This window comes from Sphingomonas humi (assembly GCF_039536725.1).
Classification (GTDB): domain Bacteria; phylum Pseudomonadota; class Alphaproteobacteria; order Sphingomonadales; family Sphingomonadaceae; genus Sphingomicrobium; species Sphingomicrobium humi.
The window spans coordinates 283,581-337,840 of sequence record NZ_BAAAZD010000001.1 but is presented as its reverse complement, the minus strand read 5'-3'; the positions used below and the strand labels follow the sequence as shown (position 1 = coordinate 337,840).

Here is a 54,260-nt window from a genome sequence, read left to right as displayed (position 1 = left end):
TCCTCCCGCGCGAGGTGCGGCGGCTGCACGGCCTGCGCGGTTCGGGCCTTGCCACGCCGGCGGTCGGAACCGCCACCTTCAGCCTCGCCTCCACCTTGCGCTGGGCCCTTGCTCCGCGCGAAAAGGAAGCATGAGTATTCTTCAACGCCTGCTGGGCGACAAGATTCAGAACGGCACGCTGACGGTGCTTATGCCCGGCGGGGAAAGCTCCACCGTCGGCGATGGCGACCCCGTGGTGGTTGCCCGCATCCACGACAGGAAAGCCCTGCTCGACCTCATGCGCGGCCCGCGGCTGGCGTTCGGCGAGCTCTACATGGATGGCCGGATCACCCTCGAGCAGGGTGCGCTGATCGACCTGCTGTCGATGGTGGTGGGCGCCAACCGCTTCGAGGACGGCGGGCACAAGGGCCGGCTCAAGAAGCAGTTGGGCCTCCTGAAATCACTGCTCCCGCGGCGCAACGACGCCACCGCCTCGCGGCGCAACGTCGCGCATCACTATGACCTCGACGAGCGGCTCTACCGGCTCTTTCTCGACCCCGACCTCCAGTACAGCTGCGCCTATTTCCACGATCCGGCCAACAGTTTGGCCCAGGCGCAGGAAGACAAGAAGGCCCACATCGCGGCCAAGCTTTACCTGAAGCCCGGCCAGCGCGTGCTCGACATCGGTTCGGGCTGGGGCGGGATGGCGCTCTACCTCAATCGCGTCGCGGGCGTCGAAGTGCTCGGGGTGACGCTGAGCGAGGAGCAGTTGCGCGTCTCACGCCAGCGTGCGGAAGAGGCCGGGGTCGCCGACAAGGTCAAGTTCGAACTGATCGACTATCGCGCGGTGACCGGCCGGTTCGACCGGATCGTCTCGGTCGGCATGTTCGAACATGTCGGGGCGGCGCATTTCGGCGAATTCTTCGCGACGGCCAAGCGCTTGCTGACCGACGACGGCGTAATGCTGCTCCACACGATCGGTAAATATGGCAAGGCCGGGAAGCCCGACCCCTTCACCGATAAGTGGATCTTCCCCGGCTACCACCTGCCCAGCCTCAGCCAGATGATGGCGGCCAGCGAGGACGTGCGGCTGATCGCGACAGACGTCGAAACGCTGCGGCTGCATTATGGCTATACGCTTCGGCACTGGCTGGCGAACTGCCATCGGCACCGGACCGAGATCGTCGCGCTCTACGACGAACGCTTCTTCCGCATGTGGGAATTCTACCTCGCGGCGGCCGCGGTCGCCTTCGAGCATGGCGCGATGAACAATTTCCAGGTGCAATATGTCCGCGACCGGCGCGCGCTGCCGATCACCCGCGATTACATGCATGAGGCCGAGCAGCGCTACCGCCGCCCGGCCTCATAAGTCGCTCTAGCCTGGCTTAGCGGCGCTTGCCGCGAAGCTCGGCGACGAGGTTCGGCGCCGGGTAGATCTTCTCCAGCGCTTCCTGCACCGCCTGGGTCGAAACCACGACTGTGCGGTTGAGCGTGCCGTCGTAGCCGTAGGTCCCGCCGAGGCTGTGGATGTTGCCGTCGAACGCGGCGCCGATCACCGTCCCTGCCTTGTCGATCACCGGCGAACCGGAATTGCCGCCGATGATGTCGTTGGTGGTGACGAAGTCGTAGACCGCGTTCTTGTTGATCTTCGCCTGGTTGGCGGCGAAGGCCGGGGGAAGGTCGAACGGTTCGGCACCGGTCGCGCGGTCGAAGGTGCCGCCGAGGAAGGTGCGGGTCGGCACCGGCGTGCCGCGCTCGTTCCAGCCCTGCACCTTGCCGTAGCTGATGCGCAGCGTGAACGTGGCGTCGGGGTAGTTGCTGTCACCATAGGCCGCGAAGCGCGCATCGGCGAGGCGCGCGCGGGCCGCAGTCAGCGGTGCGTCGACCTCTGCGTCATAGCGCTTCTGCAAGGCGCGGGCATTGGCATCGAGGCTGCGGGCATAGACGATCATCGGATCGGTCGAAGCCGCGATCGCTGCCGCGCCGCCGTTCCACAGCGCCTGGCGCACTGCCGGATCGGCAAGCTTGGTGCCCGACACCAGTCGCGCCGCCAGCCCTTCGGGCGATTCCTTGCCGAGCAGGAGCTTGGTCTGCGGGTGGTCGGCGCCGAGATATTCGCGTGCCTTGCTGAGCGACCATTCCATCCGCAGCTCTTCCAGCCACGGCGTGATCGGGCGCGCATCGGTGATGCTCTTTTCAAGGAGCGGCAGGGCGGCATCGCCGAAGCCCGGAAGGCGCTCGGCGTTCGGCTTGCCGCGTTCCTCGGCGGCGCGGACCAGCGCCAGCGCATAGCCGAACAGGTCGTTGCGCGGCGTCGCGAAGTTGCGCTCGACATAGATGTTGCGATTGGCCTGGACCGACTTGGCGATGTCGCTCCACGGATCGCCGATCCCGGCCTTGTTTGCGCTGCGCTGCTTGAGGTCAGCCTCGGCCGCCGCCAGCTTGCCGGTGAACGCCGGGTCGTTCAGGGCCTTCACCTGGCCAATGTAGACCTTGAGGCTGTTCTCGATCCCGAACAGCGTCTCCTTGCCCTCGCGCTCCTTTTCGGGGCTTTCGGCCATGGCGGTGATCAGTCGGCCGCGCAGTTCGGACAGGGTCGTCAGCGTGATCGGCAGCGCGACTTCACGCTGGAACGCGAACTGGTCCATCGTGAACAATCGCTGGGTCGTGCCGGGATTGCCGACGACGAATGTCGCCTCGCCATCCTCCGGCGCGCGTGGGTTCCAGGACAGGTGCTGCGGGGTCGCGACCGGCTTGCCGTTCTCGTAGGCGCGCAGGAAGCTGGCATCGAGCGAATAGCGCGGGAAGTTGAAGTTGTCGGGATCGCCGCCGAACTGCGCGGCCTGCGCTTCAGGCGCCCAGACCAGGCGGACGTCGCTATACTTGCGATAGGTATAGAGCTTGTACTGGCCGCCGCCGAACAGGCTGACGACCTGGCAGCGGGTGGTCGCCTTGTCGGTGCAATTGTCCGATTCGAGCTTGGCCACCGCGGCGTTGCGTGCGCGGACGGCGTCGGCGCCGGTGGCCGAACCGATCGCCGCCTTCACCGTCGGGGTGACGTCGCGGATCGCGGTGACAACCTCGGCCTGCTGGCCGGCGCACTTCTTCTCCTCGCTCGTCGCGCGGGCGGTGAAACCCTTGACCAGGATGTTGTTGTCCCCGGTCGAGTTCTCCTCGACGCAGGTGGCGACGCAATGGTGGTTGGTGAGGATCAGCCCGGCGTCGGACACGAAGCTTGCCGAGCAGCCACCCGTCAGGCGGACGGCGGCGGCCCGGGTCTTGTCGAGCCAGGCCTGGTCGGGCGCCCAGCCATAGGCCTGCTTCATCCGCGCGGCGGGAAAGGCATCGAAGGTCCACATCCCCTCGTCCGCCATGGCGGCGGTGGGAAGGGTAAAGGCGATGGCGGCGCTGACGAAAAGGGCGGACTTGAGACGCATGAAGGATGGTCCTCGGTTGGGTGAAACTTCGCGGTGCGAAGGAGTAGCGCGCTTTCCAGAAAGCGAAAGAGGGCCCGGCGTGGTCCGCCGAGCCCTCTCAAGCTCACCAAAGGTGGTTGGCCGATGCCTCAGCGCGTCGGCTGGACGGCCGGCCGCGCCATCATCCGCTGCTGGCGGGCCTTCTGGCGTTCATCCTGCGTGATCCGGCCGTCGCGGTTGGTGTCGACGCGGTCGAAGCGCTGCACCGCGGCGGCCTGCGCCTCGGCAAGCGACACCCGCTGGTCGTTGTTGGTATCGGCCTGGCGAAGCATGCCGCCGCCCATCCGGCCGCGCATCGCCATCCGGTCGCCGCGCATTCCGCCACGCGGGCCCTCGGCGCGGCGCTCACCGCGCATCGCCTCGGCCCTGGCCCATTCGTCGCGGCTGATCACATTGTCGCGATTGGCGTCGAGCCGATCGAACATCATGCCGCGGTCGGCACCGCGGTTCTGGCCCATGCCCATGCGCTCGCCGCCGCCGCCGCGCTGCATCATCTGGCCGCGCATCGCGCGGGCTTCGTCCATGGTGATGAAGCCGTCGCGGTTGGCATCGACTCGCGAGAACATGGTCCGCGCCCGCTCGACCGCCTCGGCGCGGGTGGTGACGCCGTCGCGCGGTGCGGTCGGCGCATAAGGGGCAACCTGTGCAGTGGCCGCAGTCGCGGCAAGGAGCAGGCCTGCGCTGAGCAAAATCTTCTTCATAAAGCCTCCGTTCGCCCTGTTCTGTTGAATGGCATGTATCCTTGAAAGAATGAACCGGGGGTGACAGGCGCTGCGCAAGCTGCAAGGGGCAACGCCCGCACATGATCGAGCCCGCCGCACCGCCCAGTCCGCCCGGAACGCCGCGCCCGTGGTGGGAAACGCGGGCCTTCGTCGTGGTCATGGTCCTGCTTTCCGCGGTGCCCTTGCTCTACCCGCCGATCCCGCCGCTGGTCGATCTTCTCGGCCACATGGGCCGCTACCGGGTGATGCTCGACGGCGACGTGCCGAGCCTTGCCGCGGTGTACAGCTTCCAATGGTCGCTGATGGGCAACCTTGGCGTCGACCTTGCCGTCTTCGCGCTCGCCAAGCTCGTCGGGCTGGAAGCGGCGGTGAAGCTGGTCATCATCTCCATCCCGATGATGACGACCGCGGGAATGCTGTGGATCGCGCGCGAAGTGCACCACCGTCTGCCGCCGACGGTGATGTTCGCGCTGCCCTTCGTCTACGGCCACCACTTCCTGTTCGGCTTCGTCAATTATTCGCTGAGCGTCGCGCTGGCGATGCTGGCGTTCGGCTTATGGCTGCGCCTCGGCCGGCTCCACCGCTACACCTTGCGCGCGGCGCTGTTCGTGCCGATCAGCATCATCGTCTGGCTCTGCCACGCCTTTGGCTGGGGCTTCCTTGGCCTGCTCGCCTTTTCATCGGAAGTGGTGCGGGCGCATGACGACGGGCGCAGCTGGTGGCGCTCGATCCTGCGCGCCGGGGGGCAGAGCCTGTCGCTTGCCCTGCCGCTGCTGCTGATGCTGCTGTGGCGCGAGGGCGGCGGCGGGGTCACGGCCGATTACTTCAACTGGAAGAACAAGTGGTTCTCCGTCACCTCCGTCCTTCGCGACCGGTGGAAGGAATGGGACCGGATCAGCTTCTTCCTGTGCGTCGTCGTGTTCCTGTTCGCGATCGTCCATCCCCGGCTGACCCTGTCGCGCATGCTGACCTTCACGGCGCTGGTGCTCGCCGCCGCCTTTGCCCTGCTGCCGCGGATCATCTTCGGGTCGGCCTATGCCGACATGCGCCTGATGCCGTTCGTCATCGCCTTCGCGATGCTGGCGATCCGCTTCCGGCGCGAGACGCCGCTGGTGATGGGCTGGATCCTCGCCAGCCTGTCGCTCGCCTTCATGCTCGCGCGGACGATTAGCGTGACCTGGAGCCTCGCCCTCGCCAGCGACGAATACAGCCGGCAGCTGACCGCGCTCGACCATATGCCCATGGGCGCCAGGGTCGTCAGCCTGGTCGGCCTCCAGTGCACCCGCGGGGGAAGCTGGCAGCTTTGGCGCAATGCGCACATCGGCGGCATGGTGGTGGTGCGCAAGGAAGGCTTTTCCAACGACCACTGGAGCGTTCCTGGGGCCAAGCTCCTGACCGTCACCAACACCAAGGCGGGCTGGTGGCGGCATGATCCTTCCAATCTCGTCGCCGACGACCGGTGCCGCGTGCGGTTCGCGCGGCCGATCAGCTGGAACCTCAGCCATTTCCCGCGCGACGCGTTTGATTACCTGTGGCTGGTCAACCCGCCGCCGTTCGATCCGCGGCTGCTGGCCGGCATGGAAAAGGTGTGGGGCCTGCCCGACGGCTCGGCCCTCTACCGGATCCACCCGGGACCCGCTAAGCCGGGGCAATGACCGCGCTCTCCATCGTCGTCCCGTGCTTCAACGAAGAGGAGTGCGTCGCGCTCTTGCACGAGCGGTTGAGCGGCGCGGCGCGCACGTCGTTCGGCGATGATTACGAGATCATCCTCGTCAACGACGGATCGCGCGACCGGACCTGGCCGATCATGCAGGAATTGAGCGCGCGCGACCCGCACCTCACCTGCGTCAACCTGTCGCGCAACCACGGCCACCAGTTGGCGCTGACCGCCGGCCTGGACCTCGCGCGGGGCCACCGGATCCTGATCGTCGACGCCGACCTGCAGGACCCGCCAGAACTTCTCGCCCCGATGCTCGAGGTGATGGAGCGCGAAGGTGCGGACGTGGTCTATGGCGTTCGCCGCAGCCGTGCGGGGGAGACGCACTTCAAGCGCGCCACCGCCCACGCCTTTTACCGGCTGCTCAGCTCCGCCACGGAAATCGAGATTCCGCTCGATGCCGGCGACTTCCGGCTGATGAGCCGACGCGCGCTGGACGTGCTGCTGTCGATGCCCGAACAGGCTCGCTTCGTCCGCGGAATGGTCGCCTGGATCGGGTTCAAGCAGCTGCCCTTCCTCTACGACCGTGCCGAGCGGGCGGCGGGTGAAAGCAAATATCCGCTGTCGAAGATGATCCGCTTTGCGCTCGACGCGCTGACCGGGTTCAGCTCGGCCCCGCTCAAGCTCGCCAGCCATGTCGGACTGGTCCTGAGCCTCAGCTCAGTCCTGATCATCGTCTACATCGCCTTCGCCTTCCTCACCGGGCGCAACATCCAGGGCTGGACCTCGCTGATGCTGGTGGTGGTGGTGCTCGGCGCGGTGCAGATGTTCGTGCTGGCGATGATGGGCGAATATATCGGCCGCCTCTACAGCCAGGCGAAGAACCGCCCGCTCTACATCGTGCAGGATATTGCCGGTGAAGCCCGTGCCCCGCGGCGCGGCCTCGGTCAGGTACCCGAAGAAGCCACCGCCCACAGCGACAGGCCGGGCGGCAGCGGCACCCTGCCGATCAACCGCGCTTCCTGAGCGAAGATCGTCTGCAGCACTTCGTTGAGTAGGGTCGGCGGCATCGCGTCGTCGCTGTCGTCCTTGCCGCGGACCTTGCCCGCGGCCCGCGCCGCAACCGCGGCCGGGAACAGGAAGCTGTTGAGATAGCCCATCCGCTCCAGCTTCAGGGGCGAGGCTTCGAACAGCTTCTTCAAAGCCTTTTTCGAGTAGCGGCGGTGATGATGGTTCACCTCATCGTGCGCCGACCACATCCACTCATGCGCCGGCACCGTCTTGATGAACTTGCCGCCGGGCTTGAGGCAGCGGGCAATGCCGGCGAGCGCCGCGCCATCGTCCTCGACATGCTCGATGACATCGAAGGAGCCGATGAGGTCGTAGCTGGCGTCGGGCACACCGATGAGGTCGGGGAGCGGCGCCGCCATGACCGGCCGGCCGAGCCGCTTTTCCGCCAGCGTGCGGACGCCCGGATCGACCTCGATGGCATCCAGCGTCCCGAACTGCTGAAGCATGCTGAAATTGTGCCCGGTCCCGCAGCCGATCTCGAGGATGCGGCTGCCCGGCGCCGGCCGGACGATGCGTTTGATCAACGCCTCGAGGACCTTGCGGCGGCCGCGGTACCACCAGTGCTCCTGGTCGTGCTCGGCCATCCGGTCGTAGACCTGACGTTCCATCAGCCGAACACCCACCAGCGATTGAGCGCAAAGGTGAGGAAGGGCGTGACGAGGACCGCGGGGACCAGCGGCCACCAGGTCGGGCCGTGCAGCTTGTCGATGGCGATCCAGGTGAAGCCTGCGTTGAGCAGCATGCCCGCGGTCTGGACGGCGAGAAACTGGAATTTGGTCTTCCCGTCCTCGCTGCGGTCGTGCCCCTTGAAGCTCCACCGGCTGTGCAGAAAGAAGCCGGCGATCACCGCGACGGCGAAGGCGATCACCACGGCCAGCACCGGCCACATGACGTAGGTCGCAAGCGGCCAGTAGACCGCGGCATAGAGCAGGGTCGAGCCGAGCCCGACCAGCCCGAAGCGCACGAGTTGTCCGATGAGCTCGCGGCGAGACGAGGTTTGCGGGAGGCTTGCCTGGACCATGGCCTTGCCCTCTAGGGTCAAGTGCCTAGAGCGGCAACAGATTGCCTGTGGGCGGGGAGTGGTCGGACGTGCCGGAGCGTTTGCTGGGGTGGATGGAGCGGCATTGGCGCCTGGTGGTGGTGCTGGTGTGGCTCGGCGCCTGCGCGCTGTTCACCTGGCAGCGTTGGGGCAACATCCTTGGCTTCGCGCTCGGTGATACCGACGACAATCTGCGAATGGCGCAGGTCCGGGCGCTGCTGAACGGGCAGGGCTGGTACGACCTCAGGCAATATCGATTCGACCCGGCCTTCGGCGGCGCGAACATCCACTGGAGCAGGATCGTCGACCTGCCGATCGCAGCCCTGATCCTGCTCGGCCGCCTGTTCACCACCGGCGCCGATGCCGAGCGGATGGCGGTCGCGGTGGCGCCGATGCTGCCTTATGTCGTCCTGCTCTTCGGCATCGCCCTGACCGCGCGGCGGCTGATCAGCCCGGCGGCCTTCGTCGCGGCCTTTGTCGCGCTCTACTTTGCCGGTGCGACCAATGGCATGTTCATGCCGACCAGGATCGACCACCACGGATGGCAGCTCGCCTCGCTCAGCCTCGTCATTGCCGGGCTTGCCGATCCCGACCGCCGACGCGGTGGGCTGACGGTCGGGCTGGCCAGCGCCTTCAGCCTGTCGATCGGGCTCGAAATGCTCATCTATCTTGCGCTTGCAGGGGCTGCGCAGGTGCTGATGTGGGTGTCGGACGCGCGCGAGCGTGACCGCCTGCTGAGCTATGCCGCAAGCATCTCCGGGGGCTGCGCCGTCGGCTTCCTGCTGTTCGCCAGCTACGACAATCGCGCCCCGGTGTGCGACGCGCTGTCGCCGGTGTGGCTGTCCGACGCGCTGCTGGGCGGAGCGCTGCTGGCGCTGCTGGCGTGGCGCAGCCCGGCACGCTGGACCACGCGCCTCGCGCTGGCCGCCGTCGCGGGGCTGGTCGTCGCCGGTTTTCACGCCCTGGCGTGGCCGCACTGCTTGTCGCGCCTCGAGGGGGTCTCGCCCGAAGTCGACCGCCTGTGGCTGAGCAACGTGCGCGAGGCGAAGCCAATCACCCAGCACAGCTGGCGGACCGGCGTCACCATCGCTTCCCTGCCCGCGGCGGGACTGCTCGGCTGGATCTGGCTGACGTTCCTCCATCGCCGCGATCCCGAACGCCTGCGCCGGATCCTCGGTCCGGCGGTCATCACCGCCGCCGCCTTTGCCTTGCTGTTCTGGCAGGTCCGGGCCGGCCCCGCGAGCCAGCTGCTCGGCGCGATCGGCTGTTCGGCGCTGACGGCGACGCTTCTGCCAAGGCTGTGGAATGCCAAGAACAGCCTGGTCGTGGTGCTCGGATCGACCGCCCTGGTGCTGGTCGCCAGCGGCGGCGCAGCCCCGCTCGCGCTCGCGCTCTACCCCGACAAGGGCGGGGGCAAGCAGACCGAAAGCCAGCGGCTCAACAACCGCGCCAATCGCCTGTGCCCGACGCTATGGGCGATGCGGCCCGTGGCGCAGCAGCCCAAGGGCATGGTGTTCACCTTCATCGACCTTGGCCCGCGGCTGATCGCGGTGACCAAGCATAGCGCGCTTGGCGGGCCCTATCATCGCAACGGTCAGGCGATCGCCGACAGCATGAACGCCTTCCGCGGCTCGCCCGAGCAGGCGCGGATGCTGATCCTCAAGCATCGCTCCGATTACCTGCTGGTCTGCCCGCACATGAACCAGGCGACCATCTATCGCGCGCAAACGCCGAAGGGCTTCTATGCGCAGCTCGAGCGGGGGGCGACCTTCCCGTGGCTGCAGCCGATCGACCTCGGCAAGGACAGCCCACTCAAGATGTGGCGGGTGGTGAAGTAGGCGCCTAGCCCGCGAGGCCGGGCAGGCTGCGCTCCAGCCCGTCGAGCACGAACTGCACCGCAAGCGCGGCGAGGATCACGCCGAGAATGCGCGTGATCATCGCCTCGAGCTTCGCCCCGATGAGCCGCATCAGCGGTCCTGCGGTCAGCAGCGCGAGCAGCGTCAGCAGGATGACCGCCGTCATGGCGCCCAGCACCACGAGCTGCTCCATCGTCCCGTCGGCGCGGCCGGACAGCAGCATGATCGACGCGATCGAGCCCGGCCCGGCGATCATCGGGATGGCCATCGGAAAGACGGAAATGTCGTCAGCTTCCGGCGTTCCCTCGATCTCGCGCGCGCGCTCCTCGCGGCGTTCGGTGCGCTTTTCGAAGACCATGTCGAGCGCGATCATGAACAGCATGATCCCGCCCGCCAGGCGAAACGCCGACAGGCTGATCCCGAGCGTCCGCAGCAACGGCTCGCCGAGCAGCGCGAAGAACAGCAGGATGCACCAGGCGACCGCCGCCGAGCGCAACGCCATGGCGCGGCGATGCTTGTCGGCAGTACCCTTGGTCAGCCCCGCGAAGATCGGCGCGCAGCCCGGCGGATCGATGATCACGGCCAGGGTAAGAAACGCAGAGGTGAAAAGCTCGATCATGTCGCCTGGCGCGGACGCGGAGCGGCGACCTTCTGATCCAGCACCGTTGCGAAGCCGCGTCCGGTCCAGAGCTGCACCCGGGTCCGGCGCATGCCGTCGGATGCGACCGTCCAGTTGTAGAGCAACGTGCCATCGGCGGAGCGCTGATAGCCGCTGTCGCCCGGAGGGGCGGTGCGATTGATCGGGTTGGCGTAGATGCGCGCGATCTGCCGCGCCCGAAGTGCCCGATTGCCGCAGGCCGCCGCGCGAACAACCGGCTTCGCCGGCTTTGCGAGCGGTGTTGCGACGCTATCGCCGCCATCCACCGTCCAGCGCCATTCGCCGCTCGGCTGCTTCATCCACAAGGTCGTGAAATAGCCGTCGGCCTTGGCTGCTTCGATCCGCCACGGCCCGGTATTCACAGCAGTGCGCCCGTCGCACGAGACGAAGCTCTTCGCCGGCCACCATTCGACCGAACGCGGCGGATCCTTGCGGTCCTTGAGGAACTCGAGCGCCCACACCGCCTGCGGATCGAACATGACCGCGGTCGGGTCGGCCCATTTGCGGAAGGCTGTCCACTGGCCGATTTTCTGCGCGTCGGCGGCAAAGGCGCGTTCGGCGTCGATGGCGCTCGCCGGCGCGGTCGTGGCGAGCAGTAACGATGCGAGGATCATAGTCCCTCCGGTGCGGCCATGCCTGCCCGGCGGTGGGCGGCGACCAGTGTATTGCGAAGCAGCATGGCGATGGTCATCGGCCCGACACCGCCCGGCACCGGCGTAATGGCGGCGGCGACTTCGGCGGCTTCGGCAAAGGCGACATCGCCGACCAGCCGGGTCTTGCCCGGCTCGGTGCCGGCCACGCGGTTGATCCCGACATCGATGACGGTCGCGCCGGGCTTCACCCAGTCGCCGCGCACCATTTCGGGGCGGCCGACCGCGGCGACGAGGATGTCGGCCTCGCGGGCCAGGGCAGGCAGGTCATGGGTGCGGCTGTGGGCAATGGTCACCGTGCAGCTTTCGGCCAGCAGCAGCATCGCCATCGGCTTGCCGACGATATTGGACCGGCCGATCACGACAGCGTGCTTGCCCGACAGGTCGCCAAGCTCGGCTTTCAGCAGGTGGAGGCAGCCAAGCGGGGTGCAGGGCACCAGCGCGGCCGGATCGCCCACCGCCAGCCGCCCGGCGTTCACGACATGGAAGCCATCGACGTCCTTGTCCGGATCGATCGCGGCGATCACCCGCGCGGCATCCATGTGCGGCGGCAGCGGGAGCTGGACGAGGATGCCATCGACCGCCGGATCGGCATTGAGGCTGGCGACGAGCGCGAGAAGATCGGCTTCGCTGGTCTCGGCAGGAAGCGCATGATGGAGGCTTTCCATCCCGGCTTCGCTGCAGCCGCTGCGCTTTGAACGGATGTAGACCTCGCTCGCCGGATCTTCCCCAACCAGCACGGTGGCGAGGGCCGCGGGACGGCCGGTCGACGCGCGGAAGAAGGCTGCAAGCCCTCCGACCCGCGCCCGCAGCTCGGCCGCGGCGGCCTTTCCGTCGATCCTTCGCGCTGTCACGGCCTCACATCCCCGGCGGGGGAAGCGACGCGAGCGCGTTGGTGATCACCGGATTGATCAGGATGCCGATCAGCAGCAGCACGACCACCGGCGACAGGTCGAGGCCGCCGAAGTCGGGAAGGATCTTGCGGAACGGACGGTAGAGCGGCTCGAGAAAGCGATCGAGCCCGACGAGGAACCGGCGCACCCCTTCGCTGGACGTGTTCAGCACATTGAAGGCGACAAGCCAGCTGAAGATCACCTGGATGATGATCAGCCACCACAGCACGTTGAGCAGGATGGCGGCGATCTCAAGGATTGTGCGCAGGATCATGGCGTCCCTCTAGCCGCCCCGTATTGCTGCGGCAACACGGGCTCAGGGTGCGGTGCGTTCGGGATCGGCGCGGGCGAGGAGGAGCGCGAAGTCGTTCTCGGGGTCGGTCCATTCGCGAAGCGGGGTCCACCCTCCGGCAAGCAGCAGGACGCGGGCGCTTTCCGCGGTATATTTGTGGCTGTTCTCGGTGTGGATGCTACTGCCCTTTGCGAAGCTGAAGGGCTGGCCGCGGACGGTGAAGGTGACGTCGCGCTGCGCGACGAGGTGCATTTCGATCCGCGATTGCGCCGCGTTCCAGCGCGCTTCGTGGGCGAAATCCTCCACCGGCACGTCGCCCTCGAGCTCGCGGTTGATGCGATGCAGGAGGTTGAGGTTGAAGGCCGCGGTAACGCCCGCCGCATCGTCATAGGCGGTAACCAGCCGTTCGGGCGCCTTCACCCGGTCCATCCCGATCAGCAGCAGTGCGCCGCTGCCAAGCGTCTGGCGGAAGGAGCGGAGCAGGTCGACCGCGCTCATGGGGACCAGATTGCCGATGGTGGAACCGGGAAAGAAACCGAGCCGGGGATGCTCGCCGATTTCGGCGGGAAGCGGGAACGGCTTGGTGAAGTCGGCTTCGATCGGAAGGATCGGAAGGTCAGGGAATCGCTTCGAAAGCGTCGCGGCACTGTCGCGAAGGTGGGTGCCGCTGATGTCGACCGGTGCGTAGAGCGCCGGCCGGATGCCTTCGAGCACTACCGGGGTCTTGGTCTGCGATCCTGCGCCATAATCGACCACTGCGCGGCCTTCCCCGACCGCCTCGGCGATTTCGGGAATGGCCCGGCCGAGGATGCTGAGCTCGGTCCGGGTGGGATAATATTCGGGCAGCCGCGTGATGTCGTCGAACAGCCGCGATCCGGCCTCGTCGTAGAACCAGCGGGCAGGGACGGCGGGTGGATCCTGTGCAAGGCCGGACAGGACATCATGGGCAAAGGCCGGATCGACCTTTTCAGCAATCGCGAGCAAGACGTACTCCGGTGAACTGCCAACGGGCTTCGGGTGGAAAGAAGTTGCGGACCGAGGCCCGCGACGAGCCTCGGGGGGTGGCGCAGCTGGCGCCTTTCAAAACCATCTGCCCGCTCATGAACTTGCCATTATATTCGCCGACGCTGCCTTCGGGCTGGCGGAAGCCCGGGTGGGGCAGGAAGGCGGAACCGGTCCAGCACCAGACGTCGCCGAACCAGCCGCCGCCCGCGCGGGGCATGACCGCCTCGGCGCGGTCGAGCTGGTTACCGCCCCAGGGGTCCTCGCCGCCGGCGGCGACTTCCCATTCGGCCTCGGTCGGGAGGCGCGCGCCGGCCCAGCGGGCGAAGGCGTCTGCCTCATAATGGCTGACATGGGCGACGGGCGCTGCCGGGTCGCGCTCGATCCGCCCCGCAAGGGTGAAGGCGCTGCCATCCTCGCCCCAGTAGAGCGGCGCGCTGATCCCTTCGCGCTGGACCCACGCCCAGCCTTCGCTCAGCCAGTGACGCGGATCGCGGTAGCCGCCGGCGGCGATGAACGCGTCCCAGTCGGCGTTGGTGACCAACGTCTCGGCAATCGCATGTGGCTGCAGCCACACCGTGTGCCGGGGCCGCTCACAGTCGAACGCAAACCCGCCGTCTGAGGTGCCGATCTCGGCCTGCCCCGCGCGGCCCTGCCTCCAGCCCGCCCCGTCATTGCGAGCGCAGCGAAGCAATCCATCCGCCGACCCGTGAATTGCCCGGCCGTCGGCTGGCAATGGAATATAGGCCGGCTCGACCGGGCTTGCTGCGAAGGTGGCCAGGATGTCGGTCAGGAACAGCTCTTGATGCTGCTGTTCGTGCGCGATGCCGAGGTCGATCAGCGTCAGCGCGTCTTCGCCAAGCTTCGGAAGAACCGTCTCCAGCGCCTCGTCGACGTGCCTGCGGTAGGCCCGCACCTCGTCGAGCGTCGGCCGCGACAGCATGCCGCGGCGGTCGCGCGCGATGCGTTTCCCCTCGCCCTCGTAATAGCTGTTGAAGAGGAACCCCCAGCGTTCGTCGAACGAGCGATACCCAGGCAGATGGTCGCGAAGGATGAAGGTTTCGAAGAACCAGCTGGTGTGGGCAAGGTGCCATTTGGCCGGCGAGGCGTCGGGCATCGGCTGGACCGTCGCATCCGCATCGCTGAGCGGCCCGGCCAGCGCGAGGGTCAGGGCGCGGGTGGCACGCAGCCGCGGCGCGAGCGACTCCGGAGCAAGGATCGCGTGGCTGTTCACGCTTCGGGTTCTACTCCAGGAAACGGCTTGTCGGCCAGCAGGCTGGCAAGATGGTGCGCGTTCGACGCCAGCATCTCCACCGTCTGGGTGACCTTGTCGGGGACCTTCGGCAGATCCTTGAAGTCGACCTTGCCCATCGCCTCGCCGACCCAATAGGCCGGGCCGCCGGGGGGGACGGTCCAGCCGGTGTCGCCTAGCCCCTGGAAGAGATCGGCCGAGACCTTGTGCGCACCGTCCTCGTTGCCGACGATGGCGACCGCGACGACCTTGCCGGTGCTCGGCATGCGGCCCTTGTCGTCGGTTTCGGAGAGGAAGGCATCCATCCGCTCCAGCACGCGCTTGGCGACGCTCGGCAGCTGGCCCATCCAGATCGGCGTTCCGAACACCAGGATATCGGCATCGAGGATCTGCTTGCGAAGCTCGGGCCAGGCATCGCCATTGCCTTCGTCGGAGCTAACCCCCGGCTTGATGTCGTGATCGGCAAGGCGGATGGTGCCGACCCATTCGACCTCATGCTTGCCCAGCGCGTCGCGGACGAGGCCGACCATCTTGTCGGTTGACGAACTCTCGCCGCCCTTGCTGCCCTTCAGGGTCGCATTCAGTCCAATCGCCTTCAGCGCCATCCGCTGCTCCTGCCATTAACATATGTCAGGAACGTAACGGTCGACGCACTCATAAGGATGCTGGGCCTTAAGCCCGTGTCGCCCCCGGTTTCCACAGCACCTCGCCGCCGCTCGCCGCCGCGACGTGGCGGGCCATCACGAACAGATGGTCCGACAGGCGATTGAGATAGGCCAGCGCATGAGGGTTGAGCGGCTCTTCCTCGCCGAGCGCGACGGTCCAGCGCTCGGCCCGGCGCACGGTGGCCCGGGCCAGGTGGAGCGCGGCGACGGCGCGGCTTCCGGCGGGCAGGATGAAGCTCGTGAGCGGGGCAAGCTTAGCGTTCATCGCGTCGATCTCCGCCTCCAGCCGCTTGACCTGCGGCGCGACGATCCGCAGCGCGCCTTCCATCTCACCGGGCGTGGCGAGATCGGCGCCAAGGTCGAACATCTCGTTCTGGATCCGGCCGAGCGCGGCCCCGGCCTCACCGTCCACCTCGGCAATGGCGAGGCCGAGCGCGCTGTTCGCTTCGTCCACTTCGCCGATCGCATGCATCCGCGCGGACGCCTTGCTGACCCGGCTGCCGTCGACCAGACCCGACTGACCCTGGTCGCCGGTGCGGGTGTAGATGCGGTTGAGCTTGACCAAGGATCAGCGGCCCGCGCTGGCAAGCAGCATGATGATAGCGGCGATGAAGATCGCAATGCCCTGGTAGAGCACACGCTTGCGCATCCATTGCTGCTGCTGTTGCTGGTTGCCGACCTTCCCTGACGCCATGGAAAGAACGCCGCGGATGAGGACATAAGCGGTTGCCGCCATGGCGACCACCAGCGCGATGATGAGGAGGATGTTCATAACCTCGCCTACTTAAGGCAGGCCGAGACGATAACCAGTAGGCAGATTGCCCATGGTCAGCGCCGTGACGAGCGCGCGCCCGTCGACACCCGCCTCGCGCATCGCCTGCAAGGTCGGCGCCTCGTCGCGCTTGGCGAGGCGGCGGCCGTCCTCATGCGTGACGAGCGGGTGGTGGAGATAGGTCGGTTCGGGAAGCCCCAGCAGCGTCTGGAGCAAGCGCTGCACCGGCGTCGAGGGACGCAGGTCGGCGCCGCGCACCACCAGGCTTACCCCGCTCTCCGCATCGTCCACCACGCAGGCGAGATGGTAGGAGGACGGCGCGTCCTTGCGGGCAAGGATCGCGTCGCCGATCATGTCCGGCGTGCCCTGGTGCAGGCTTCCGTCCTGCTCGCGCCAGCCCGGCACGCCGCCGGCGCGGGCGATCGCCTGTGCCGAATCGAGCCGCCAGCTGTGCGGGGTCGACGTGCGGCGCTCCGGATCGTCGGGCAGGGCGCGGCAGGTCCCGGCGTAGGCACTCCCGGCATCGCCATGCGGGGCCGTCAGTGACGCCGCGATGTCGGCCCGGGTGCAGAAGCAGGGATAGACCAGCCCCATCTCCTTAAGCCCCTCGAGCGCGGCGGCGTAGAGGTGCGTGCGCTGCGACTGGACTATCGGCTCCCCGTCGGGGGCGAGTCCGAGCCAGTCGAGATCCTCCCTTATCCCTTCGACGAATTCGGGCCGGGCGCGGCCGGGATCGAGGTCCTCGATCCGCAAGAGCCAGCGTGTCCCAAGGCGGCGGCCGAGCGCGGCGCTGTAGGCGTGGCCCAGATGCAGCCGGCCGGTCGGGGAGGGCGCGAACCTTGTGATCACTTCCGTGCGTTGGCCTCTTGACGGTGAATCGGCAACTTGCGATTCATCATGCTGTCACACCGGCTTGGCATCCGGTGCGTCACAAGGGAAGCGGCCGAAAACGGTCTCTCCTCCTTGCGTGCGACGAGGGCCTGGAGAGGTGCGTTCGGCAGGACCGAACGGAGACCTGCGCGCTCGTGTATCATCCCGACCTCATCCGCCACCCGGACAGCTGTCCCGCTTTGGTGCTGAACGCCGACTATACCCCTTTGTCCTATTATCCGTTGAGCCTGTGGCCGTGGCAGACCGCGGTGAAGGCAATGTTCCTCGAACGGGTGGACGTCATCGCCCACTACGAGCGCGAGGTGCACAGCCCCAACCATACGCTGAAGCTGCCGAGCGTCATCGCGCTCCGGCAGTTCGTGCGGCCGAGCGAGCATCCGGCCTTCACACGGTTCAACCTGTTCCTGCGCGACCGCTTCCGCTGCGTTTATTGCGGGTCGGGCCGGGAGCTGACCTTCGACCATGTCATCCCGCGCGCACAGGGCGGGCGGACGACGTGGGAAAATGTCGCCACCGCCTGCGCGCCGTGCAACCTCAAGAAAGGCGGCCGGACCCCGCGGCAGGCAGGCATGCACATCGTGCGCTGGCCGGAGCGCCCGACCAGCTGGCAATTGCAGGACCATGGCCGCGCGTTCCCGCCGGGCTATCTGCACGAGAGCTGGCGCGACTATCTCTACTGGGACGTGGAGCTGGACGCTTGAGCTTTGTCCGATTCCTGTACGGATTACTGGTGGTCTTAACCGGCCTCGTCATTGTTTTCCTGCAGGCGTTCGGAGGCTGGAACAAGGAACTGACCTGGCGGGACTACAGTGGGCCTGCGATCATGGTTCTCCTTTGTATCGGCGGCTTTTTCTGGTTGCGCCGCCAGGAAGTTTAAGACTTCGTTTACCATTTCCCTTCACCTTCGCGGGACTATGGCTCCGCCTGTCTCCTCCGCCCGCCCGCGCCTCCTCGTGGTGTCGCCCAATCGTTCACACCTGGCGCTGCTCGCCAAGCGGCTTGGGGCCGAGGGTTACAGCATCGTCACGGCAAGCGACGGGCGCGCTGCGCTGGGTGAACTTCACCGCTCGCCGATCGACCTTGTCCTTGCGGAATTAGTGATGGAGCCGATGAGCGGGCCCGAGCTGACCCGCGCCATCCGCGAGCAGACCGCCTTTTCCGAAGTGCCGGTGATGCTGATCGCCAGCCGGGCCGAGGCCGACCCCGCCGTTCGCGCCTTTGCCGCCGGGGCGGAGGACGTGATCCTCAAGCCCTTCCACTTCGAAGTGCTGGTCGCGCGCATCGAACGCCGCCGCACCGCTGCCCGGCAGATTGCCGCGCTCAAGGCCGACATGGAGGCGATGGACGCCCGCGCGGCGATGAAGGCGATCGAGCTCGGTGAGCTTAAGGACCGGATGTACGCGCTCGAAGCCGAAAAGCGGCGCGTCTCGGCCTAGAGGTCCGCCAGCGCCTCGCGCACCTTGTTGGCCAGCTCCGGCTGCTGCAGCGCGAGCTTCAGTGTCGCCAGCACGTACCCGGCCTTGTCGCCGCAATCGTGCCGCACCGCATCCACCTTGACGGCATGGAACGGCTGGCGCCCGATCAGCTTGGCCATCGCGTCGGTCAGCTGGATTTCCCCGCCCGCGCCCGGCTCCTGCTCGTCGAGCACCGCCATGACTTCTGGCTGGAGGATGTAGCGGCCGATCACCCCGAGGCGCGACGGGGCGACTTCGGGAGCGGGCTTCTCGACCAGGCCCTTGACCTCGGTAAGGTTGCCGTCGCTGCTGCCCGGCGTGACGATGCCATAGCTGGCCGTCTTCTCGGGCGCGACTTCCTCGGCGCAGACGATGTTGCCGCCGACCTGGTTGTAGGCATCGACCATCTGCTTGAGCGCGCCCGGGCTGCCGGCCATCAGATCGTCGGGAAGGAGCACCGCGAACGGCTCGTCGCCGACCACGTGGCGCGCGCACCAGACCGCGTGGCCAAGACCGAGCGGCTGCTGCTGGCGGACGCTGATCAGTTCGCCATAGTCCGCGCGGCTGAGTTCGAGCACCGCCAGGCTCTTGCCCTTGGCGCGCATGGTCGCCTCGAGCTCGAACGAGACGTCGAAATAATCGACCAGGCTCGACTTGCCGCGGCCGGTCACGAAGATGAGCTGCTCGATCCCGGCCTCGCGCGCTTCGTCGACCGCATATTGGATGAGCGGACGGTCGATCACCGTCAGCATTTCCTTGGGCATGGTCTTGGTTGCGGGAAGAAGGCGGGTGCCGAGCCCGGCGACCGGGAAAACGGCCTTGCGGACGGGCTTGAAGGTCTGGCTCGGCGGATTGCTCACTGCGGCTCCTGCACTCGGGTCTGGTTGTTGTTCGGCGTAGCGCTGCTGTCGCCTTCCGGTTCCGCCGGTGCGTCGGCGCCGCTCGGCGGCGGCAGGTCGAAGCGGTCGGGCCGGCGCGGTTCGGACCGGCGCAGGATCTCGTCCACGCGGACCGGGCGCGCGATCGCGGGCGGCGTCAGCAATTGCTCGGGAGTAGGCGTCACCACCGCCATCTTGGGCTTGACCGGCAGCGGCGAGCCGGGCGGCGGGCGAAGGTCACCGACCTTGCCGCATGCCGCGAGGCCAAGCGCAAGCGCGATGGGCCAAAGCCCAAGCTTGTGCGGAGCGCCGTTCGCGGCCAAGCGCCTTGTCATGCGTGCTCTCTTCCTCGCCGCGATTGCCGCGGCCTTGCTGACCGCCGGCTGCGATAGGCAAGCTTCGACCCAAAGTGAACCCTCGGCCGACGCCGCGCAGCCGGGCGGCCCGGGCCTCGACCGCAGCCAGGCGGGCAAGCCGATGCCGGCGGTCGCGGTCAAGGACGGTGACGGCGAGGAGACCAGCCTCGCAGCGATCGCGGGGGGCAAGCCGCTGCTGGTCAACCTGTGGGCGACCTGGTGCGCGCCCTGCGTCAAGGAATTGCCGACCCTCGATGCCTTGGCCGACAAGGGCGGCGGGCCGCAGGTGATCGCGGTCAGCCAGGACACCAGCACCCCGGACAAGGTCCGCGCCTTCCTCGAAGAGAAGAAGGTCGGGCTGGAAGCCTATCAGGATAGCGAGATGGCGCTGTCGGCGGGGCTTGGCGCGCAGATCCTCCCGACCACCATCCTCTACGGATCGGACGGCAAGGAAGTGTGGCGCTACTCCGGCGAAGTCGACTGGACCGGCGACAAGGCGGCGGAGCTGCTGCGGCAGGCGCGCTAGCGGTCAGCCGTGCGGCTTCTGCGCCGCTGCAGCGTCGATCGCCCGGGCCTCCCTCTTCCGCAGGACCCGCCAGTCCCTGACCGGGTAACCCGCCGCTGTCATGCACTGCGCGGTCGCGGCCTTGATCGCCTTTTCCTTTTTCGTCTTCTTGATCTTGCTGAGCCCCCAGGCACCGCCGACCAGGGCGATCGGCGCGGCGATGATGGTCGCGCCGACTGCCGCCGCGGCACCGCCATAGGTCGCATAGGTGCCCGCGGTCGCCGCTCCCACCGCCAGGCTCGCGCCCGTTCCCGCGGCTGCCCCGGCGGCGGCCGAGCCGAACCGCCCGGTGCGCTGGTCGGTACGCGCCGCCACCTCCGCCCGGCACCGCATCCACGCCGCATCGAAGGCTTGCGGATCGCTTGCCGGGGCGGCGAGCTGCGGCGCGAAGGATCGCGGCCGCGATGAACAGGCCGAACAGGCCAGGGCTGCGGACAGGACCAGGAATGCGGCGATGCTACGCATGACTCGATTTCCCCCTTCGAAAAGCGAACAAGGGGAAGTTACGCCTGTTTCTGGCTGCGGGACAGGCCCGAAGATCAGGGCAGCTTGCTGCGCACCGTCACCCGCTTCGGACCACTGATATGCCAGATGTCGCCAAAGTCCTCGTGGACGAGCGGGGCGGGGCGGGGGCCGCCGAGGCCGTCCACGATATCGGGCACGGTATTGCTATGGCCGACGACCAGCACCGTGCCCTTGGACGCCAGCACCTGTGCGATCAGCGCGGGCGTGTCCCTGGGATCGTAGGTCAGCACCGCCGCGCGGTAGCGGCGGGCGGTCGGCGCGGCGGTGTCGCGCGCGCGGTCGGTATCGCTGACGAGGATAGTCTGCGGCGGATCGCGCTCGAGCCATGCCGCGAGGCGCTCGGCCGCGGCACGGCCTTCGGGAGTCAGCTGCGCATTGGCGACCCCGGCCGGCGTATGGAGGTGGCGCACGACATAGATGTTGGGCACCGGCCGCCCGCCAAGGGTCGCGCAGCCCGCCAGGGCCAGCAGCAGCAGGGCGATCAGCGCGCGGGTCACCGGGTCAGTCCCGCAGCAATTCGTTGATCCCGGTCTTGGACCGGGTCTTCTCGTCGACCGTCTTGACGATCACCGCGCAGGCGAGGCTCGGGCCGCCATTGGCGCTCGGCAAGGTGCCGGGCACCACCACCGAATAGGCCGGAACGCGGCCATAGCTGATCGCCCCGCTCGCGCGATCGACGATCTTGGTCGAAGCGCCGAGGAACACCCCCATCGAAATCACGCTGCCGCGCTCGACCACCACGCCTTCGGCCACTTCGCTGCGCGCGCCGATGAAGCAGTCGTCCTCGATGATCACCGGCCCGGCCTGGAGCGGCTCCAGCACGCCGCCGATCCCCGTCCCGCCCGAGATGTGGACGTTGCGGCCGATCTGCGCGCAGCTGCCAACCGTCGCCCAGGTGTCGATCATCGTCCCCTCGCCGACATAGGCGCCAAGGTTGACGAAGCTCGGCATCAGCACTGCGCCCGGCGCGATATAGGCACCCCGGCGGACGATCGCCCCCGGCACCGCGCGAAACCCGCGGGTCGCGAATTCCTGTGCGTCCCAGCCTTCGAACTTGCTTGGCACCTTGTCCCACCAGTGCGATCCCCCCGGGCCGCCCGGGATCGGCGCCATCGGCGTCAGGCGAAAGCTCAGGAGCACCGCCTTCTTGAGCCATTGGTTGACCTGCCACCCGCCGTCGGCGCTGGGCTCGGCCACGCGGACCGTGCCCGCATCCAGCATTCCGAGCGCCCATTCGACCGGTTGGCGGGCCTCCATCGGAGCGTCGGGCCCAAGGCTGTCGCGCTTCTCCCACAGGGCATCGATGATCGGTTCAAGTTCGTTGTTGGCGTTCACGCGGCGTCTCCGAGCAGCTCGTCCAGCCACTCGGCGACATCCGCAACGCGGACATCGACGTGGCCAGGGTCGGCGTCGTGATTGCCATGCTCGGAGCCATTGTCCACCCATACGGTCGTCATTCCGAGCGCCTTCGCCGGCCTGAGGTTCTGCGCCATGTCCTCGACCATGCAGGCGGTGGTCGGGTCGATTCCGAATTGCGTGCAGAGCAGGTCGTAGCCGTGGCGATTGGGCTTGGGGATCAGGTCGGCGGCGATGATGTCGTGGAGGTGCTCGAACTGATCGTGGATTCCGATCCGCTCCAGCACCTTCAGCGCATAGGGCGCATTGCCGTTGGTGAAAACGAACTTGCGCCCCGGAAGCCGGCCGAGCCCCGCCCGCAGGCGCGGGTTGGCGCCGACCCGGTCGAGCGGAATGTCGTGGACGTCGGCGAGGAAGTCATGCGGGTCCACCGCATGCTCCTTCATCAGCCCGGCCAGAGTAGTGCCATGGGTCCGGAAATGATATTTCTGGATCCGCTTCGCTTCGGCCGCCTCGCAGCCGAGAAGGCGCTGGATATAGGCTCCCATGCGCTCGTCGATGAGGGCGAACAGGCCCGTCGATGCCGGGTACAGGCAATTGTCGAGATCGAAGATCCAGCTGTCGATCTTGTCGAACGGAGGAGGGAGCTTGGCGAGGACGAAATCGGCCATGATAGTCAACCGCTTAACAGGTTCCATCCGTCAGCAAAGGGAAAGGATATATTGAGTAAGTCGTGCTACTGAAAGTTGAGCGAATCTAACGGTTTGTGAAGGGCAGCGAATGGCAAAGGCGCTTTTGGGATCGGCCGCAACCCTGGCCATGCTGGGTCTGTCCGCCTGTGGTGGCGGCGGATCGGGCGGCGGGGTGGTGTCCACGCCTGCTCCCCCGGTCAGCGCCGCGCCGACGACTCCGACCACCCCGACGACTCCAGCACCGACGCCGCCACCGCCGACCACCACCGCGGTCAATTACGACACCGCCGAATATCAATATTCCAACGCGCCGGTGATTTCGAAGGCGATCGCCGCCTACAACGCCGGAGCGACCGGCAAGGGCGTCAAGGCGGCGGTCATCGACAGCGGGATCAATCCCGACATGGCCGAACTTGCCGGTCGGATCGATCCGGCCAGCCGTGACGTCACCTTTTCCGGCCGCGCGCTGGCCGACGAAAGCGGCCATGGCTCGGCCGTGGCGGCGGTGATCGCGGCCGCGCGCGACGGCAAGGAAATCCATGGCATGGCGTTCGACGCCACCATCATCGCTCTGCGCGCCGACAATGCGGGAAGCTGCACCACCACCACCGGCGACAATCCGGGCTGCAAATTCTCCGATGGCAGCATCGCCCGCGGGGTCGACGCTGCGGTCGCGGCCGGGGCGCGGGTCATCAACCTGTCGCTGGGCGGTTCGACCCCCGGGACGACCCTCCTCAACGCGATGGCCCGGGCGGTGGATGCGGGCACGGTGATCGTGATCTCGGCCGGCAACGACGGCAAGGACGCGACCAAGGGCATGACCGCGGATGCCTTTGCGGCAGTGCCGGCCTCCAACTTTCCGAAGAACGTCATCATCGCGGGATCGATCGGCGTCCGCGATTCGAGCGGCGTGCTAGTCAGCACCGATCAACTGTCGGACTTCAGCAATCGTGCGGGCAGCAGCGCGAACAATTTCCTCGGCGCCCTCGGCACGGGTGTCCGGACCATCAACAATAACGAGCAGACGGTCCGCTACAGCGGCACCAGCTTTTCCGCTCCGACCATCAGCGGTGCGGTGGCCCTTCTCGCCTCGGCCTTTCCCAACCTCACCGGCGCGCAGATCGTCGAAATCCTGTTCCGCAGTGCCGACGATCTTGGCGATACCGGGACCGACGCCATCTTCGGCCGCGGCCGGCTGAACGTCGAACGGGCGTTCCAGCCGATCGGCACGCTATCGGTGGCCGGAAGCTCGACCCCGGCCTCGGGCACCGGCTCGGACGCCCCTCCGGCGGCGGGCGACGCATCGGGAACGGGTCTCGGCGCGGTGATCCTCGATGGATATTCGCGGGCCTTCGCAGTCGATCTTGCCCGCACGCTGCGGAGCGCACCGCGATCCGAACCGTTGCGCCGCGCGATCACCGGCACCGTCCGCGCGGGCGGCGTCGGCGCCGGACCGCTGAGCGTGATGATGACCGTCGCCGAGCGCAACGACGGCAAGGGCTTCCTCCTTACCCAGAATGGCGTGGGTCCCGAAGACCTGCGCAAGGCGCGACTGGTGGCCGGGTCGGCGGTTGCCAAGATCGACCGCAAGACCGCGCTCGCCTTTGGTTTCGCGGAAGGCGCCAAGGCGATGGAGCGCCGCCTGTCGGGCGTCAGCGCCGGATCGTTCCTGATCGCGCGCGATGTCGCCGGAACGCCGGGCTTCGACGCGGCGCGAGGCTCGTCGATGGCGCTTCGGCGCGACCTTGGCTTTGCCGGCCTGACCGTCTCGGGCGAAACCGGCGAGGTCGTAAACGAGCAGCGCACCCGCGCCTTCGGGTCGCCCTATCGCTGGACTGCAGCGACGCTCGACCGCCGCCTTGGCCGCACCTGGCTGTCGGTCGGCTACGGTCGACTGGAAGAAGAACGCAGCCTGCTTGGCGGGCGGATGGACAGCCTGCTTGGTGGCGGCGGTGCGGCGACCAATTTCCTCGACCTCGAGGCCCGGCGGACGCTCGGCAGCGGGTGGAGCGCCGGGGTCACCGCTCGGCGCGGCTGGACCCGTTTTGCCGGGGGCAGCTTCACCACCGGCGCCTACGCCGCCGACCTCGCGGCCGACGGATTGCTCACCAGCGACGACCGGTTCGGACTGCGCCTGTCGCAGCCGCTGCGGATCGACAGCGGCGGCTTTGCGATGAGCCTGCCGACCTCGTTCGATTATGCGAGCATGAACCCAGGTTTCAGCATCGTGCGATCGAGCCTCGTGCCGCAGGGCCGCGAACTCGACGCGGAAATGAGCTATGGCCGCCGCTTCCTCGGCACCGGCTGGATCAGTGGCAACCTGTTCGCGCGGCGCCAGCCCGGGCATATTGCCGCCGCTTCCGCCGACAAGGGTGCGGCGCTCCGAATTTCGCTCGATTTTTGAGCGGGTTTAACGGGGCCGCAATACCCGCCGGCTAGTTGTCGTGGGCATGGATGCAGAAGCCCACGACAGTGCCGCCGCCAAGCGCGAGCGGATCAAGGCGATCAGTCGCACGGTGCACAGCATCCCGGTCGAGGAAGGTGGCCAGCTGCGCCCGCCGCGGCCCGCACCCGAACCCTTGGCGAAGGAGGAGCGCCGGGTCATGCGCGGTGCCGTCGCCCTTGGCGGGTTCGGTGCGCTCGCGCTCGGCTTTGCCGCCGGCCTGTTCGCAGGCCGCCGCCGCTAGGGAGCGGTCCGGACCGCGTTCCAGTTGAACAGGAACTTGCGCTGCTCGGCCCAGGTCTGGCCTTCGGCGCGCTCGCCGACCAGGCAGACCGAACTGTGATAAGGACCGACCCCGTCCGTCGTCCGGAAACTGGCGCATAAGCGGCCCCGCGCACGCTTCCAGCGTCCGGCCTGTATCTCGCTGTTGTAGAAACTTCCGGAGACGGTGCCGTCCGCATTGAGCGTCAGGTCCATCGGCTGGGTGTAGGGCTTGCCCGGCTCGCTCGACAGGTCGACCGTCCATTTCCCATCGAGCGTGGCGGGGGCTTGAGCGGCGGAGAAGGCGAGGGCGAGAAAGGACAGCATTCCTCCATGCTGTCATCACGAGCGTCGCGAAGCAATCCGGGCCGCGTTGCGTGCCGATGGATTGCTTCATCGCCGCGCTCCTCGCAATGACTGGGCAGGGCAAGGGGGAAGAAGCGATGGCGCAGCGGTGGGGGTTGTGGGGCGGACTGGCGCTGTTCGTGGCATTGCTGCTGCTTCCCGCGCCGGCCGGAATGCCGCTCACCGCCTGGCGCGTCGTCGCCTTGTCCGCCCTGATGGCCGCGTGGTGGATGACGCAGGCGCTGCCATTAACCGCGACGGCCTTGCTGCCCTTCCTGCTCCTTCCCGCGTTCGGCGTGATGAACGCGACCGATGCGGCGGCAACCTATTACAGCCCGATCCTGTTCCTCGTGCTGGGCGGCGCGATCCTCGCCCTTGCGATCGAACGCACGGGCCTTCACCGCCGGCTGGCGCTGGCCATCGTCCAGCGCGGCGGCGCGACTCCGGCAGCGATGCTGTTCGCCTTCATGATCGCCACCGCCATCATTTCGACGATCGTCAGCAACACCGCGACGACCCTTATCATGATGCCGATCGCGCTGGCCGTGCTGCGCGCCGCGCGGATCGAGCCGGGGGAGACGGGCGGCTTTGCCGGCGCGCTCGCCATGGGGATCGCCTTTTCGGCTTCGATCGGCGGGCTTGCGACCCTGGTCGGATCGCCGACCAACGCCATCGCCGCCGGCATCATCGAACGGACCACGGGGCTGCGGATCGACTTCCTCACCTGGGCGAGCTTCGGCGTTCCCCTGGTGCTGATGGCGATCCCGCTGTGCTGGCTGATCCTGATGCGGGTGCAGAAGGTCGCCCCGACCGACTTCAACGCCGAGGAGGCGCTGGCGGCGATCGGCGATGCTGGCCCGTGGACCGGGGCGGAGCGGCGGCTGGTGCCGGTGATCCTGCTTACCGTCGCCGCCTGGGTCGCCTTGCCGCTGATCGCCGATCGCCTGCCCAAGGACGTGCTGGTCGACGGGACGGTGGCCGTCGCGGCCGCGCTGCTGCTGTTCGTCATCCCCGACGGGACCGGTCGTCCGCTGCTGACCTGGAAGGAAGCCAATCGCGCGCCGTGGGACGTGATCATGCTGTTCGGCGGCGGATTGGCGCTGGCGGCCGGGATCGGGGCGAGCGGGCTCGACAGCTGGCTGAGCACGGCGCTGGCGCCGCTCCAGGACGTGCATCCGCTGGTGGTCGCGCTGGTGCTGGTCGCGCTGGTGGTGGTAATCACCGAATTCGCCAGCAACGTCGCCGCCGCCTCGGGCATCATCCCGGTGGTCGCCGGGATCATCGCCGCCACCGGCATCGATCCGATCCTGCTCGCGTTGCCCGCGGCGTGGGCGGCAAGCTGGGGCTTCATGTTGCCGAGCGGGACGGGGCCCAATGCCATCGCCTGGGCCAGCGGTCATATCGCGCTGCCGCGGATGCTGAAGGCGGGCGCGCTACTGGACCTTGCCGGCGTTCCGCTGCTAGTCGGAACCGTCTGGCTGCTCGGCCCGCTGCTGGGTTAGCTCAGCGCCCGCCGGTGCGATCGAGGTAGGCGTTCAACTCGGTGATTTCGCGCTCCTGTGCGGTGATGATCTCGCGCGCCATCCGGCGCAGCCCCGGGTCCTTGCCGCGCCCAAGCTCGATCCGCGCCATGTCGATCGCACCCTGGTGATGGGCAATCATCATGCGCGCGAAATCGCGGTCCTGGTCGCCGGTGACGGTGGGCATCGTCATTCCGGGCATGGCTTGCGACGCGGGGCGGCCATCCTCCGACGCCATCGGCGGGACGTTGCTTCCGCAGGCCGCGAGCAGCAGTGAAGCAAAAGCGAAGGGGACAAACCGCATGTGACGCAAGTCGTGCGGCGCCCGCGAAAGCGCAACCTCGGCTTTCGCCGGTGGCCCGGCTGGGCTAGGGCGCGCGCATGGAAAATGAAGCACAGATAAGCGGCGTGCCCGCTTCGCGCCGCCCCAAGAAGAGCCCGACCGCGATTGGCAACCACCAGCTGTCCCCAGAATCGATGATGATGGGCTACGGCTTCGACCCGGCGCTGTCGGAAGGCAGCCTGAAGCCGCCGGTGTTCCTCACCTCGACCTTCGTGTTCGAGACCGCCGCCCACGGCAAGCGCTTCTTCGAAGGCATCACCGGCAAGCGCCCCGGCGGCGCCGATGGCCTCGTCTATTCGCGCTTCAACGGGCCCAACCAGGAGATCCTCGAGGCCCGCCTCAAGCTGTGGGAGGAAGCCGAGGAAGCGCTGACCTTCTCGAGCGGCATGTCGGCCATCGCCACCCTGCTGCTGACCTTCTGCCGCCCGGGCGACGTGATCGTTCATTCGGGCCCGCTCTACGCCGCAACCGAGACGATGATCGCCAAGATCCTCGGCCAGTTCGGGATCAGCTGGCTCGACTTCCCGAGCGGCGCGACCGGCGAGGAGATCGCCGCGGTGATCGATGCCGCCAAGGCCAAGGGCCGGGTCGCAATGATCTACCTCGAAAGCCCCGCCAACCCGACCAACCAGCTGGTCGATGTCGAGGCGGTGCGGGCCGCCCGCGACGCGGCGTTCGGCGCCGATGCGCGCCCGCCGATCGCGATCGACAACACCTTCCTCGGGCCGCTGTGGGCCAAGCCGCTGGCTCAGGGCGCCGACGTCAGCGTCTACAGCCTGACCAAATATGCCGGCGGGCACAGCGACCTCGTCGCCGGTGGCCTCGTCGGCGCCAAGCGCTTCCTCGATCCGGTGCGCATGATGCGCAACACCATCGGCACCATCCTCGATCCCAACACCGCCTGGATGCTCCTGCGCAGCCTCGAAACGCTCGAGCTGCGCATGAGCCGCGCGGGCGAGAATGCGGTCAAGGTGTGCGAATATCTCCGCACCCACGAGAAGGTGGAAAGCGTCGGCTACCTCGGCTTCCTCGAGGAAGGAAGCCGCCAGGCCGACATCTTCAAGCGCCATTGCACCGGCGCGGGCTCGACCTTCTCGCTCTACCTCAAGGGCGGCGAGAAGGAGGCGTTCGCCTTCCTCGACAATCTGACGATCGCCCATCTGGCGGTCAGCCTCGGCGGGACCGAGACGCTGGCCAGCGCGCCGGCGGCGATGACCCACCTCAGCGTGCCCGACGAACGCAAGCAGGCGCTCGGCATCACCGACAATCTGGTGCGCATCAGCATCGGCGTCGAAAATGCCGACGACCTGATCGCCGACTTCGAAAACGCGCTTCGGGCCGTCTGACGTTCACCTGCGGCGGCTCGATCGGGCCGCCGCCGTTCCTGTCAGCCAAGCGTCCGGCAATACCAGCAGTTGAGCGAGAAGCGGAACTGCTCGAACCGGTTGCCGGGGCAGCTGACGGGCCGCACCTCGTGCGGGGCCCAGGACGGGAAGGCGACCAGCAAATTCTGGGCCGGCTCGACGTCGACATGGGTGCGATCATTATCGTCGTCCTCGGGGGTCGGCCCGAAGGAAAACAGCCTCAGCTCCCCGCCCGAAAATGCCTTGGGCTCGACGTGGAAATAATAGACCGCGCTCAACACCCGGTCCTCACCCGGCTTCGCGCCGACCGGGTGGCGGCCGCGCCCGACCTGGATATCGGTGTGCGGCCGGAAATAGGCGCCGTCGCCATGCGCCGCGAGCTCGAGCTCGAGCGAGGTCGGCGGCGGGCCGGCGGTCCCGGTATCCGCCATCAGTCGCGGAAGCGCGTCCAGCATCCGTTCCCGCAGCATGGGTTCGAGGCCCCCCAGCTTGGCCGTCGTCAGGCTGATCCGGCGGGTCGGATCGACCTTCGATTCGTGAGTAATGGTGGCGGGGCGGAACAGCTCCTTCGCTGAAATCACCCAGTCGAGCAGCGCGCGATGTTCGTGCCCGGCAAGGAAGTCCGGGACCCGCACGACGGGCGGCAACGGTAGCTCAAATGCTGTCACGCCCGCCTGCTCCCTTGCCGTTTGCCAATCCTCAGCCCCAATCCTCGACCGCCCAGCCGCGCCGTCCCGCAAGGTCGCGAAGCTTGCCGTGCGGGTTCACCGCGACCGCTTCGTCGGCCCATTCGAAGACCGGCGCGTCGGTGACATGGTCGCTGTAGAAACGGACATGGCCGTGCTTGCCGGTCAGGCCCGATTTCTCGACCCAGTCGGCGATCATCCGGAGCTTGGCCTCGCCATAGCAATTCTCCCCGTCGATGCGCGACAGCAGCCGCTCGTCGAGGCCGAGCATCGCACCGGTACCGATGACGTCGTCGAAGCCGAGTCGGTCGGCGATGGCGGCGGCGTAGAAGCGGTAGCTCGCCGTCGCCATGACGATGCGGCGACCCTCAGCCCGGTCGCGGGCAATGGCGGCGCGCGCTCCGGGCCGAATGTTGTGGGCGACTTCGGCGTCGGCAAAGCTGTCGACCAGCAGCTTCAGCTCGGTGGTGCGGATGCTCCGCCCGAGGAGCAATGCGTGGTTGATCTCCTTCAGCCGCGCCCGCGTGATGAGCTTTGCGACATAGGCCAGCATCGACCCCACCACGATTGGCAGGAACACGAGCCGCCACGGCGCGCGCCGGATCGCGCAATGCAGCAGGAAATTGGTGTAGGTCGGCCGCCGGGTGACGGTCCGGTCCATGTCGTAGATCGCCAGGTCCAATGTCTATGTCCGTCTTGTCAGGCGCGGCCGGCGAGGATGTCGTTGACGAGGGTGTAGTCCGCCGGCTTGTCGACATCGATGGCGGCGGTGGGATCGCTGAGCACGATGCCCTTGATGACGATGCCGAGGCTTCGGCTGAGGCCGCGGGCGGTGGCGTCGAGGTCTCGGACCCGAAGCACCGCGCCAAGGAACAGGGGCAGCCCCATCTGCAGCAGCACGCGCCAGCCCTTCTTGCGGTCCTGTTCGACCGCGCGCCAGCGCTCGATGCCGATGCGGGCGGCGCGCGTTCGCAGCGCGAACAGGTTGGCGCCGCTGTAGCGTTCCTGCCCGAAGCGAAGCCAGGTCCGCTGCGCGTCGGGAAAGCGGGTCAGCATGTTGGAGCGGCTGACGAAGCCGATCGAGATATCGCACTCGGCCGAGCCGGCGATGAACTCCCGCACCATCGCAGGGGTGAGGAGGGCATGGTCGGCGGCGGTCACCAGCAGCGGGAAGCGGGTGGCTGGATCGGCGCAGATCCGCTGCATGGTGGCGGCGATGGTCTGGTCAGAAGGTTCGACCGTCACCCGCGGGTCGGAGGGCATGAGGGCGGCGAGGCGATCGACCTGCTGGGTCAGCACCCGGACCGCCGCGACATGCTCGACGGCGAGCAGAGCCCGGAGCGGCCGAAGCAGCATCGGCTCGCCTTCGATCGGAAGCAGCGGCTTGTAGTCGACGCCAAGGCTTTGCGTCAGCGCGTCCCCGCCCGGCCGTGCGCCGGCCAGCAGCAGCACGGTCCATTGTTCGGGGCCGGTCGCGGCGCGGTCGGCCGTCACGACTGGTCGAGCCAGCTGGTGATCGGACGGCCGCGCGCCGCCTGTCCCTCGGCCTGCGCCAGGCGCACCATGTGGAAGATCAGGCTCAGCACCGACCACAGGGCGACCAGCTCGATCCCGAGATCGGGGCGGGCGATTGCCAGTGCCGCGACGAGGATCACCATGTTGGGATTGCGCCGGGCGGTGATAAGCCGGAACCGGCTGTCGATCGCGCGCCAGACGTGGATGTGCATCTTGAAGCGCCAGACGAAGATGCCCTCGATGATACGGCCGAGGACATAGGTGCCGACGATGACCGCAAGGAGGCCGCCCTTGTAGACTTCCTCGAGCTGGTGTCCCGCAGCGCCAAGGCCGTGCAGCCAGGCCCACCACCAGAAGGGCGGATGGATGAGATCGACCCCGTGGTCGAGGATATCGCCCCACCTGCTCGACTGGCCGGTGCAGCGGGCAAGCTTCCCGTCGACGGTGTCGAGCACCATGAACACGAAGCCGGTCGCGACGCCGGTCCAATAGTCGCCGTTCCAGAATGCCCAGAAGGCGGCGAGGCAAAACAGGATGCCGATCAGCGACACCTGGTTGGGGGTCATCCGGGCCTCGGCCGCCCAGCGGGTCAGCCAGAAGGCCGGGCGCCGCCAAAGGTAAAGCGTCAGGAGATCGGTCACGCCCTTGTAGGACGCATCGTACAGCGCGCGCTCGACCGGCAGCGGATCGCCCGGGTCGAGCGGCATGACGAACGGCCGGTCGCGCTTGCGCAGCAGCGCATAGCTCAGCGTCGCGGTGCGCGCATCGATCGGGGTCAGGCCGGCCGGATCGAAGCCGTCGCGCACCGTTCCCGCTTCAAGGTGCATCATCACTGCCTTGCCGTCGAGCAGCAGCGCCGAGCCGGGGTGGCTCTTCAGTTCCGACAGCCAGGCGGGGTCCCAGGCGTAGGCCATGTCGGCGACGATCCTGGCGCGCGCGCTGTCGTCGCTGGCGGCGGGGACCAGCCCGGCCTTGGCGGCCACCTGCTCGGCGCGCGTCCGGGCGGTCCGGCCGAACAGGCGCACCGGGGGATCGCCGACGGCGACGAACTGGACTGCGGCGGGGGAGGCGGGAGCATCGGCCATGAGGGTCAAGGTTCGGCAAAGCCCGAAATGCTGGCAAGAACAAGGCAGATTTGACGGCCAGGGCCAAAGCGCAAGGGGAGAGCGGTGATTGTAATGGACCCGAAACGCTTTTGCTCGCGTTAACTCAGCGATGCTTGCCCATCCCCCGCTTTACAGGCATGTCGCCGATTAATGGCCTCGGCGGCGCTGCCTGATACGGACACTCACGTCTTCGCGCCCATGGGTGCGTTGACCATTGCACGCGCCGGTTCGATCCAGCGCGAAATCGATGCGCGCCCCGACCCGGTGGCGATCGACCTGTCTGGGGTCGAACGGATCGACACCGTCGGCGCCTGGCTGATCCATCGCACCGTCCGCGACCGCGGCGCCGAAGTGACCGGCGCCAGCGATGACGTCGCCAAGCTGCTCGACCAGGTCGCCCAGGCCGACAGGCCTGGCGACGTCCGGCGGCCCAAGAAGATCGGTGCGGTCGGCGAGCTTGGCCACTGGGTGATGGAGGCCGGACGGACCTTCACCGGCCTGCTCGGCTTCTTCGGTGCGACGCTGATCGGGCTGGTGGCGGTGATCACCCATCCCAGGCGCTTCCGCTACAATGCCCTGGTCCAGCAGTTCGACGTGGTCGGCGTGCGCGCGCTCGGGATCATCGGCCTGATGAGCTTTCTCATCGGCATCGTCATCGGCCAGCAGGGCGCGGTCCAGCTCCAGCAGTTCGGGGCCGAGGTCTACACCATCAACCTCATCGGCCGGATCACCGTGCGCGAACTGGGGCCGCTGATGACCGCGATCATGGTTGCCGGCCGTTCGGGCTCGGCCTTCGCGGCGCAGATCGGGACCATGAAGATCACCGAGGAAGTCGACGCGATGCGCACCATCGGCGTGTCGCCGGTCGAAGCGCTGGTCGTGCCACGCATCCTCGCCACCATCTTCATCATGCCGCTGCTCGCCTTCTGGGCGATGCTGACCGCGATCATCGGCGGCGGCGTGTTCTGCTGGATCGGGCTGGAGATCCCGCCGCTCACCTACATCCAGCGGATCGCGGAAGTGGTTCCGGCGACCGACGTTTGGGTCGGCCTCATCAAGGCGCCGGTGTTCGGCTTCATCATCGCGCTGGCCGGCTGCTTTCAGGGGATGCTGGTCGCCAACGATTCCGAACAGGTGGGGCTCAAGACCACCGCGGCGGTGGTCCAGTCGATCTTCCTGGTGATCGTGCTCGACGCGGTGTTCGCGGTGTTCTTCAGCTCGGTAGGGTGGATCTGATGGATTCCTCCCCCATCCTCCCCGACGACGAAATCCCGATCATTCGCGTGCGCGGGCTCGAGAATCGGTTCGGCGATCAGATCGTCCACCAGGACCTCGACCTCGATGTGCGGCGGGGCGAGATCATCGGCGTGGTCGGCGGGTCGGGGACCGGCAAGTCGGTGCTGATGCGCTCGATCATCGGCCTCCAGCGCCCGACCGCGGGCGAGATCGAGGTGCTCGGCGAGAACATGATCGACCGGCCCGAGGACGAGGCCAAGAACATCCGCCGTCGCTGGGGCATCCTGTTCCAGAACGGGGCCCTGTTCTCGACGCTGACCGTGGCCGAAAACGTGCAGGTCCCGATCCGCGAATATTTTCCTTTCATCAAGCAGCCGCTGCTCGACGAGATCGCGAGCTACAAGATCGTCATGTCCGGGCTGCCCGAAACGGCCGGCTCGAAGTTTCCGAGCGAGCTGTCGGGCGGGATGCGCAAGCGCGCCGGGTTGGCGCGGGCGCTGGCGCTCGACCCCGAGCTCCTGTTCCTCGACGAACCGACCGCGGGCCTCGACCCGATCGGTGCGCAGGCCTTCGACCAGCTGATCAAGGGTCTGCAAGAGCGGCTCGACCTGACGGTGTTCCTCATCACCCACGACCTCGACAGCCTGTACGCCATCTGCGACCGGGTCGCGGTGCTGGCCGATCAGAAAGTGATCGCGGTCGACACGATCGATCGGCTGCTCAAGCTCGATCACCCCTGGATCCAGGAATATTTCAACGGACCGCGCGGCCGCGCGGCAGCGGCATAGCGAGAAGAGATGGAAACCCGATCGAACCAGGTGCTGGTCGGCACCGTCGTCCTGGCTCTGCTGGTGGGGCTGTTGTTCTTCACGGTGTGGATCGTGGGGCTCAACACCGAGAAGCGGAAATGCTTCGACGTCTATTTCAGCCAGGGCGTCGGCGGCCTCAATCGCGGGTCGAACGTCAGCTTCGCGGGCGTTCCGGTGGGCCAGATCACCAAGATCTCGCTGCTGCCCGATCGTCCGGAATTCGTGTGGGTGCGGATCGAGGTCGATGATTCGACGCCAGTGCTGCAGGGCACGACAGCCCAGATCAAGGGCGTCGGCTTTACCGGCGTTTCGGAAGTGCAGCTGGACGGCGCGGTCAAGGGCGCGCGGCCGCTGACCCAGCTGGGGCCGCAGGGCTGCCCGGTGGTGCCGAGCTCGTCCGGCGGGCTTGGCGCGTTGCTCAATTCGGCACCGGAACTGCTTGAGCGCATTCAGCGCCTGACCGAGCGGCTGACCGAGCTGCTGAGCGATCGCAACCAGAATGCGATCAGCGACATCCTCGAGAATATCGACAAGACCTCGAAGGTGCTGGCCGACCGCGCGCCCGAACTGGGCGACACGATGGCCGAAGCCCGCATCGCCGCGCGCAATGCCGGGATCGCCGCCGACCGCGTCGCCCGCCTGGCCGAAAGCTCGAACCAGCTGGTCCAGCAGGATATCCGGCCCGCCACGCAGAACCTCCAGAAGTCGATGGAGTCGATCCAGCGGACCACCGCCAACATCGACACCCTGGTCAACGATGCCCGCCCCGGCGTCCAGAATTTGACCAAGTCGACCCTTCCCGAGGTCAACCGCCTGATCCGCGACCTGCGCGACCTGACCTCCAACCTCGAGGGCGTTTCCTCGCGGCTCGAACAGGGCGGCGCCGGCAGCCTGCTCGGCGCGCCCAAGCTCCCCGATCACAAAGCTGGAAAGTCCCGCTGATGCGCTTGCTCCTCCCCCTTGCCGCCGCATTGATGCTCGCGGGCTGCTTTGGCGGCGCCAAGGTCCCGCCGACCCTGCTGACCCTGACTCCGAGCGCGGCCGAAGCCAGCTTCGACCGGACCGCCGCGGCAGGCGAAGCGGTGACGATCGAACTGCCGATCGCGGCCAAGGAAATCCGCCAGGTCCGGATGCCGGTGCTCGAAGCTCCGGGCCAGGTCACCTACGTCAAGGATGTCCAGTATCTCGAAACGCCCGACCGCCTGTTCCAGCAGCTGCTGAGCGAGACCATCCGGCGCACCACCAACCGCGTGGTGATCGATCCCAAGCAGACCGGCATCGACCCGGGCACCCGCGTCTCGGGCATCCTCCAGCGCTTCGGCCAGGACATGGCGAGCGGCCGCGTGATCGTCACCTATGACGCGACCGCAACCCGCGGCGCCACGGTGCAGACCCGGCGCTTCACCGCCAGCGCGCCCGCGGACGGCACCGCGGCGACGGTCGGCCCCGCGATCAACGCCGCCGCCAACGACGTCGCGCTGCAGGTCGCCCGCTGGATCGGCGGCTGATGACCGTCGTCCCGGCGAAGGCCGGGACCTCGATCGGCTAGGGCGCACAGGTGCAAGGGGGCTGGGTCTATATCCTGACCAATAAGCCGCACGGCGTCCTCTATACGGGAGTGACCGCCAATCTGGGCGAGCGCCTGGCTCGGCACCTCAGCGGCGTCGGCTCGCAATTCGCCAAACGCTACAATTGCTCGCTGCTGGTGTTCGCTGAGCGACACTCCGACATCGTCGAAGCCATCCACCGCGAGAAATGCATCAAGGAGTGGCCGCGGCTATGGAAGTTGCGGCTGATCCATGAGCGCAATCCCGAGTGGCGCAATCTGGCCGACCAGCTTCACCTCGCCTGAGGTCCCGGCCTTCGCCGGGACGACGCTTATCCCAAACTCTTGCTTGCCAGTTCGAACACGTCCTTGCTGAGCCCCGGCTCGGCGAGGATGCGTTGCAGCGCGGCGCGCATCCTGGCGGCGCGGCCCGGCTCGATCTTCCGCCACCGGCCGAGCGGCGCGACGAACCGCGCAGCCGTCTGGGGGTTGAGCTTGTCGGCCGCGACGATCACCTCGGCCAGCCAGTCGTAACCCTTGCCATCGGCGCGGTGGAATGCGCTCGGGGTGCCGGCGAAGCTGCCGGCGAGCGCGCGCAGCCGGTTCGGGTTGGCGAGCGTGAAGGCAGGGTGCTGCTGCAGCGCCTCGACCACATGCAGATTGCTCTCGTCCGGCACCGACGCCTGCACCGCGAACCACTTGTCGATGACCAGCGGATCGTCCTCGAAACGCGTAAAGAAGTCGTCCAGCGCCTTGCCCGACGCATCGGTCCCCAGCATCGCCAGCACCATCAGCGCCGACTGCCGTTCGGTCATCGTCCGCGCCGCTTCATATTGCTGCTGCCCAAGGCTCGCACCGAGCTTGGCATCGCCGGCTGCGATCAAGGCCAGTGTCGCCGCGCGAAGGCGGCGAAGGCCCTTGTCCGCGCCCGACAGGCTGGTCGGATCGGCCGCGCTTGCAGCAGTATAGGCGCGCTGGAGATCCTCGCCGAGGCGCGTCCCGATCGCCCGGCGCACCTCCTCGCGCACCTCGTGGACGCGCGCCGGATCGGCTGCATCGAGCTTCTCGATCAGCAGGCTTTCACCCGGTAACGCAATGGCGTCGGCCTTGAAAGCAGGGTCGAGCGACTGGCTGCGTAGCGTCGCGCCGACCGCGGCGACGATCGCCTCGACCTCCACCGCGCCGCCGTTCCTGATTGCCGCCAGCATGTCGCGGGTCATCAGTTCCTGTCCGGCCTCGAACCGGGCAAAGCTGTCGCTGTCGCCCGCCGCCAACGCCTCGATCTCGCCGGGCTTGCGCACCGCGTCGACCAGGACGGGAGCCGAGAAACCGCGATTGATCGACAGGAAGGCAGGCTCGCCAACCGTGCCGAGGTCGACCGTCTGCTCGCCTTCGGTCAGCAGTACCAGTTGCTCCGCCGCCACCTCGCGACCGCTCTCGGCCCCGATCAGCGCGACCCGCAAGGGGATCACCATCGGCTGCTTGTCCGACTGACCCGGGGTCGGCGGGACCTGCTGCGCAAGGTGCAGCGTCGTGCCCTCGCCGTCCTGTTCCAGCCGCGCCTGCACGGTCGGCGTCCCGGCCTGCGAATACCACAGCCTGAACTGCTTGAGATCGACTCCGCTCGCATCCTCCATCGCGCGCACGAAATCCTCGCAGGTCACGGCCTGCCCGTCGTGCCGCTCGAAATAAAGGTCGGTGCCCTTGCGATAGGCCTCGGGTCCCAGGATCGTCCGCATCATGCGGATCACCTCGGCCCCCTTGTTGTACACCGTCGCGGTGTAGAAATTCGCGATCTCGAGATAGCTGTCGGGGCGGATCGGGTGGGCCAGCGGGCCGGCGTCCTCGGGGAATTGCGCGGCGCGCAGGGTGCGGACCTGGTCGATCCGCTGCACCGCCGCGCTGCCCATGTCCTCGCTGAAGCCCTGGTCACGGAAGACCGTCAGACCCTCCTTCAGGCTCAGCTGGAACCAGTCGCGGCAGGTGACCCGGTTGCCCGACCAGTTGTGGAAATATTCGTGCGCGACCACCGCCGCGACCGCGTCGATGTCGCCGTCGGTCGCGGTTTCCGGATCGGCCAGCACGTAACGGGTGTTGAAGATGTTGAGGCCCTTGTTCTCCATCGCCCCGAAATTGAAGTCACTGACCGCGACGATGTTGAATCGATCGAGGTCATATTCGCGGCCATAAGTCCGCTCGTCCCAGGCGAAGCTGTCCTTCAGCGCCTGCATCGCCAGCGCGGTCTTGGAGAGGTCGGCCTCGCGCACCCAGATACCGAGCTCGACCTCGCGGCCGCTCATCGTCGTGAAGCTGTCGCGGTTGCACTGGAGGTCGCCGGCGACGAGCGCGAACAGGTAGCAGGGCTTGGGGAAGGGATCTTCCCACAGCGCGAAATGGCGGCCGTCCGCCGCATCGCCCTGCTCGATCGGATTGCCGTTCGCCAGCAGGACCGGGAAGCGCGCCTTGTCGGCCTCGAGCCGCACGCGGTAGCGGCTCAGTACGTCCGGCCGGTCGGCAAAGTAGGTGATGCGGCGAAAGCCCTCGGCTTCGCACTGGGTGCAGAGGATCCCGCCCGAAGCGTACAGGCCCATCAGCTGGCTGTTCTTCTCGGGCGCGATCGCGACGTCGGTTTCGATCACGGCCGAGCTGCCTGGGAGGTCGACCACCAGCCGCCCGTCCTCGAACCTCGCCTCGCGCGCTTCGCCATCGACCCGCAGCGCCAGCAGCTCCAGCTCCTCGCCGTCGAGGCGGAGCGGGCGATCATGCTCGCCGTTGCGGGTGACGCTCAGCCGCGCGCGGACGATCGTGCGCGCCGGGTCGAGGTCGAACGCCAGCTCCACCTCGGGCACCAGCCAGTCGGGCGCGCGATAATCCTCGCGGCGGATGACGGGCGGAGCGGGTGCGGCAGCGGCGGCCTCGAGGCCGGAGCGGATATCGAGCATGGGGAAGGACTTAGTCGCCGCACCCGCCTCAAGACAACCTGCTGCCTGTCCACCCGTCGAAGCAGTGTGGCGAACCATCGCCGCCGCGATAAGCTGGCGCCTGCGAGGGGGAACATCACGCTCATGACGATCACGACCATGCTGGCCGCAGCCGCGACAGGCGGCTTCGACGTCGAGGCCGCGACGCGCGCCTATCTCGACATGGTGCAGGGCGTCACGCGCGCCCGCTCCGACGCCTATTTCGAAGGCGGCTACTGGCTGGTTCTGTGGGGCTTCCTGATCGGCGCGGCGGTGAACTGGCTGGCGCTGCACTTCGGCTGGTCGGCGGCGTGGAGCGCATGGGCCGCCCGCAAGGCGCGCCGCCCATCGGTCCGGACGATGCTCTACTGGCTGCCTTACCTTCTCGTCACCAGCCTCATCCTGTTGCCCTGGTCCATCTACACCGGCTTCGCGCGCGAACATCAGTACGGCATGTCGAACCAGACCCTCGCGGCATGGGGGACGGAACAGGCCACCTCGCTGCTGATCGACCTCCTGCTCGGCGCGCTCGCCGTCGCCTTGGTCTATGCCGTGATCCGCCGTTTTTCGCGCAGCTGGTGGCTGTGGGCGACCGGCGTCACGCTGGGGCTGCTGACCTTCGGCGCGCTGCTCGCGCCCGTGTTCATCTCGCCCCTGTTCAACACCTACAAGCCGATGGCGGACGGCCCGCTCCGGACCGAGATCCTGGCGATGGCCAAGGCCAACAAGGTGCCCGCCGACAATGTCTACGTGTTCGACGCGTCCAAGCAGACCGACCGCATCTCGGCCAATGTCAGCGGCATCGGGCCGACGATCCGCATCAGCCTCAACGACAACCTCCTGAACCGCACCTCACCTGCCGAGGTGAAGGCTGTGATGGGGCATGAGCTTGGCCATTATGTGCTGAACCATGTCGGAAGGATGCTCGCCACCTTCGGCCTCGTATTCCTGGCGATCTTCCTGTTCGCCTGGTGGGCCGCGCCGCGGCTGCTGGCGCGCTACGGGCGGCGGTGGGGCGTCCGGGAGGTCGGCGACCCCGCCTCGCTGCCCCTCCTGTTCATCCTCTTCTCGTTCGGGCTGTTCCTCGCCACGCCGATCACCAACTCGATCATCCGCATAAACGAGGTGGAGGCGGACGCCTTCGGCCTCGATGCGGCGCGCGAGCCCGACGGCTTTGCCCATGTCGCCATGCGTTTGTCCGAATATCGCAAGCTCGAACCGGGCAAGCTCGAGGAGATGATGATGTTCGACCATCCCTCGGGCTACAACCGGGCGAAGATGTCGATGGAGTGGAAAGCGCGGCACCTGAACGAGTTGCCGCCCGAACAGCGCGTGATCCTGCGGCCCGCACCGCTGCCGGCGAAGGCGCCCTAGTCGGCGACCGGGGTCGGCACCACCTCGTGCCGGCTGGTCAGGGCCCACACCATGCCCGCCATCGCCAGCACCGCGCCGGCCACCGCCAGCACCGTCCAGCGATAGCCCTCGAACGCGGTCGACAGCGCCATGGCGATGATCGGCACGATGACGCTCGAATAGGCCGCGCGGCCGGGGCCGATGGTACGGATGATCGGCATGTAGAGGCTGAACGCCAGCGCCGAGGCGAACAGCGCGAGGTAGCCGAGGCCGAGCCAGTAGCCGGGGCGCGGGTCGAACACCGGCGGGCCGCTGACGGCGAGCGCGAACAGCCCGTCAAAGGTCGCGCCGAAGATCATCCCCCAGGTCAGCATGGTCGGAAGCGCGATCGCCCGCGCCCGCTCGGTCGTTTGGAGCACGTTCGAAACGCTCGCGCCCATCACGCCCAGCAGGGTGAGCCCGATGCCGAGCGCGGCCTGGTCGATCGGCGCGCGGGCGCTCTGCACCTCGTTCCAGAACAACAAAGCGATCCCGCCCACCGCCGGAATGGCGGACAGGATGAAGCTGCGGCTCGGCTTGTGGCCGGTCCACGCCCAGGCGAGCAGGCTGTTGGGGATCAGCAGCAGCGCGAAGACGCAGGCGACCAGCCCGCTCGTGATGTGGTGTTCGGCAAGGTAGACGGCGTTGAAGTTGACGCAGAACTGGCAGAAGCCGAACAGCGCCGCGATCTTCCACGCGCCCGGCGGAAGCTTGAGCCCGCTGCCCTGCCACTTGGTGTAGGCGGCCATCGCAAGCGCGGCGATGACGAAGCGATAGGTCACCGACCAGTGCGCCGGGACCACGCCCAGCTGGTCGCGGATGACGATCCAGGTCGATCCCCAGATCAGCGTGATGGTGCAGAAGAAGAGAAGAACCGTACCCCGGCTGAGCGGCGCGCTCACAACGCTTCGATCGCCCGCGCCAGCGCCTCGACCGCGTCCATGTCCTGGTTCCAGCTGGTCACCAGCCGCGCCTCGCCGACCCCCCAATCGTAGAAGTCGAAGCCCTTCGCGCGCAGCGCCGCGGCTTCGGCGGCCGACACTTTGAGGAACACCTCATTGGCCTCGACCGGAAAGACCAGGCGCTCGCCCGCCGCGTCGGCCAGGCGGCGCGCGGCGGCATTGGCGGCACGGGCATTGGCCAGCCAGATCTCGCCTTCGATCATCGCCAGCAGCTGCGCGGCAAGATAGCGGCCCTTGCTCAGCAGGTGGCCCGAACGCTTGCGGCGGCGCTTGATACCGTCTGCAAGTTCGGGGTCGAACAGGACCAGCGCCTCGGCCGACAGCCCGCCGTTCTTGACGAAGCCGAAGCTCAGTGCGTCGACCCCGGCGTCGCAGGTCAGCGCGGCCGGGCTCGCGCCGGTCGACGCGACTGCATTGGCAAAGCGCGCCCCATCGAGGTGGAAGCCAAGGCCGTGGCTCTTCGCCCAGCCGCCGAGCGCGGCGGTTTCCCCGGCGGTGTAGACCAGCCCATATTCGGTGGCGTTGGTGATCGACAGGGCATTGGCCTGGACCTGGTGGACGTCGGCGCGAATGCGGCTGCGCACGTCCTCCAGCGCATCGACGGTCAGCTTGGCGCCCGGGCCGTCGACCAACAGCAGCTTGGCGCCCCCGGTGAAAAATTCGGGCGCGCCGGCTTCGTCCACCTGGATATGCGCCTCGCGGTGGCAGAGGATGCCGCCATAGGGCGGGACCAGCCCGGCCAGCGCCAGGCAATTGGCAGCGGTCCCGGTGGTGACCCACAGGACGCTGACCTCGCGCCCGAACAAAGCGCCGAAGGCGGCGTCGAGCCGCTTGCTCCACGCATCGCCGTCATAGGCGGTGTCGAGCCGGTCGGCCTCGGCCATTGCCGTGAACACGGCCGGGTGAACCGCCGCGGCATTGTCGGAGAAGAAGCGCATGCGTTACGCCTCTAGCCATCGCACCGGCCGGGCGAAAGCCGGGCCGGAGTGACTAATTCACCGATGGTGTCGGGAAACCCCACGGCGGGGGAAAATGGTGCTGCCGGTGAGGATTGAACTCACGACCTCAGCCTTACCAAGGATGCGCTCTACCACTGAGCTACGGCAGCACTGTCCGGAGACGGGCGGGCCTATGGCCGTCAGCCCCATGAGGTGTCAAGGAAAAGGAATGAATGAAAAGGATAAAGAAGCGCGCCTCGCCGCAGCGTTGCGCGAAAACCTCCGCAAGCGGAAGGCGGCCGGCGCTCCGGCCAGGCCTCCGGAGAAGTCGCCCGAGCCGCCGCAAGACTGAAGATCGGTCGCTATCGCGGAGGGGTTCAGGCGTCACTGAAGGCCGGCGGTGCGGCCCCGATCAAACGGCCGCGCGCGCTTGCTTTGAAGGCCGGCAACCCTGTCAGCGCGGCGCTGCCTGGCAGGCTGGAATCTTCGCAGGCGCGGCGGGATATAGTTTGAGGGTGCGCCGGTCCCAGTAGGTCAAGTCCAGCGAGTAAAAGATCGGTGCGCCCTTGCGCTGGTAGATGGCCTGACCCTTCCAGGCGTCCCCTACGGGCGTCAGGCATTCGCTCCAGCCCTCGCCGCGCAGCTGGGTAGTGATGGCCACCAGCGCGCTCTGATCCGAGGGATTCCACAGGATGAGGTGGTCGAAGCCGCCTTCACCCCCGCCACCTTGAAGGTCGACGGCGGCGCTGAAGGGCCCGTGCCGCTTCAGCGACACGCCTTCCTTGCGGCACCGCATGTCGATGTTGTGCGAAACGCAATTGGTGAAACCGGCGCGCTGCGCATCGGCGATGCTGCCGGCTACCGGCAAGCCTTCGAACGAGAAGGCAGCGGGAGGTTGCCGCGCTTCATCGCAGGAGGTGAGCAGCGTCAGGGCCAGGACCGGCGCGAGAAACGCACCCTGCCCACGCGACGGACCCTCGCGGCTTGCCTTGGCCCGACCCCTCACAGCGGCGCGCAGGCTTCCTCCAGCCACGCCTTGTCCTCCGCGCCGAGCCGCGGGCCGATCCGGCGCACGACTTCGGCGTGATAATCGTTGAGCCATGTGCGTTCGCGCGGGCTCAACAGGTCGACCATGATCAGGCGGCGGTCGATCGGGGCGAAGGTCAGCGTTTCGAAGCCGAGCAACTCCTTGTCCGCGCCCGCCACCTCGACCGGCACGACCAGCACGAGGTTCTCGATCCGGATGCCGTACTCGCCCTCCTTGTAATAGCCGGGCTCGTTGGAAAGGATCATTCCCGCCTGCAGCGGTTCATCGCCGCCGGCATAGGCGCCGCCGGTCGGGGCGATACGCTGCGGGCCTTCGTGGACCGACAGGAAACTTCCTACGCCGTGGCCGGTCCCATGGGCATAATCGAGCCCCGCTTCCCACAGCGGCCTGCGCGCGAAGCTGTCGAGCTGACCGCCGCGCGTGCCCTTGGGAAAGATCGCGGTGTCGATCGCGATATGGCCCTGCAGCACGCGGGTGAAGCGCTCGCGCATCTCCTCGCTCGGTTCACCGACCGCCACCGTGCGCGTGATGTCGGTGGTGCCATCCTCATACTGGCCGCCCGAATCGATCAGGTAGAGCGAGCCCGGCCGGAACGGCACGTTGCTCTTCTCGGTCGAATGATAATGCGGGCTCGCGGCATTGCCGCCGAACGCTGAAATGCTGCTGAAGCTCAGGTCCTTGAGCGTCGGATCCTCGCGGCGGATCGCTTCCAGCCGGTCGGATGCCTTCAGTTCATCGAGGCCGTCGGTCTGCTCGACCCACTTGAGGAAGCGGACCATCGCCGCGCCGTCCCGCTCCTGCGAAGCGCGCTGGCCGGCGATCTCGGCCTCATTCTTGATGGCGCGCGGAAGGACGGTGGGATCGCGCAGCGCGATGATCTTCGCCCCGGCCTTTTCCAGCGCCTCGCTGATTGCGGCGACCGAGCGTTCGGGATCGACCGCCACCGTCTTGCCGCCAAGCTCGCCGAGCATGGCTTCGAACGCCGCGCGCTCGTGCAGCCGGACCCCGTTGCCAAGATGCTGGCGGACCTCGGCGGTGACCTTTTCGCCCTCGACGAACAGGTCGGCGGTGCCGTCCGAATGGACCAAGGCAAAGGCGAGGGCGACCGGCGTGTTCGAAACGTCCGATCCGCGCAGATTGAAGGTCCAGGCGATCGAATCGAGCGCGGCCAGCACCGCCGCATCGGCGCCCTGTTCGCTCAGCCAGTCGGCGACCGCCTGCCGCTTGTCGGCGCTGGACCGGCCGGCGAAGCGCTCGGGATGGACGATCAGCGCGGCCTTGCTGCGGTCGGGGCGATCGCTCCACACGGCGTCGATCGGATTGGCCTCGACCGCGACCAGCTCGGCGTTCTTGTCCTTCAGCACCTGGCGGGTGCGCTCGACCCAGTCCTTGCGGTGAAGCCAGGGATCGTAGCCGATCCGCGCGCCGGCCGGCGCCTCGGCCTTCAGCCAGTCGGTGACGTTGGTTTCCGGGACCGACTGATACGACCAGTCCGCCGCGTCGACCTGCTGGCGGACCTGCAGCGTGTAGCGGCCATCGGTGAACATCGCCGCCTTGTCGGCCAGCACCGCCGCCGACCCGGCCGATCCTTCGAACCCGGTCAGCCAGGCGAGGCGGTGGGCGTAGCTGCCGACATATTCGCTCATATGCTCGTCGGTCAGCGGGACGACGAAGCCGTCGAGGCCCTGGGCGGCGAGTTGCTGGCGGAGGGCGGCGAGGCGGTCGGAATATATGCTCATGCCGCCCGTCCTAGCGCCATCGGCGGGGTGGACGAAAGCTCCTCTCTTGCGCCACGGTGCGCCAATACCAGATGGGGGTTTCTCGATGCGCCTGTTCCTCGCCGCCGCGGCCCTGCTCGCCGGCACCCAAGTTTCGGCCCCGATGGCCACAGCCCAGAAAGCCCCGATGACCCAACTTCCCCAGCCTCCCCGCGCCGAGCCGCGCCCGACCTCCTTCGAACGCCACGGCATCAAGGTCCAGGACGACTACGCCTGGCTGCGCGACAAGGGCTATCCCAAGGTCGATGACGCCGACGTGCTCGACTATCTCAAGGCCGAGAACGCCTATTTCGAAGCCTGGAAGAAGCCGCACGAGCCGCTGGTCGACACCCTGTTTCAGGAGATGAAGGGCCGCCAGAAGGAGGACGACCGCTCGGTCCCGACCAAGGACGGCGACTGGCTCTACTGGTGGGCGTTCCAGCCCGGCGCGCAGTACCGGCAATGGTATCGCAAGCCCGTCGCGGGCGGCGCCGACCAGCTCATCTACGACGAGGTGAAGGAAGCCGAAGGCAAGGAATATTTCCGCCTCGGCGCGATGGAGGTGAGCCCCGACGGCCGCCTCGCCGCCGTGCTGGTCGACGACAACGGCTCCGAACGTTTCAAGCTCAAGATCCGCGACCTCTCGACCGGCAAGGACCTCGAAACCGTGACCGAAGTCGGGATCGGCGCCCCGGTGTGGAGCGCCGACGGCAAGGCGGTGCTGTTCACCGAGGTCAACGACAATTGGCGCAGCTACCGCGCCCGCTACCACCGCCTCGGCGATGACCCGAAGAACGCCCGCACGCTCTACGAGGAAACAAAGGACAAGGGCTTTTCGGTCGGCCTCGCCAAGAGCCAGGACGAGGGCACGATCTTCATCTCGGCCGGGGACAATCGCACGAGCGAAGTGCGCTTCGTTCCCGCCGCCGATCCGCTCGCGGCCCAGGTGCTGATCAGCCCGCGCCAGGAAAATCGCCTCTACGAGGCCGACGCGGCGCACGGGAAGCTGTGGATCCTGACCAACGACAAACACATCAACTTCCGCATCGCCTCCGCCGACCCCAAGCAACCGGCGGAGTGGAGCGAGGTCGTCCCGGGCTCCGACAACACCTACCTTCGCGGCATCACGGCCTTTCGCGATCATCTCGCGATCACCAGCCGGGTCGATGGCCTCGACCAGCTGACCCTGCGCGACTATCGCAGCGGCGCGTCGGAACGCGTGCCGTTCACCGAAGCGAGCTACACCGCGGGCCTCGGCAGCAATCCCGAATATGCGCCGGCCGCCTACCGCCTCAGCTACAGTTCGATGGTCACGCCCGGCACGGTCTACGACTATGACCCCAAGACGAGGAAGCTGACCACGCTCAAGGTTCAGGAGATCCCGTCGGGCTACGACCCGTCGCAATATGTCACCGAGCGCCTCATGCTCCCCGCGCGCGACGGCAAGAAGGTGCCGGTCAGCGTCGTCTACAAGAAGGGCTATCGGAAGGACGGCAGCCAGCCGCTCTTCCTCTATGCCTATGGCGCCTACGGCTATGCCATCCCGCCAAGCTTCTCCTCGACGCGCCTCAGCCTCCTCGACCGCGGCTTCGCCTATGCCATCGCCCACATCCGCGGCGGCGACGACCTTGGCTATGGCTGGTATCTCGACGGCACCGCCAAGAACCGCTGGAACACCTTCCACGACTTCGTCGATGCGGCGAAGGGCCTGAACGCCGCGGGCTTCGCCAAGCCGGGCCGGATCGCCATTCAGGGCGGCTCGGCGGGCGGCAAGCTGATGGGCGTGGTGGTCAACACCGATCCCAAGCTGTGGGGCGCGGTGATCGCCGACGTGCCCTTCGTCGACGTGGTCAACACCATGCTCGACGACACGCTTCCGCTGACGCCCGGCGAATGGCCGGTGTGGGGCAATCCGATCACCGATCCCGACGCCTTCAAGCTGCTGCTCAGCTACAGCCCCTACGACAACGTCAAGCGCCAGGCCTACCCGCCGATGCTGGTCACCGCCGGTTTGAACGACCCGCGCGTCACTTATTGGGAGCCCGCCAAGTGGGTCGCCCGCCTGCGCGCCAGCAAGACCGACAACAACCTCCTGATGCTCAAGACCAACATGGGCGCTGGCCACGGCGGCAAGTCCGGACGCTGGGATTCCCTGCGCGAAACGGCGGAAGACCAGGCGTTCGTGCTGACGCAATTGGGCGTGGAGAAGTGACCACGCCCACCTTTTCGCTCACCCTCACCGCGCTTCCCGAACACATCGACGAACTCGGGCACGTCAACAATGCGGTGTGGGTGCAGTGGATCCAGACGGTCGCGACCAGCCACTGGTATGCAACCGCGCCCGAACAATATCGCGACGCCTTCGTGTGGGTCGTGATCCGCCATGAGATCGACTATCTGCGCCCGGCGCTGGTCGGTGACGTGGTGACCGGAAAGACCTGGGTCGGCGACGCGCCCAAGGGGGCAAGGTTCGACCGCTTCATGGAATTCACCGGGCCCGACGGAAAGGTGCTGGTGAAAGCCCGCACCACCTGGGCGATGCTCGACAAGGCGACCGGCCGGCCGCAGCGCATCACCCCCGAGATCGTTGCGCCGTTCCTGGGCTGAGCGCGGGCCAGCGCGCGAGGTCCTCGGGGGTGTCGCAATCGGACAGCGTCGGCAGCAGCGCCGGGACGATCCCGCGTTCGGCCAGCCGCGCGGCGGTCAGGCGGAACACCTCGTCGGTGCTCCACGGCATGTCGGCGAAGAGATAATCGGCAGCTTCGGTCAGGCCCAGCGCCCAGTAACCGCCATCCTCCGCCGGGCCGAGGACGGTGCGCCCGCTCTCGATCAGCTTCGCCGCCTCGGCCAGGTGCCCGGCGCGAAGGTCGGGAAGGTCGGACCCGATGAACAGGACCGGCAGCGGCGACGACGCACGCTGCATCCGCTCGCCAAGATCCCCCTCGCCCTGGTCGACAAAGACGAGGTCGTGGCCAAGCCAGTCCGCGAACCGGTCATGCGGCGCGCCGGTGGTGCGGACCTCGATTGCCAGCCCCGATGCCCGCGCCGCCGCCACCGTCTGCTCGGTCAGCCGGCGATGAACCGCGGCAGCGCCCTCCGCCCCGATCGCCGGGATCAGCCGGGTCTTGGCCCGGCCGGGTTCGGGGTAACGGGTAAAGATGACGAGGCGGGCAGGGGGCATGGCGTCGGCACTAGGGTAACCCCGCCCAAGGGGCGACTGAAACTTGGGCGCGCATGGCCTACATGGGCGGTGTGAGCTTTCCCGCGCATCTCGAACCGTGGATCAGGCTTGGCGCCTTTGCCGGGGTCCTGCTGCTGCTCGCCGGGCTCGAACTGATCGTCCCGCGGCGTCCGCAGGCCGTTGCGCGCCGCAACCGCTGGCCCGGCAATCTTGCGCTGGTCGCGGTCGACACCCTGCTGGTCCGCCTGCTGTTTCCCCTCGCCGCGGTCGGCGCGGCGCTGCTGGCCGAACAGCGCGGGTGGGGGCTGCTCAACCTCGCCTCGCTTCCCGCCGGGATCGAAGTCGCGCTGGCGGTCATCGCGCTCGACCTCCTGATCTATGCCCAGCACGTGCTGTTCCACCGGGTGCCGTGGCTGTGGCGGGTGCACCGGGTCCACCATGCCGACCTCGAGTTCGACGTCACCACCGGGCTTCGCTTCCACCCGGTCGAGATCATCCTTTCGATGGGGATCAAGCTCGCGGCGGTCATCCTGCTCGGCGTACCGGCCCTGGCGGTACTGATCTTCGAAGTGCTGCTGAACGCCACGGCGATGTGGAGCCATTCCAATATCCGGCTGCCCGGCCCGGCCGACCGCCTCATCCGCCGCCTGATCGTGACGCCCGACATGCACCGCACCCACCATTCGGTCGTGCCGCGCGAAACGCACAGCAATTTCGGCTTCAACCTCGCGCTGTGGGATCGGTGGTTCGGCACCTACCGCGCCCAGCCCGAGGCTGGTCATCTGGGCATGACCATCGGTATCCCGGAACATCGTTCGATCGGGGATTTGCGGATCCTGCCGATGCTGGTTCAGCCGTTCCGCAGACAGGGGGAAAAGAAATGAATACACTCAAGACGCGGGGTGGTTGGGCAAGGCGGCTGTCGCTGGCCGCCTTGGTGCTGAGCCTTGGCGGGATCGCCGCGGCGCTGGTCGCGGCGGTCGGCACGGGGACGGGGCTGTGGGCCTATGGCGCCGGGCTCGGAATGCTTCGCTTCGTGCTTCCGGCGGTCGCCGTTGGCGGCCTTCTCGCGATCGTCGCCTGGATCGTCGCGCGGCGCACCGGGACACGTGTCGGCTGGCCAAATGCGCTGGCCCTCGTGACCGCGCTGCTGTTCCTGGCCTATCTTGGCAACATGATCTTCACTGCGCGCAGCCTGCCGATGATCCACGACGCGACCACCGATCTCGCGGATGTGCCGCAGTTCACCGTCCTCAAGGTTCGGGCGGACAATCTCGACAAGGTGCCCGACCTTGGCCGCGCCGACCTCAAGGCGCTGTCGCCGGAAGAACGCTGGAAGGCGCTTCACCGCGAAGCCTATGGCGACCTTCGCCCGCTCATCCTCGATCTCCCGCCCGAACAGGCATTGGCGCGCGCCGAACAACTGGTGCGGCAGCGCGGGTGGAATATCGCCCGGGTCGATCCCGCGGCGGGCACGGTCGAAGCGACCGCCACGACCCTGTTCTTCCGCTTCAAGGACGACATCGTGATCCGCGTGCGTCCGCAGCCGCTAGGTGGCGGATCGATCGTCGACATGCGCTCGATCAGCCGGGTCGGTCTCAGCGACATCGGGGTCAATGCAAAGCGCGTCCGCAATTTCATGCGTGACCTGGAAGCGGGCAAGTGACCAGCGGCTGGACGATCGGCGTCATCGGCGGGTCGGGGCTCTACGCCATCGACGCGCTCGAGGATCAGCGCTGGATCGACGTCGATACGCCGTGGGGCAGGCCGTCGGACCAGCTGCTGACCGGGCGGATCGGTGATGTCCGCTTCGTCTTCCTGCCGCGGCACGGGCGCGGGCACCGGATCCCGCCGGGCGAACTCAACGCCCGCGCCAATATCTACGCGCTCAAGGCCGCCGGCTGCACCGACGTGGTGGCGATTTCGGCGGTCGGCTCCCTCCGCGAGGAACTGCCGCCCGGCCATTTCGTGGTGGTCGACCAGTTCATCGACCGCACCGTCGCGCGTCCGGCCAGTTTCTTCGGCACCGGTCTGGTCGCGCATGTCTCGCTGGCCGACCCGACCTGCGAACGCCTGTCCGCGCTTTGCGCCGATGCCGCCCAGGCCGCCGGCGCTGACGCCGCACGCGGGGGCACCTATCTGGCGATGGAAGGGCCGCAATTCTCCTCGCGCGCCGAAAGCCTGCTGTTCCGCCAATGGGGGGCCGATGTGATCGGCATGACCGCCATGCCCGAAGCCCGCCTCGCGCGGGAGGCGGAGCTGCCCTATGCGCTGGTCGGAATGGTCACCGACTACGACTGCTGGCGCAGCGCGAACGAAAAGGTCGAAGTAGCGGACGTGATCGCCCGCCTCGGCGCAAACGCCGATCTTGGCCGCCGACTGGTGGTCGAACTGGCGCGTTCCCTCCCGGCGGAGCGCACGCCCTCGCCGGTCGACACCGTCCTCGACTTCGCGCTGATCACCGCGCCCGATGCCCGCGATCCGTCGATGATCGAAAAGCTCGGGATTATCCTGGACCGCACGCTTAGCCGTCAGCCGTAGCGGCGGGCAATGCGCTCGGGGCTCGCGCCAAGCGCATAAAGCGCAAGGCAGGACAGGTTGCGCAGCGACCGCCGCCACCAGCCGTCGCGCCGCCAGCGCTCGGCCGAGGTGATGGCGGGAACCGGCAGCCTGCGCAGCCGCCCTCGCCCGAGGCGCCGGACAAGGTCGACATCCTCCATCAGCGGCAGGGCGCGAAAGCCGCCGACGCTGTCGTAGAGCTTGCGCGACATCAGCAGGCCCTGGTCGCCATAGGGAAGGGCAAGCGCCCGTCCGCGCAGCGCCACGCCCGCCGCGATCAGGCGCGCCTGCCACGCCGGCTCGTCCAGCACGAAGGCGAACACCGCCGCCTTGTCCGGATGCTCGGCGATGTGGCGACGCGCGGCTTCCTGCCACCCTTGGCCCAGCCGCGTATCGGCATGAAGGAACAGCAGCCAGTCGCCCCGCGCCGCCGCCGCCCCTGCCGCCAGCTGCGCACCACGTCCGCGCAGCGCGGCGATCACCTTCGCGCCAAGCGCTTCCGCCACCTTGGCCGTCGCGTCCGCCGACCCGCCGTCGACCACCAACAGCTCGTCCACCTCGCCCAGCGCCGCGACGCAGCCCGGCAGGTGCGCGGCCGCGTTGAGGGCAGGGATGACGACCGACAGGTTCAGGCGGAGCAGCTCGCCCCGCCGAGCACGCAGAAGCGCGCGCAATGCGGGTGGTTGAGCAGCACCGGCCGGCTCGCCTCGACCAGCGTCTCGCCCAGGGTGAATTGGGGATCGTAGGGGATGAGCGTGCAAGCAGCGACCACCGGGTGCTCCTCGCCCTTGCGCTTCACCACCATCCGGCTCGTCGCGCACATGATCGAGGCGGGCGACTTGCCAAGGATCCCCCAGCAGGCCTCGGTGATCTCGGGCACGTCGGCGGCCGCGTCCATTTCGGGAAACAGGACCAGCGCCGCGGGATCGCCCGCATCAACCTGCAATCCCTCGCGGGCGAAGAGCTCGGCATAGCCGGCGCGGGCATCATCGAGGCTCTCGCCCGGCAACTGCCGCCCCGCGATCGCCAGGCGAAACCCGTTGTCCGACAGCCACCGGCAACCGGCGATCGCCTTGTCCCACGTGTCGGGCCCGCGCTCCGCCTCGTGCACCGCCTGGCTGTAATGATCGAGGCTGACCCGAACCGTCAGCCTGTCGCCGCGAAGCCGCAGCAGCGCCTCGTCGAACCGCCGCATCGGGCGCATGGCATTGGTCAGCACCAGCACCTCAAACCCACGCCCCAGCGCCGCGTCGATCATCGGGATCATGTCGGGGTTCATGAACGGCTCGCCGCCGGTGAACCCGATCTCCCGCGTGCCGACTTCCTGCGCCTGGTCGAGAAACGCCTCGGCCTCGGCAAGGCTGATATAGACCAGCGCGTCGTTGCGCGGGCTGCTTTCGATATAGCAGGTCCGGCAGGCGAGGTTGCACAGCGTCCCGGTGTTGATCCACAGCGTTTCCAGCCGCGTCAGCGCAACGCGCGCCCGCGGCTCGCCCCGGGCGGTCACGCAGGGATCGCGGAACTTCGCCGGGTCGAGCCGGGCAACGCCGACGACGCTGAAGGGACTGAGGTCGTTCACTCAGGCCTGCTTACTTCCCGCCCCACACCTCGGCCAGCCGCGCATCGCGTCCGCAGTTGAAGCGGTAGAACTTATACCGGACCGGGTTCTTCTTGTAATAATCCTGGTGATAGTCCTCGGCCGGGGTGAACGCGCTGGCGGGCAGCACCAGGGTGGCAACCGGCTTCTTCAGGATTTGCTGCGCGCGCGCCTTGACCGCCTCGGCGACGCGCTTCTGCTCGGCGTCGGCGACGAAGAAGGCCGAGCGATACTGATAGCCCCGGTCGCAGAAGCTTCCGCCGCTATCGAGCGGGTCGGTGGTGCGGATGAAATGCGCCGCCAGCTGGGCATAGCTGACCTTGCGCGGATCATAGGTGACGCGCACCGATTCGATATGTCCCGTATTGCCGGCCGACACCTGCTCATAGGTCGGGTTGGCAAGCTTGCCGCCGGTATAGCCCGACGTCGTGGCGATCACGCCCGGCACCTTGTCGAAATCGCTTTCGGTGCACCAGAAGCAGCCGCCCGCGAACACCGCGGTCGCGCGCTGTGCGCCGGCAGGGGCCGCGGACGCCGGCGCCGGATCGCTCCCGCACGCGCTCAGCGCCGCCATCACCGCCAGCGCGGCGGTCCCGAGCGCCGCCCTAAGCTGCACGGAACACCATCGCCGCGCCGTTCATGCAATAACGCTTGCCGGTCGGCGGCGGGCCGTCGTCGAACACATGGCCAAGGTGCCCGCCGCAACGGCGGCAGTGGACCTCGGTGCGCTTGAACGGGCCGATCCCGTCGGGCCGCGTGCGCACCGCATTGGCGATCGGCTGGGTGAAGCTCGGCCACCCGGTCCCGCTCTCGAACTTGGCTTCCGACCGGTAAAGCGGAAGCGCGCACCCCGCGCAGGCGAAGATCCCGCGGCGATGTTCCTTCTCGAGCGGGCTCGACCGCGGCCGCTCGGTGTCGGCCTTGCGCAGCACCGCGAAGGCGGCGGGCGACAGGGTGCGCCGCCATTCGGCTTCCGACTTGGTGACCTCGAACGTCTCCTTCGCCTCCGCGCCCGAAGACCCGCAGCCGGCCAGCAGGCCGCCCAATGCCGTCAGTGATCCGCCCAGGAACCCGCGCTTCGTCATGTTCCAGTCCATACCGTCTCTTGACCTCACTTGACCTCAACGCCCCGCACACGAAATGGTAGTCCCACCTGCCCATGCCAAGTTACGTAAGCTCCCGCCTCCTGGATGAGTGCCTCGTGTCGTGAGCCGCGCGACGGCCGGCCGGCTGGGTCTCCTTGCGCTGCTGGTAGGCGCAATCGCCGCCTTCTTCCTGCTGGACCTTGGCACCTATCTGACGCTCGACAGCCTGAAGGCGCGGAAAGAAGAACTCGCCGCCCTGCTCGACGCGCGGCCGCTCCTGGTGATCGGCGGCTTCTTCCTCGTCTACGTCACCGCGACCGCGCTCTCGCTTCCCGGCGCGGTGATCCTGACGCTGGCGGCGGGCGCGATCTTCGGCCTTGGCCTTGGCACGCTGATCGTCTCCTTCGCCTCGGCGATCGGGGCCAGCCTTGCCTTCCTGTCGTCGCGCTACCTCCTTCGCGACTGGGTCAAGGCGAGGTTCGGGGCCCGGGTCGCGGCGATCGACCGGGGGATTGCCGAAGGCGGCGCCTTCTACCTGTTGACCCTGCGGCTGATCCCGGCCTTCCCCTTCTTCCTCATCAATCTCGCGATGGGGCTGACCGCGATGCGGTTGCCGGTCTTCTACCTCGTCAGCCAGATCGGAATGCTTCCCGGCACCCTCGTCTTCGTCAACGCGGGGACCCAGCTCGCCGCGATCGAGCGCACGTCCGACATCCTCTCGCCCGGGCTGATCGGCTCGTTCGTCCTGCTCGGCCTTTTCCCGTTGATCGCCAAGGCGGTGATCGGCTGGCTGAAGCGGCGCCGGGTCTATCGCGGCTGGACCCGGCCGCGCTCGTTCGACCGCAACCTCGTGGTGATCGGCGCCGGCGCCGGCGGGCTGGTCACAAGTTACATCGCCGCCACCGT

Annotated in this window: 61 protein-coding genes and 1 tRNA gene (2 of these 62 cut by a window edge); 25 read left to right on the top strand and 37 right to left on the bottom strand. The window is 67.7% G+C overall.

The annotated features are described in order from the left end of the window. Together ABD729_RS01585 and ABD729_RS01580 are read left to right on the top strand one after the other, a co-directional pair. Positions 1 to 134, top strand: the 3' end of a protein-coding gene (locus tag ABD729_RS01585) for an oxygenase MpaB family protein (RefSeq protein WP_344708406.1). Its footprint begins 733 nt before the window's first position; the window shows 134 of its 867 coding nt (coding positions 734-867); its start codon lies off the left edge, out of view; the stop codon is at positions 132 to 134. Continuing rightward, positions 131 to 1,348 (top strand): class I SAM-dependent methyltransferase, encoded by a 1,218-nt coding sequence (locus ABD729_RS01580; protein ID WP_344708405.1) that lies wholly within the window; start codon positions 131 to 133, stop codon positions 1,346 to 1,348. Before ABD729_RS01585 ends, ABD729_RS01580 begins: the two co-directional genes overlap by 4 nt. Positions 1,349 to 1,364: 16 nt before the next feature. Here the strand turns inward: ABD729_RS01580 and ABD729_RS01575 are convergent, their stop codons facing one another. After that, entirely contained in the window at positions 1,365 to 3,416 is a 2,052-nt protein-coding gene (locus tag ABD729_RS01575; protein WP_344708404.1) for a S46 family peptidase, read from the bottom strand. A gap of 128 nt (positions 3,417 to 3,544) precedes the next feature. Beyond that, positions 3,545 to 4,156: an EF-hand domain-containing protein gene (locus ABD729_RS01570; RefSeq protein WP_344708403.1), complete on the bottom strand. Its 612-nt coding sequence runs from the start codon at positions 4,154 to 4,156 to the stop codon at positions 3,545 to 3,547. 101 nt (positions 4,157 to 4,257) lie between these two features. On the opposite strand from ABD729_RS01570, the gene ABD729_RS01565 reads away from it, so the two are divergent. Further along, positions 4,258 to 5,832 carry a hypothetical protein gene (locus ABD729_RS01565; RefSeq protein ID WP_344708402.1) on the top strand — a complete coding sequence of 525 codons (1,575 nt, stop codon included), beginning with the start codon at positions 4,258 to 4,260 and terminating at the stop codon, positions 5,830 to 5,832. Next, a complete protein-coding gene (locus ABD729_RS01560; protein WP_344708401.1) occupies positions 5,829 to 6,860 on the top strand; it encodes a glycosyltransferase family 2 protein in 1,032 nt (343 codons plus the stop codon). Before ABD729_RS01565 ends, ABD729_RS01560 begins: the two co-directional genes overlap by 4 nt. Here the strand turns inward: ABD729_RS01560 and ABD729_RS01555 are convergent. Both ABD729_RS01555 and ABD729_RS01550 read right to left on the bottom strand, forming a co-directional pair. Next, complete coding sequence (locus ABD729_RS01555) at positions 6,782 to 7,513, bottom strand: class I SAM-dependent methyltransferase (RefSeq protein WP_344708400.1); 732 nt, start codon at positions 7,511 to 7,513, stop codon at positions 6,782 to 6,784. The two genes, ABD729_RS01560 and ABD729_RS01555, sit on opposite strands and share 79 nt — an antisense overlap. Continuing rightward, positions 7,513 to 7,926, bottom strand: a complete 414-nt coding sequence (locus ABD729_RS01550) for a GtrA family protein (RefSeq protein WP_344708399.1) — start codon at positions 7,924 to 7,926, stop codon at positions 7,513 to 7,515. Before ABD729_RS01550 ends, ABD729_RS01555 begins: the two co-directional genes overlap by 1 nt. Positions 7,927 to 7,994: 68 nt before the next feature. Between ABD729_RS01550 and ABD729_RS01545 the strand changes: the two genes are divergently transcribed. Beyond that, a complete protein-coding gene (locus ABD729_RS01545; RefSeq protein WP_344708398.1) occupies positions 7,995 to 9,782 on the top strand; it encodes an AcrB/AcrD/AcrF family protein in 1,788 nt (595 codons plus the stop codon). A gap of 4 nt (positions 9,783 to 9,786) precedes the next feature. Here ABD729_RS01545 and ABD729_RS01540 read toward each other — a convergent pair whose 3' ends face one another. The 10 genes from ABD729_RS01540 to gluQRS form a co-directional block, all read right to left on the bottom strand. Next, positions 9,787 to 10,419: a MarC family protein gene (locus ABD729_RS01540; protein ID WP_344708397.1), complete on the bottom strand. Its 633-nt coding sequence runs from the start codon at positions 10,417 to 10,419 to the stop codon at positions 9,787 to 9,789. After that, the gene (locus ABD729_RS01535; RefSeq protein ID WP_344708396.1) at positions 10,416 to 11,072 is read right to left on the bottom strand and encodes a hypothetical protein; all 657 of its coding nucleotides are present in this window, start codon (positions 11,070 to 11,072) and stop codon (positions 10,416 to 10,418) included. The genes ABD729_RS01540 and ABD729_RS01535 overlap by 4 nt, the downstream gene beginning before the upstream one ends. Continuing rightward, positions 11,069 to 11,962, bottom strand: coding sequence for a bifunctional methylenetetrahydrofolate dehydrogenase/methenyltetrahydrofolate cyclohydrolase FolD (folD, locus tag ABD729_RS01530; protein WP_344708395.1), 894 nt, complete (start codon positions 11,960 to 11,962; stop codon positions 11,069 to 11,071). Before folD ends, ABD729_RS01535 begins: the two co-directional genes overlap by 4 nt. Before the next feature lie 4 nt (positions 11,963 to 11,966). Further along, on the bottom strand, positions 11,967 to 12,275 hold the full coding sequence (locus ABD729_RS01525) for a YggT family protein (protein WP_344708394.1): 309 nt from the start codon (positions 12,273 to 12,275) through the stop codon (positions 11,967 to 11,969). A gap of 42 nt (positions 12,276 to 12,317) precedes the next feature. Continuing rightward, a complete protein-coding gene (egtD, locus tag ABD729_RS01520; RefSeq protein ID WP_344708393.1) occupies positions 12,318 to 13,277 on the bottom strand; it encodes an L-histidine N(alpha)-methyltransferase in 960 nt (319 codons plus the stop codon). Then, positions 13,261 to 14,529: an ergothioneine biosynthesis protein EgtB gene (gene egtB, locus ABD729_RS01515; RefSeq protein ID WP_344708392.1), complete on the bottom strand. Its 1,269-nt coding sequence runs from the start codon at positions 14,527 to 14,529 to the stop codon at positions 13,261 to 13,263. Before egtB ends, egtD begins: the two co-directional genes overlap by 17 nt. Beyond that, positions 14,526 to 15,152, bottom strand: coding sequence for a flavodoxin family protein (locus tag ABD729_RS01510; RefSeq protein WP_344708391.1), 627 nt, complete (start codon positions 15,150 to 15,152; stop codon positions 14,526 to 14,528). The genes egtB and ABD729_RS01510 overlap by 4 nt, the downstream gene beginning before the upstream one ends. Before the next feature lie 67 nt (positions 15,153 to 15,219). Further along, positions 15,220 to 15,777, bottom strand: a complete 558-nt coding sequence (locus tag ABD729_RS01505; protein ID WP_344708390.1) for a cob(I)yrinic acid a,c-diamide adenosyltransferase — start codon at positions 15,775 to 15,777, stop codon at positions 15,220 to 15,222. A 3-nt stretch (positions 15,778 to 15,780) separates the two neighbouring features. Next, on the bottom strand, positions 15,781 to 15,984 hold the full coding sequence (locus ABD729_RS01500; RefSeq protein ID WP_344708389.1) for an HIG1 domain-containing protein: 204 nt from the start codon (positions 15,982 to 15,984) through the stop codon (positions 15,781 to 15,783). Positions 15,985 to 15,996: 12 nt separating this feature from the next. After that, positions 15,997 to 16,833 (bottom strand): tRNA glutamyl-Q(34) synthetase GluQRS, encoded by an 837-nt coding sequence (gluQRS, locus tag ABD729_RS01495; RefSeq protein WP_344708388.1) that lies wholly within the window; start codon positions 16,831 to 16,833, stop codon positions 15,997 to 15,999. Between the two features lie 176 nt (positions 16,834 to 17,009). Between gluQRS and ABD729_RS01490 the strand changes: the two genes are divergently transcribed. From ABD729_RS01490 to ABD729_RS01480, 3 genes are read left to right on the top strand one after another with little or no spacing between them, the layout of a single operon-like run. Beyond that, positions 17,010 to 17,576 (top strand): HNH endonuclease, encoded by a 567-nt coding sequence (locus ABD729_RS01490; RefSeq protein ID WP_344708386.1) that lies wholly within the window; start codon positions 17,010 to 17,012, stop codon positions 17,574 to 17,576. Beyond that, positions 17,573 to 17,752, top strand: a complete 180-nt coding sequence (locus ABD729_RS01485) for a hypothetical protein (protein ID WP_344708385.1) — start codon at positions 17,573 to 17,575, stop codon at positions 17,750 to 17,752. The genes ABD729_RS01490 and ABD729_RS01485 overlap by 4 nt, the downstream gene beginning before the upstream one ends. 37 nt (positions 17,753 to 17,789) lie before the next feature. Beyond that, on the top strand, positions 17,790 to 18,311 hold the full coding sequence (locus ABD729_RS01480; protein WP_344708384.1) for a response regulator: 522 nt from the start codon (positions 17,790 to 17,792) through the stop codon (positions 18,309 to 18,311). Here ABD729_RS01480 and galU read toward each other — a convergent pair. Then, positions 18,308 to 19,189, bottom strand: a complete 882-nt coding sequence (galU, locus tag ABD729_RS01475; protein WP_344708383.1) for a UTP--glucose-1-phosphate uridylyltransferase GalU — start codon at positions 19,187 to 19,189, stop codon at positions 18,308 to 18,310. The two genes, ABD729_RS01480 and galU, sit on opposite strands and share 4 nt — an antisense overlap. Further along, positions 19,186 to 19,542: a hypothetical protein gene (locus ABD729_RS01470; protein ID WP_344708381.1), complete on the bottom strand. Its 357-nt coding sequence runs from the start codon at positions 19,540 to 19,542 to the stop codon at positions 19,186 to 19,188. Before ABD729_RS01470 ends, galU begins: the two co-directional genes overlap by 4 nt. On the opposite strand from ABD729_RS01470, the gene ABD729_RS01465 reads away from it, so the two are divergent. Then, positions 19,541 to 20,089 carry a TlpA family protein disulfide reductase gene (locus ABD729_RS01465; protein WP_344708380.1) on the top strand — a complete coding sequence of 183 codons (549 nt, stop codon included), beginning with the start codon at positions 19,541 to 19,543 and terminating at the stop codon, positions 20,087 to 20,089. The two genes, ABD729_RS01470 and ABD729_RS01465, sit on opposite strands and share 2 nt — an antisense overlap. 3 nt (positions 20,090 to 20,092) lie before the next feature. Here ABD729_RS01465 and ABD729_RS01460 read toward each other — a convergent pair whose 3' ends face one another. The 4 genes from ABD729_RS01460 to ABD729_RS01445 all read right to left on the bottom strand — a co-directional run bounded on the left by ABD729_RS01460 (position 20,093) and on the right by ABD729_RS01445 (position 22,680). Beyond that, positions 20,093 to 20,593 carry a hypothetical protein gene (locus ABD729_RS01460; protein WP_344708379.1) on the bottom strand — a complete coding sequence of 167 codons (501 nt, stop codon included), beginning with the start codon at positions 20,591 to 20,593 and terminating at the stop codon, positions 20,093 to 20,095. A gap of 74 nt (positions 20,594 to 20,667) precedes the next feature. Continuing rightward, the gene (locus ABD729_RS01455) at positions 20,668 to 21,150 is read right to left on the bottom strand and encodes a SixA phosphatase family protein (protein WP_344708378.1); all 483 of its coding nucleotides are present in this window, start codon (positions 21,148 to 21,150) and stop codon (positions 20,668 to 20,670) included. Between the two features lie 4 nt (positions 21,151 to 21,154). Then, positions 21,155 to 21,988, bottom strand: a complete 834-nt coding sequence (gene dapD / locus ABD729_RS01450) for a 2,3,4,5-tetrahydropyridine-2,6-dicarboxylate N-succinyltransferase (RefSeq protein WP_344708377.1) — start codon at positions 21,986 to 21,988, stop codon at positions 21,155 to 21,157. Beyond that, positions 21,985 to 22,680, bottom strand: coding sequence for a pyrimidine 5'-nucleotidase (locus ABD729_RS01445; RefSeq protein WP_344708376.1), 696 nt, complete (start codon positions 22,678 to 22,680; stop codon positions 21,985 to 21,987). Before ABD729_RS01445 ends, dapD begins: the two co-directional genes overlap by 4 nt. Before the next feature lie 109 nt (positions 22,681 to 22,789). Here ABD729_RS01445 and ABD729_RS01440 point away from each other — a divergent pair, with 109 nt between their 5' ends. Further along, positions 22,790 to 25,105 carry a S8 family peptidase gene (locus ABD729_RS01440; RefSeq protein WP_344708375.1) on the top strand — a complete coding sequence of 772 codons (2,316 nt, stop codon included), beginning with the start codon at positions 22,790 to 22,792 and terminating at the stop codon, positions 25,103 to 25,105. Positions 25,106 to 25,151: 46 nt separating this feature from the next. Then, positions 25,152 to 25,388 (top strand): hypothetical protein, encoded by a 237-nt coding sequence (locus tag ABD729_RS01435; RefSeq protein WP_344708374.1) that lies wholly within the window; start codon positions 25,152 to 25,154, stop codon positions 25,386 to 25,388. Here ABD729_RS01435 and ABD729_RS01430 read toward each other — a convergent pair. Then, positions 25,385 to 25,732, bottom strand: a complete 348-nt coding sequence (locus ABD729_RS01430; RefSeq protein ID WP_344708373.1) for a hypothetical protein — start codon at positions 25,730 to 25,732, stop codon at positions 25,385 to 25,387. The genes ABD729_RS01435 and ABD729_RS01430 overlap by 4 nt on opposite strands. Positions 25,733 to 25,848: 116 nt before the next feature. Here ABD729_RS01430 and ABD729_RS01425 point away from each other — a divergent pair, with 116 nt between their 5' ends. Further along, positions 25,849 to 27,252, top strand: coding sequence for an SLC13 family permease (locus ABD729_RS01425; RefSeq protein ID WP_344709612.1), 1,404 nt, complete (start codon positions 25,849 to 25,851; stop codon positions 27,250 to 27,252). Position 27,253: 1 nt separating this feature from the next. Here ABD729_RS01425 and ABD729_RS01420 read toward each other — a convergent pair whose 3' ends face one another. After that, on the bottom strand, positions 27,254 to 27,574 hold the full coding sequence (locus ABD729_RS01420; RefSeq protein WP_344708372.1) for a DUF305 domain-containing protein: 321 nt from the start codon (positions 27,572 to 27,574) through the stop codon (positions 27,254 to 27,256). Between the two features lie 77 nt (positions 27,575 to 27,651). Here ABD729_RS01420 and ABD729_RS01415 point away from each other — a divergent pair, with 77 nt between their 5' ends. After that, the gene (locus tag ABD729_RS01415; protein WP_344708371.1) at positions 27,652 to 28,959 is read left to right on the top strand and encodes a cystathionine gamma-synthase family protein; all 1,308 of its coding nucleotides are present in this window, start codon (positions 27,652 to 27,654) and stop codon (positions 28,957 to 28,959) included. Positions 28,960 to 29,000: 41 nt separating this feature from the next. Here ABD729_RS01415 and ABD729_RS01410 read toward each other — a convergent pair whose 3' ends face one another. From ABD729_RS01410 to ABD729_RS01395, 4 genes are read right to left on the bottom strand one after another with little or no spacing between them, the layout of a single operon-like run. Next, the gene (locus ABD729_RS01410) at positions 29,001 to 29,645 is read right to left on the bottom strand and encodes a 2OG-Fe(II) oxygenase (protein ID WP_344708370.1); all 645 of its coding nucleotides are present in this window, start codon (positions 29,643 to 29,645) and stop codon (positions 29,001 to 29,003) included. A 31-nt stretch (positions 29,646 to 29,676) separates the two neighbouring features. Continuing rightward, on the bottom strand, positions 29,677 to 30,345 hold the full coding sequence (locus ABD729_RS01405; protein WP_344708369.1) for an HAD family hydrolase: 669 nt from the start codon (positions 30,343 to 30,345) through the stop codon (positions 29,677 to 29,679). A 17-nt stretch (positions 30,346 to 30,362) separates the two neighbouring features. Beyond that, the gene (locus tag ABD729_RS01400; protein ID WP_344708368.1) at positions 30,363 to 31,157 is read right to left on the bottom strand and encodes an NTP transferase domain-containing protein; all 795 of its coding nucleotides are present in this window, start codon (positions 31,155 to 31,157) and stop codon (positions 30,363 to 30,365) included. Continuing rightward, positions 31,154 to 32,263 (bottom strand): CDP-alcohol phosphatidyltransferase family protein, encoded by a 1,110-nt coding sequence (locus tag ABD729_RS01395; protein WP_344708367.1) that lies wholly within the window; start codon positions 32,261 to 32,263, stop codon positions 31,154 to 31,156. Before ABD729_RS01395 ends, ABD729_RS01400 begins: the two co-directional genes overlap by 4 nt. A gap of 219 nt (positions 32,264 to 32,482) precedes the next feature. Here ABD729_RS01395 and ABD729_RS01390 point away from each other — a divergent pair, with 219 nt between their 5' ends. Genes ABD729_RS01390 through ABD729_RS01370 form a run of 5 tightly spaced genes read left to right on the top strand, consistent with a single transcriptional unit; the run spans position 32,483 to position 36,181 of the window. After that, on the top strand, positions 32,483 to 33,520 hold the full coding sequence (locus ABD729_RS01390; protein WP_344708366.1) for an ABC transporter permease: 1,038 nt from the start codon (positions 32,483 to 32,485) through the stop codon (positions 33,518 to 33,520). Further along, complete coding sequence (locus tag ABD729_RS01385; protein WP_344708365.1) at positions 33,520 to 34,308, top strand: ABC transporter ATP-binding protein; 789 nt, start codon at positions 33,520 to 33,522, stop codon at positions 34,306 to 34,308. Before ABD729_RS01390 ends, ABD729_RS01385 begins: the two co-directional genes overlap by 1 nt. 9 nt (positions 34,309 to 34,317) lie before the next feature. Next, positions 34,318 to 35,271 (top strand): MlaD family protein, encoded by a 954-nt coding sequence (locus tag ABD729_RS01380; RefSeq protein ID WP_344708364.1) that lies wholly within the window; start codon positions 34,318 to 34,320, stop codon positions 35,269 to 35,271. Further along, positions 35,271 to 35,837 (top strand): ABC-type transport auxiliary lipoprotein family protein, encoded by a 567-nt coding sequence (locus ABD729_RS01375; protein ID WP_344708363.1) that lies wholly within the window; start codon positions 35,271 to 35,273, stop codon positions 35,835 to 35,837. The genes ABD729_RS01380 and ABD729_RS01375 overlap by 1 nt, the downstream gene beginning before the upstream one ends. A 50-nt stretch (positions 35,838 to 35,887) precedes the next feature. Beyond that, a complete protein-coding gene (locus tag ABD729_RS01370) occupies positions 35,888 to 36,181 on the top strand; it encodes a GIY-YIG nuclease family protein (protein WP_344708362.1) in 294 nt (97 codons plus the stop codon). 26 nt (positions 36,182 to 36,207) lie between these two features. On the opposite strand, the gene pepN is transcribed toward ABD729_RS01370, so the two are convergent. Continuing rightward, the gene (pepN, locus tag ABD729_RS01365; protein WP_344708361.1) at positions 36,208 to 38,817 is read right to left on the bottom strand and encodes an aminopeptidase N; all 2,610 of its coding nucleotides are present in this window, start codon (positions 38,815 to 38,817) and stop codon (positions 36,208 to 36,210) included. A gap of 123 nt (positions 38,818 to 38,940) precedes the next feature. On the opposite strand from pepN, the gene ABD729_RS01360 reads away from it, so the two are divergent. Further along, on the top strand, positions 38,941 to 40,209 hold the full coding sequence (locus ABD729_RS01360) for a M48 family metallopeptidase (RefSeq protein WP_344708360.1): 1,269 nt from the start codon (positions 38,941 to 38,943) through the stop codon (positions 40,207 to 40,209). On the opposite strand, the gene ABD729_RS01355 is transcribed toward ABD729_RS01360, so the two are convergent. The 5 genes from ABD729_RS01355 to ABD729_RS01335 form a co-directional block, all read right to left on the bottom strand. After that, complete coding sequence (locus ABD729_RS01355; RefSeq protein WP_344708359.1) at positions 40,206 to 41,129, bottom strand: DMT family transporter; 924 nt, start codon at positions 41,127 to 41,129, stop codon at positions 40,206 to 40,208. The two genes, ABD729_RS01360 and ABD729_RS01355, sit on opposite strands and share 4 nt — an antisense overlap. Beyond that, complete coding sequence (locus tag ABD729_RS01350) at positions 41,126 to 42,127, bottom strand: threonine aldolase family protein (RefSeq protein WP_344708358.1); 1,002 nt, start codon at positions 42,125 to 42,127, stop codon at positions 41,126 to 41,128. The genes ABD729_RS01355 and ABD729_RS01350 overlap by 4 nt, the downstream gene beginning before the upstream one ends. A 95-nt stretch (positions 42,128 to 42,222) precedes the next feature. Next, positions 42,223 to 42,297: transfer RNA gene (locus ABD729_RS01345), tRNA-Thr, on the bottom strand. A 284-nt stretch (positions 42,298 to 42,581) separates the two neighbouring features. Continuing rightward, positions 42,582 to 43,133 (bottom strand): hypothetical protein, encoded by a 552-nt coding sequence (locus ABD729_RS01340; protein ID WP_344708357.1) that lies wholly within the window; start codon positions 43,131 to 43,133, stop codon positions 42,582 to 42,584. Further along, complete coding sequence (locus ABD729_RS01335; protein WP_344708356.1) at positions 43,130 to 44,914, bottom strand: aminopeptidase P family protein; 1,785 nt, start codon at positions 44,912 to 44,914, stop codon at positions 43,130 to 43,132. Before ABD729_RS01335 ends, ABD729_RS01340 begins: the two co-directional genes overlap by 4 nt. A gap of 142 nt (positions 44,915 to 45,056) precedes the next feature. Here ABD729_RS01335 and ABD729_RS01330 point away from each other — a divergent pair, with 142 nt between their 5' ends. Further along, entirely contained in the window at positions 45,057 to 47,144 is a 2,088-nt protein-coding gene (locus tag ABD729_RS01330) for a S9 family peptidase (protein ID WP_425564864.1), read from the top strand. Continuing rightward, entirely contained in the window at positions 47,141 to 47,539 is a 399-nt protein-coding gene (locus ABD729_RS01325) for an acyl-CoA thioesterase (RefSeq protein ID WP_344708355.1), read from the top strand. Before ABD729_RS01330 ends, ABD729_RS01325 begins: the two co-directional genes overlap by 4 nt. Here the strand turns inward: ABD729_RS01325 and ABD729_RS01320 are convergent. Further along, positions 47,505 to 48,113, bottom strand: coding sequence for a TIGR04282 family arsenosugar biosynthesis glycosyltransferase (locus ABD729_RS01320; RefSeq protein ID WP_344708354.1), 609 nt, complete (start codon positions 48,111 to 48,113; stop codon positions 47,505 to 47,507). The two genes, ABD729_RS01325 and ABD729_RS01320, sit on opposite strands and share 35 nt — an antisense overlap. Positions 48,114 to 48,166: 53 nt before the next feature. Between ABD729_RS01320 and ABD729_RS01315 the strand changes: the two genes are divergently transcribed. From ABD729_RS01315 to mtnP, 3 genes are read left to right on the top strand one after another with little or no spacing between them, the layout of a single operon-like run. Further along, positions 48,167 to 48,997 carry a sterol desaturase family protein gene (locus ABD729_RS01315; protein WP_344708353.1) on the top strand — a complete coding sequence of 277 codons (831 nt, stop codon included), beginning with the start codon at positions 48,167 to 48,169 and terminating at the stop codon, positions 48,995 to 48,997. Further along, on the top strand, positions 48,994 to 49,779 hold the full coding sequence (locus ABD729_RS01310) for a DUF1499 domain-containing protein (RefSeq protein ID WP_344708352.1): 786 nt from the start codon (positions 48,994 to 48,996) through the stop codon (positions 49,777 to 49,779). Before ABD729_RS01315 ends, ABD729_RS01310 begins: the two co-directional genes overlap by 4 nt. Continuing rightward, entirely contained in the window at positions 49,776 to 50,654 is an 879-nt protein-coding gene (mtnP, locus tag ABD729_RS01305) for an S-methyl-5'-thioadenosine phosphorylase (RefSeq protein ID WP_344708351.1), read from the top strand. Before ABD729_RS01310 ends, mtnP begins: the two co-directional genes overlap by 4 nt. On the opposite strand, the gene ABD729_RS01300 is transcribed toward mtnP, so the two are convergent. The 4 genes from ABD729_RS01300 to msrB are packed head-to-tail and all read right to left on the bottom strand — an operon-like array spanning position 50,645 to position 53,354. After that, the gene (locus ABD729_RS01300) at positions 50,645 to 51,346 is read right to left on the bottom strand and encodes a TIGR04283 family arsenosugar biosynthesis glycosyltransferase (RefSeq protein ID WP_344708350.1); all 702 of its coding nucleotides are present in this window, start codon (positions 51,344 to 51,346) and stop codon (positions 50,645 to 50,647) included. The two genes, mtnP and ABD729_RS01300, sit on opposite strands and share 10 nt — an antisense overlap. Then, positions 51,301 to 52,251 carry a radical SAM protein gene (locus ABD729_RS01295; RefSeq protein ID WP_344708349.1) on the bottom strand — a complete coding sequence of 317 codons (951 nt, stop codon included), beginning with the start codon at positions 52,249 to 52,251 and terminating at the stop codon, positions 51,301 to 51,303. Before ABD729_RS01295 ends, ABD729_RS01300 begins: the two co-directional genes overlap by 46 nt. Before the next feature lie 10 nt (positions 52,252 to 52,261). Beyond that, a complete protein-coding gene (gene msrA, locus ABD729_RS01290) occupies positions 52,262 to 52,885 on the bottom strand; it encodes a peptide-methionine (S)-S-oxide reductase MsrA (protein WP_344708348.1) in 624 nt (207 codons plus the stop codon). Then, positions 52,875 to 53,354, bottom strand: coding sequence for a peptide-methionine (R)-S-oxide reductase MsrB (msrB, locus tag ABD729_RS01285; protein ID WP_344708347.1), 480 nt, complete (start codon positions 53,352 to 53,354; stop codon positions 52,875 to 52,877). The genes msrA and msrB overlap by 11 nt, the downstream gene beginning before the upstream one ends. A 121-nt stretch (positions 53,355 to 53,475) precedes the next feature. Here msrB and ABD729_RS01280 point away from each other — a divergent pair, with 121 nt between their 5' ends. Further along, on the top strand, positions 53,476 to 54,260 hold the beginning of the coding sequence (locus ABD729_RS01280) for an FAD-dependent oxidoreductase (RefSeq protein WP_344708346.1). It continues 1,366 nt past the right edge of the window; only the first 785 of its 2,151 coding nucleotides appear in the window; the start codon lies at positions 53,476 to 53,478; its stop codon lies off the right edge, out of view.

Coding starts and splice junctions, on each gene's coding strand:
- ABD729_RS01440 (WP_344708375.1), top strand. CDS start 22,790: ATGGCAAAGGCGCTTTTGGGATCGGCCGCAACCCTGGCCATGCTGGGT.
- ABD729_RS01375 (WP_344708363.1), top strand. CDS start 35,271: ATGCGCTTGCTCCTCCCCCTTGCCGCCGCATTGATGCTCGCGGGCTGC.
- ABD729_RS01335 (WP_344708356.1), bottom strand. CDS start 44,914: ATGAGCATATATTCCGACCGCCTCGCCGCCCTCCGCCAGCAACTCGCC.
- ABD729_RS01575 (WP_344708404.1), bottom strand. CDS start 3,416: ATGCGTCTCAAGTCCGCCCTTTTCGTCAGCGCCGCCATCGCCTTTACC.
- ABD729_RS01445 (WP_344708376.1), bottom strand. CDS start 22,680: ATGGCCGATTTCGTCCTCGCCAAGCTCCCTCCTCCGTTCGACAAGATC.
- ABD729_RS01315 (WP_344708353.1), top strand. CDS start 48,167: ATGGCCTACATGGGCGGTGTGAGCTTTCCCGCGCATCTCGAACCGTGG.
- ABD729_RS01560 (WP_344708401.1), top strand. CDS start 5,829: ATGACCGCGCTCTCCATCGTCGTCCCGTGCTTCAACGAAGAGGAGTGC.
- ABD729_RS01320 (WP_344708354.1), bottom strand. CDS start 48,113: ATGCCCCCTGCCCGCCTCGTCATCTTTACCCGTTACCCCGAACCCGGC.
- ABD729_RS01350 (WP_344708358.1), bottom strand. CDS start 42,127: ATGCGCTTCTTCTCCGACAATGCCGCGGCGGTTCACCCGGCCGTGTTC.
- ABD729_RS01420 (WP_344708372.1), bottom strand. CDS start 27,574: ATGCGGTTTGTCCCCTTCGCTTTTGCTTCACTGCTGCTCGCGGCCTGC.
- ABD729_RS01525 (WP_344708394.1), bottom strand. CDS start 12,275: ATGATCCTGCGCACAATCCTTGAGATCGCCGCCATCCTGCTCAACGTG.
- ABD729_RS01470 (WP_344708381.1), bottom strand. CDS start 19,542: ATGACAAGGCGCTTGGCCGCGAACGGCGCTCCGCACAAGCTTGGGCTT.
- ABD729_RS01480 (WP_344708384.1), top strand. CDS start 17,790: ATGGCTCCGCCTGTCTCCTCCGCCCGCCCGCGCCTCCTCGTGGTGTCG.
- ABD729_RS01380 (WP_344708364.1), top strand. CDS start 34,318: ATGGAAACCCGATCGAACCAGGTGCTGGTCGGCACCGTCGTCCTGGCT.
- ABD729_RS01500 (WP_344708389.1), bottom strand. CDS start 15,984: ATGAACATCCTCCTCATCATCGCGCTGGTGGTCGCCATGGCGGCAACC.
- ABD729_RS01570 (WP_344708403.1), bottom strand. CDS start 4,156: ATGAAGAAGATTTTGCTCAGCGCAGGCCTGCTCCTTGCCGCGACTGCG.
- ABD729_RS01395 (WP_344708367.1), bottom strand. CDS start 32,263: ATGGCCGATGCTCCCGCCTCCCCCGCCGCAGTCCAGTTCGTCGCCGTC.
- ABD729_RS01430 (WP_344708373.1), bottom strand. CDS start 25,732: ATGCTGTCCTTTCTCGCCCTCGCCTTCTCCGCCGCTCAAGCCCCCGCC.
- ABD729_RS01460 (WP_344708379.1), bottom strand. CDS start 20,593: ATGCGTAGCATCGCCGCATTCCTGGTCCTGTCCGCAGCCCTGGCCTGT.
- ABD729_RS01580 (WP_344708405.1), top strand. CDS start 131: ATGAGTATTCTTCAACGCCTGCTGGGCGACAAGATTCAGAACGGCACG.
- ABD729_RS01540 (WP_344708397.1), bottom strand. CDS start 10,419: ATGATCGAGCTTTTCACCTCTGCGTTTCTTACCCTGGCCGTGATCATC.
- ABD729_RS01510 (WP_344708391.1), bottom strand. CDS start 15,152: ATGGCGCTGAAGGCGATTGGACTGAATGCGACCCTGAAGGGCAGCAAG.
- ABD729_RS01435 (WP_344708374.1), top strand. CDS start 25,152: ATGGATGCAGAAGCCCACGACAGTGCCGCCGCCAAGCGCGAGCGGATC.
- ABD729_RS01535 (WP_344708396.1), bottom strand. CDS start 11,072: ATGATCCTCGCATCGTTACTGCTCGCCACGACCGCGCCGGCGAGCGCC.
- pepN (WP_344708361.1), bottom strand. CDS start 38,817: ATGCTCGATATCCGCTCCGGCCTCGAGGCCGCCGCTGCCGCACCCGCT.
- ABD729_RS01550 (WP_344708399.1), bottom strand. CDS start 7,926: ATGGTCCAGGCAAGCCTCCCGCAAACCTCGTCTCGCCGCGAGCTCATC.
- ABD729_RS01390 (WP_344708366.1), top strand. CDS start 32,483: ATGGGTGCGTTGACCATTGCACGCGCCGGTTCGATCCAGCGCGAAATC.
- ABD729_RS01415 (WP_344708371.1), top strand. CDS start 27,652: ATGGAAAATGAAGCACAGATAAGCGGCGTGCCCGCTTCGCGCCGCCCC.
- ABD729_RS01385 (WP_344708365.1), top strand. CDS start 33,520: ATGGATTCCTCCCCCATCCTCCCCGACGACGAAATCCCGATCATTCGC.
- ABD729_RS01465 (WP_344708380.1), top strand. CDS start 19,541: ATGCGTGCTCTCTTCCTCGCCGCGATTGCCGCGGCCTTGCTGACCGCC.
- ABD729_RS01425 (WP_344709612.1), top strand. CDS start 25,849: ATGGCGCAGCGGTGGGGGTTGTGGGGCGGACTGGCGCTGTTCGTGGCA.
- ABD729_RS01310 (WP_344708352.1), top strand. CDS start 48,994: ATGAATACACTCAAGACGCGGGGTGGTTGGGCAAGGCGGCTGTCGCTG.
- ABD729_RS01555 (WP_344708400.1), bottom strand. CDS start 7,513: ATGGAACGTCAGGTCTACGACCGGATGGCCGAGCACGACCAGGAGCAC.
- ABD729_RS01360 (WP_344708360.1), top strand. CDS start 38,941: ATGACGATCACGACCATGCTGGCCGCAGCCGCGACAGGCGGCTTCGAC.
- msrB (WP_344708347.1), bottom strand. CDS start 53,354: ATGACGAAGCGCGGGTTCCTGGGCGGATCACTGACGGCATTGGGCGGC.
- ABD729_RS01565 (WP_344708402.1), top strand. CDS start 4,258: ATGATCGAGCCCGCCGCACCGCCCAGTCCGCCCGGAACGCCGCGCCCG.
- ABD729_RS01330 (WP_425564864.1), top strand. CDS start 45,057: ATGGCCACAGCCCAGAAAGCCCCGATGACCCAACTTCCCCAGCCTCCC.